Source organism: Microcoleus sp. PH2017_24_DOB_U_A (assembly GCF_020738205.1).
Classification (GTDB): Bacteria; Cyanobacteriota; Cyanobacteriia; order Cyanobacteriales; family Microcoleaceae; genus Microcoleus.
Genome location: NZ_JAEQCT010000026.1, coordinates 1 through 55,219, shown reverse-complemented (window position 1 = coordinate 55,219; position 55,219 = coordinate 1). Strand labels below are relative to the sequence as shown.

The window sequence follows — 55,219 nt, the reverse complement described above, 5'->3', positions numbered from 1 at the left end:
ATCGCCAACCATTTTTTTGTCCTCATGCGAGAGCCCGGCCAAGGTCTACATCAACATACATACTATGTCGCTTGTGTCAACCTTTAATACTGAACCGACGCCCTAGTTTTTCTTCCTCCCCCAGGTCAGCGAATTCTTTGTTGATTCAAGGTGGGTTCTGATTTATTTTTTAACTCCTTAATTTCCTTGGCTATTGTATTCCTATCTACTCCCAAAACTCGGGCTATGTAAATGATTCCACCACGACCAAGTTTTACGGCTTCTATCGCTGCATATCTTCTTTGGTCTTTTTCAGATAAAGACTGATGATGTTGGAGCATTAAAGCAGTAATTTCGTCTGAGTAATACATAAATTATGTTAGAATAAATGATTCAAATCAATAAGTCATAGGCAACACAAGAATAACCAAGCAGGTATAATATTTGACATCATACCGAAATATGAACCTATTCATATTCTACCAACTCCGTCAATCGAGATCGTGACTTATCTTTAGGAGAACTCTAATGGGAAAAAATTCAGCTTTGGTGATTAACCCAATTCGAGAAAAAGAGATGATTCGGGTTCTCCCGTATGCTCCTCAAGCGAGTAGCACCGAGTTGAAATGGAAGCATCTCAACGTTTCTTACTATCAACTTCCGTCAGTTGAATGCCCTGAGCATACATTATCAAAGCACGTTATCGGTCTGAATTTAGGTGCGCCTGCTCGACTAGAGCGCGTAATCGATCGTCAGGTCAAAAGCGATCGCTTTACTGAAGGCGAAGTGTTTTGTATTAACCCTGCTGGACTCTATCGCACGATTCGCGTTGTCGATCCAGCCCAAATCTTACACCTGTATCTTGAACCAGAATTTGTGAGCCACTTTGCTCACGATCGCATCGATCCCGATCTGGTTGAAATCATTCCCTCTTTTCATCCGCACGATCCTTTCCTGCTTCAACTTGGACTGACTCTCAAGTCTGCTGTTGTGAGTGGCACTGAGATTGATGCGCTTTATGCAGACGCGGCGGCAACAATGCTAGCGGCTCATTTATTACGGCACTACTCGACAGTTGCTGTAGAAACGCAAAAAGGAGTAAATGGATTGAGTCAATCAAAGTTAGACACTGCGATCGACTATATTCATGCTCATTTAGATGAGGATCTCTCGATTGATACCCTGGCTCAATTGGTGCAAATTAGCTCATACTACTTCGTGCGTTTGTTCAAACAGTCAATGGGATTAACCCCTCATGCTTACATTGTGCGTCAACGGTTAGAACGTGCGAAACATTTGTTAAAGATGACGGATTTATCGATCGCAGAAATTGCTTACCGCACAGGCTTTTGTCATCAAAGCAGATTCTCTACTGTCTTTCGCCAATATCTCCATACCTCTCCTAGGGCTTATCGAGACCAAAAGTAACTTTTTATGGATTAGTGCAAGATTCAGCAAAATGAGAGCAAGAAAAGGAAAGACAGCGACCAAGCAATTGTCTTAAGATTTTATTAATAAATCGGCGCTTTACTTTAGGTTCGGTTTCAACCTCTATTCAGTAAAATACGATGGGTGCTGAGTTACAGCCTGTGATTGTCGATAAGAAGCCAACCGTTCTAGAACTTGAGCCAGGAACTTATTTCTGGTGTAGCTGTGGACATTCTAGTAATCAACCGTTTTGCAATGGCGCTCACAAAGGAACTGGTTTTGTTCCAAACAAGTTTGAGCTAACTGAGAAGAAGAAAGTTGCACTCTGTCTCTGCAAACATACTGGAAATGCTCCATTCTGTGATGGCTCCCATCATCAGTACGAATAATAGTGATTCTCAGTATCATGCAGGCATTTTAGGAGTAATGTTATGTCATCTCTAACTGGAAAAGTGGCGATAGTGACAGGTGGATCGCGCGGAATTGGCAAAGCGATCGCGGAACGTTTAGGGCATGAAGGTGCAACCGTTGCTTTGACCTATGCAGGCAATCGCGACAAAGCGGAGGCTGTTGTTGAATCAATCAAAGCCTTTGGAGTTGATGCAATTGCGATTCAATCAGACATCAGCAACCTTGCAGAAACGCGATCGCTGTTTGAAAAAGTAATTCACGCCTTTGGTCATGTTGATATCGTCGTGAACAACGTAGGCGTTTCAGTCTACAAGCTCACCACAGACATCACCGAAGCTGATTTTGATAAAGTCTTCAACACGAATGCGAAAGGAACATTCTTTGCCTTACAAACGGCGGCACAACATTTAAGCGATTGTGGACGAATCATCAGTTTATCGAGTGGTGCAACGCGGCAGAGTATCCCAACGGGTGGCGTTTATGCTGCAAGTAAAGCCGCGATCGAGCAATTTAGTTTTGCGCTTTCCAAAGAACTCGGACATCGGGGAATTACGGTTAATCTCGTTGCTCCTGGAGTCACGAATACAGACGGATTGATCATGCCTGCGGATGCGCTAGATCATCTGGTGCAATCCACGCCGCTCGGTCGATTGGGGCAACCTGCTGACATCGCTGATGTCGTTGCATTTTTGGCATCGGATGCAGCGCGATGGGTTAATGGGCAAACGATTCAAGTTAATGGTGGCATTCTGTAAGAGGCATTCAGCATGAGTTCACTTCAAAACGCAACCGTCAAAAAGCCAAGGCTCAATTCTGCTTTCCAACGATTGATGTCCGTTCATTGGTGGATGGCAGGCTGCTATCTGATTCTATTTGTCGGTGGCACGTTCATGGCGCGGTTGCCTAGAACTCCGGTTCGAGGATTGCTTTATGACTTTCATAAGTCGATCGGTGTTCTGACAATGGCATTGCTCACCTGGCGAATTTTGACGCTGATTCAGGTGATGTGGAAGAAATACATGAAGCGATTGCCAAAGTTCTCGCCGCAATGGTGGAGAAATTTCGCATTGCACGCATTGATGTATGTGTTCATGTGGGCAGTCCCGATCGCAGGTTTTTTCTTTTCTAATTCTTTTCGATCGAACAACGTCAAATTTTTCGGGCTGCTGCTGCCAGATTTGTTTCCGCAAAATGATGCAATGGTCGATTTGGGTCGATCGCTCCATTTTTGGCTGGCTTATACCTTTCTCGCTTTTATTGCAGTCCATCTGATTTTTCAGTGGAAAGTAGCAAAAGCCAATTGGCGGCGATTGACAGGCTTCTTGAAAACTAGGAAAGCAACAAAGGAAACTTAAGAGACTTACCATGAACTATTGTGAAAAACTAACTCGCGATAATTGCGTTGTGGTTTTGGTTGACTTCCTAGACGGATTTTTGCCAGGACTGAAGACGATTAATCATGACTTATTACGAAAGAACGCAGAAGCTTTTACTCGCCTTTCAAATATCTTCGATATTCCAACAATTATGCTGGGAGAAGAAGGCGGATTTCGAGGTAAGTTCTTTTCGGAAGTCGTTGCCCATGCCGATCGTGCGATTCGGATCGAGCGTCATACGCCCAGCGCTTGGGATGAACCCACGTTTCGGGATAAATTAGCTGCGATCGGGCGTAAGAAAGTTCTGCTAGGTGGAATTTCTCTAGATATCTGCACGCTGCAACTGACACTCGATTTACTGGAAGCAGGTTACGAAGCTTATGTCGTGGTAGATGTTTCTGGATCTGATACTCAGTTGAATGAAACAGCAGCGCTGCTACGCATGACTCAAGCAGGAGCCGTTATGGTTTCTTGGGCATCGGTTGCTTCAGAAATCATGAAAGACTGGGAAACGCCAGAAGGCCCAGCGGTTGGGCAGCTCTACCAGGAACTCAGCTACTGGGGCAATCGGCTGTAGAAATGAAGCAATTAGGACTTTACACAGTGTTGGCTTTGGGCTTGGGACTTTGGATAGATTGCTCTTCTACCCTAGCTCAGACAGCTTCCGCTGATTCTGCGATCTCAACGAACTTACAGCCAGAAATCATTCCGTCGGTCGATCGACTTGCAGATGTGCTTCCATCTGCCGCTGATTCTGTGGACTCAACGAACTTGCAACCAGAAATAATTCCGTCGGTCGATCGACTTGCAGATGTGCTTCCATCTGCCGCTGATTCTGTGGACTCAACGAACTTGCAGCCAGAAATCATGCCATCGGTCGATCGACTTGCAGATGTGCTTCCATCTGCCGCTGATTCTGTGGACTCAACGAACTTGCAGCCAGAAATCATGCCATCGGTCGATCAACTTGCAGATGTACTTCCATCCAGTTGGGCATTTTCAGCAGTGCGATCGCTCGTCGAAAAATACGGCTGCATTGCTGGTGATTCAGAAAAACGGTTTAGAGGCGAACAAGCACTTTCTCGTCAAGAATTCGCAGTAGCGCTGAATGCTTGCTTAGAACGGATCAACACGATCGATGGGTTAACTCGCGACGATTTGATGGCTGTAGAACGTCTTCAGCAAGCATTTACGACTGAGTTAACTGCTTTACGCGATCGAGTTGAGGGTCTAGAAACTGAAGCGAACAGATTGGAATCTCAGCAATTTTCAACGACGACGAAACTATCAGGACAAGCAATTTTTGCAGTCAATGCAGGCGGATTTAGTGGAGATCGAGTGATTAGTCCTAGAGGTGCGATCGTCACGCGCGATCGACCGAATCCGACCGCTTTGTACCGCCTCAGTTTGGATCTAAATACCAGTTTCAAAGGTACTGACTTACTAAAACTTCGCCTACTGGCTGGGAGTCCTGGAACTAACGATAATGCGGCTGGATTTCTAGAACCGAATTTAGGGAGTACCTTAGATTTCGCGATTCCTGGCACAACGCAAATATCTCTTGCTCGTTTGTACTATTCTTTTGCTCCTACTAAGGATCTCAGCGTGACTGTCGGGGCAAGAATGGTTGCGGGTGATTTTGTTGATAAAAATCGATTCGCGAACGTTAGCTTTCGAGATTTTTCGACTCAATCCCTCATCAACAATTTTGTTCTGTTACCTAGGCCGGGAGGTGCGGGCGCTGCGATCGACTGGAAGCCGAATCAAGGTGCTTTAAGGCTGCGTGCAGTTTACATTGCCAGTAATTCAGAAGAAAGTTTGCCCGAAAATCAAAGCTTCTTTGGCGGTGGCAGTCCTGGAGATATTCGGCTTTTTCCGATCGCAGGAGGCGGCGCAAGAGGCGGATTGTTTGGCGATCCCTACATGGGCGTTGTGGAACTAGAATATGCACCGACAAGCTCCTTCTCGGCCCGCTTGCAGTACAGCGGCGGAGAAGTTCTTGGCAGCAATTTTCAGTCTGTTGGCGCAAACTTTGATTGGGCAATCACATCACGGCTTGGCATCTTTGGGCGCTATGGTTACGCTTCCTATCCTGATACGACGATCGGGGATATTCGCCCTAGTTATTGGTCTGCTGGCGTTTCTCTTCAGAATTTGTTCGTCAAAGGTGATTTAGCTGGACTGGGTGTCGTTCAGCCTTTCATTTTGACAGAGGTAGGAAACGCAACACAAACAAATATTGAAGCGTTCTACAACTTTCCGCTAGCCAACAATATTCGGATCACTCCGTTGATCCAGGTCATCACTCATCCTGCCAATCAAAACAGCAATGGCACGATCGTAACTGGAACACTCCGCACCGTTTTTACCTTTTAGCATTTACATTCTATGAAAGAACATTCCGCACCTGCTGTCGTGGCGATCGCGCGTCGCGTTAAACCAGGATCTGAAGCCGACTTTGAGGCAGCCGTCCGAGGTGTCACCCTAGCAGCCAGTACATTTCCGGGCTATTTAGCTAGAGCAGCAGGAGCCTCACGCCATAATCTTTGATTTGGCGCGAGAGGAATGCGCGTGAGTCGAGGAGTGGTGTCTGACCAAATTGGCGTAGCCAACAGGAAAGACATCGACGACGAGACGAACAAACTACCGCTCTGGCAATGAACGAATAAACTCTCGGATGACATCGGTTTTATTGCGCTTCACCCGCTTACAGTGGTTTTATTGCGCTTCACCCGCTTACAGTAATTATCTAGAATTTTCTTCTCTGTTTTTGGCAGTCTAATATTGATGGAATCGTCATATTTCATGGCTTGCACCGCAAGGCAATATCAATTACAATAATGACATGAAATACACCTACCAGTACAAAGCACTTCCCACAACTGAACAGAAGCTAGAGCTTAATCTCTGGTTGCGGACTTGCCAGTATTGGTACAACCGTCAACTAGGAGATAGGTTTGACTGGTGGGAATGTAATCGCTCTTATGTCAACGCTTGCCCTTTGATCTGCCACTTGCCTGAGCTACGGGATCAGCCCAACTATTACAGTCAGAAAAAATACCTGCCTGACATCAAAACAGATCTAGTTACGGTCGGTTGGTCATCTGAGTTGTTGGACTTCTCACGGGTTCCGGCTAACACGTTGCAGGAGGTTTGTAAGCGAGTTGATAAGGCGTTTGAACGATTTATTGCAGGTGACAGTACTGGCAAACGGAGTGGTAAACCTCGCTTCAAGTCTGCTGACCGATTTCGCTCCATGGTGTTTGAGGGTGCTGGAGTCGAATTGCATTCTTGTTCGTTAGGTGGCAAATATCTGTTCGTCAAGATACCTAAGCTGAGACTGCTAAAAGTGCGGATGCACAGAGATCTTCCAGATGGCGCAATCTTGAAGCAGGTGCAACCGATCGAAAAGGCAGATAGTTGGTATGTCAACCTGCGACTAGAAGATCCAACTGTGCCTATCAAATCTGATGGGGTCGATCTGAACTGGGATACTGCTTTGGGTATGGATGCAGTTTTGCATGAAGATGACTACCTGGCGACCTCTGAGGGTGAAAAATTGCCATCTCTGAAGTCGTTTCGCAAGTCTGAGAAGCGGTTGGCTAAAGTGTCTCATCGCAAGGCGGCTAAGAAAAAAGGAAGTCGTTCCCGTCGCAAGTTGGCTCATCGTGAAGCTAGAGAACATCAACGCATTGCGAGGGCTAGACGCGACCATGCCTTCAAAACCGCTCACAAGGTTGTGAGGACGGGTAAAACAGTATTCTTTCACGAGAATCTCAACCTGAAAGGGCTGAGCAAGCGCAATGGCGCAAAACAAGATGAGCAGGGAAAGTACCTGCCGAACGGGCAATCGGCTAAGTCTGGACTAAACAAGTCCTGGAACGATGCCGCGTTTGGGCAATTCTTCACAATCCTGGAATACATAGCTGCAAAAGCTGGAGCCGTCGTGATTGGAGTGAACCCCGCCTACACATCCCAACTACTTGCATATCGTGATGAGTTCATCTTCACCGATTGCAGCATTCGAGAGTATTGGGATGAGGTAGAAAATATGAGGGTTGATAGGGACATCAACGCCGCTATCAATATCAAAAGAGTCGGGCTGGGCGAGTTCCCGACTATAAATCGCCGTAGAGGGAAAGTTGTTGTGGGCCGTTCTACAACTGATAGTACCTCGAAGGAAGTTCTCTCTACTCTCCGGAGTCTGGAGAAGCCCACACTATATGCAAAGCATTAGTGTGTGGAGTCGTCACGCGGCGAAGTTCTCTACCCCAACAATCGAGGCGGTGAATGGCAACTAATTATGCGATTCGACACGCTGATTCATTTACAGGAATGGGAAAACTCTCCAATTTGCCAAGGTTGGATTGCACTGGCAGATGCCCTCACAGAAACGCCCAGAGTATCGCGAGTGAATGGATTAGAAGCTTGGTTTGCTTTACCTGAAATGCCGAATGTTGCGCCACCGCCAAAATGGAAAACTGCGATCGTCAGCGCGATCGGTATTTATCCAATGATTTCTCTGATGCCCATTCTGTTGAAACCAATCACAAACGGACTCCCTACTTGGCTAGTAACCCTTGTCAGCATTGCAATCATGATGCCGTTGATGACTTGGGTCGTCATGCCTCAGATAACACGGTTGTTCAAGCTCTGGCTTTATCCTCCGATGGCAAAGCATTCAGCCCATCAATCATCTAATTCAAACCCAAATTAAAGGAGCCTCTGGCAATTAGACCGATCGAAAATTCAGCGTGAATTATTGATAATCGATTCGTCTGCATTACCGCCCTGATCGACCTACACCGCGGCCTCGACCGTAAGGGCCTAGTGATGCAGAATCGCGCAACATAACGTAGGGGAGAGGGGAATGGGGAGAAAGAGAGGGAGTCAGAGGGATGACTCAAGAGCTTCGGAAATTCATCACTCCATCACCCCATCACCCATCACCCATCACCCATCACCCATCACCCCATCACCCCATCACCCCACACCAAGGGTCAGTTAGAAAAGCGGCAAGCCTTCCTCTTGCAGATCCCCCTTTCGGATAAGATTAGATACGCAGCAACCAATGAGGACACGATGTTATGAGTCAAGACGACATTTTTGCTAGAGTCAAGAAAATTGTGGCCGATCAACTAGAAGTCGATCCCACCGAAGTCAAGCCCGAAGCCAACTTTGCTAACGATTTAGGAGCAGATTCCCTAGATACAGTAGAGCTGGTAATGGCATTGGAAGAAGAGTTTGATATTGAAATTCCCGACGAAGCAGCCGAAGCAATTACCACGGTTCAAGCTTCTGTAGATTTCATCAGCAGCAAACTTGCAGCTCCAAAAGCATAAAATACCTGTCTTTTCCCCTAAGAGGAGAGAAGTTATAAAACTGAAAACTCCTCTTTTGTTCTGCGTTCTGGGTGTTTAATTTTTTGAAACTGAAATCATGACAAATTTAGAGCGTAAGCGCGTTGTTATCACGGGTCTCGGCGCGATTACACCGATCGGCAATACCTTGTCTGAATATTGGGACGGGTTGCTGGCCGGGAAGAATGGCATCGGCCCGATCACCTTGTTCGATGCGTCGCGGCACGACTGCCGGATTGCTGGAGAGGTGAAGGGTTACGACCCTCACGAGTATTTAGAGCGCAAGGAAGCAAAGCGGATGGATCGCTTTGCTCAATTTGGGGTATCAGCGAGCAAACAAGCTCTGGCTGATGCGAAGTTTGAGATTAACGACCTGAACGCAGAACAGGTGGGTGTCATTCTTGGCACCGGCATTGGCGGGCTGAAGGTTTTAGAAGACCAGCAAGAAATTTATCTGACTCGCGGCCCCGATCGATGCAGCCCGTTTATGATTCCGATGATGATTGCGAATATGGCCGCAGGCCTGACGGCGATTCAAACGGGCGCCAAGGGGCCGAACTCTTGCACGGTGACAGCCTGCGCGGCCGGCTCAAACGCGGTGGGCGATGCGTTTCGCCTAGTTCAGGGCGGTTATGCCCAAGCCATGATTTGCGGCGGTACCGAAGCGGCGGTAACTCCTTTGTGCGTGGCGGGTTTTGCTGCGGCGAGGGCGCTTTCGACTCGCAATGATGACCCGACTCATGCTTGCCGTCCGTTCGATCGCGATCGTGATGGTTTTGTCGTCGGCGAAGGTGCTGGCATTCTGCTTTTAGAAGAAATGGAACACGCTTTGGCACGAGGGGCCAGGATTTACGCAGAAATCGTCGGCTACGGTTTAACCTGCGATGCGTACCACATGACATCCCCAGTACCGGGGGGCGAAGGTGCATCGCGGGCGATCGCTTTAGCCCTCAAGGATGCGGGTTTGACGCCGGATATGGTGAGCTATATCAACGCTCACGGCACGAGTACGCTTCCCAACGATTCCACGGAAACAAAGGCAATTAAGAAGGTTTTGGGAGAAAGCGCTTACAAAGTAGCAATTAGTTCTACCAAGTCAATGACAGGCCATCTTTTGGGCGGTTCTGGGGGAATTGAGGCGGTGGCGACGGTAATGGCGATCGCCAACGATAAAGTCCCGCCGACAATCAATCTAGAAAATCCCGATCCTGAGTGCGATTTAGATTATGTTCCCCATACAAGTCGCGATCTAAAAGTTGATGTGGCACTGTCCAATTCCTTTGGATTTGGCGGCCACAACGTGACGCTGGCATTCAAGAAGTTTGTTCCGTAACCCGAAATCGGAAAGTCGCAAGTTAGAAGGTGAAAAACTAATTTTTCACCTTCTAATTTTTTTAGGTGAATTTTTAGGTTGGGTACACTGCGACTAAGGAATGAAAATTTAATAACTTACACTTTGATGATTGTTGTGGGATGGGCGTCCCGCCCGTCCTTTCTGCACGGGCTCTCCCGCCCATCCCACAAATTTGCTTAAGTTATTTAATTTCTATTCCTAAGAAACCGGGTTTTTTACCGAATCTGCGGGCTACAGCGAATATTTTTCGTAAAAAACCCGGTTTATGGCCATCGATGCGTAAGTCATCAATTTGTTGGTTGTGGTGGGATATGAGTGAGATTACTGCTGAGCAAATACTGCAAATCAAGGCTATTGTCGATCGCCATGAAAACTTTAAATGTGTTGAGTGCGCCACCAATCTCAAAGATTACTTGACAAGTCAAGGAATTCCTGGAAAGCGCATAAAACTGTACACTGGATTCGGCAGAGGCAGGAACAGTGGCATTTATGATGATAGCGTACCGAGAGATGCTATTTCAGAAAATGGTCGCCACGAAGGAATCGGTATTGTTATCAACAATATAGAGACTATTTTTGATAACCATCACCCGGATGGACTTACTAAAGAGCAATGGATGACAAATCTGCAATTTCACGGTAAAATATTTAATGGTTTACGGTTTATAGTGACAGAAGAAGATTTTTAAAAGGAGACTATTTTTATGGTGGTCGAAGTTAATGTTAATAAACTAGATGTTAAAAATGAATACTTTTTTGATTTACTCCAAAGAATCAAACAAAGACCGGGTATGTATTTGGGCAAGTGTTCAATTACCCGCCTGCGCGCATTTTTAGATGGATATGAGACGGCTAGAGCGGAACTTGGGTTTCCCGACACAGAACAACAACAACAACTTGATGGATTTCAAGAGTGGATACAAGAAAGATATCAAATTACGTCAAGTCACGGATGGGACAGTATAATTCTCTTCTTCTCTGCTGATGAAAAAGACGCCCTCGATAAGTTTTTCAAACTGTTGGAAGAATTTTTTAATCTCGATAAAATTGCTGAAGACAAAGACAATTAGCAGAGATGTCTCAAATCCTCACTTCACAATGCCTGGATCGAGATTTCACCTTAATTCTAGGAAGTAATTGCCGAAATCAAATATTTATCGCCCGTTGAGCTGGGATATTTAACAGAAAACGCTTGCACATTTTCCTGATTCAAATTAGCGGCGTAATATTGCTTGAGCTTGTCAAAAGTCAGATCGCCTCCTGTTAACTCAGTTGTATAACCTCTTTCAATTTCACCCATATACCCCAAAACGGCTGCAAAGCCTTCGGGATCTTGCTCTGCCTGAATTTGAACAGATAAAGGACTTCCTGAAGTGTTTTCGTAAACTAAGGTGATTACTCCTTTTCTTTCCCTTTTCCATTCAAAAATACTAATTTTTTCCTTATTAATTTCAATAAAATTATCGCCGTTTTTGACAATTAGGTAGTTTTCTACATCAAAAAGTAGGGGTGGATCGGAAACTATAGTAAGTTCTCCCCATTCCCCTCTTAAATAGTATTTGCCATCCGCGCTAAAAAATTCGTCTATATTCCCGTAATCAACGCTACCATCTGGATCTGCAATGGGGCTGATGTTGTTCAGAACCAAATCGTAGGTTTGAGGGTAGGGAAAATTTAAGCTCATCCGCCGATAACAATACTGTTCTTCAGGTAAGGGTTGAGTGTAGAGAGAGTGATTTTCTGTGAGAACAGCTTCCAAGAGGATTTGTATAGATGTTTTATCATTAATGCTAAGTACATAGCTATCCTCTAGATAAATATTTTCAAATCCCGGAAATTGCCAGTAGTTTAAGCGTTCCATTTTTAAATGTCCCAATCAATAGGAGTATGATTAGCTGGGCTTTTTCTGTTAACGAGCTTTCCTTGTAGATCGATTCTACTGCCTTTAGCATTTTTTAGCTCTACATGAGGGTGGTTGCTTCCGGGAGCTCTTGGAGTTCCCTGTTTGAGTGTTAATCTAGTTACTCCGTTTTTATCAATATATTTTAACGGGCCATTAGGTGTTTGAGTAGGATGCCAGCCCTGTTGTGACTCAGCCCACATTTGAAAGTCGCTTGCTTTTGGATTAATCCTAGTTGAGATAGCTTGTGTTATGCGTTCCCATGCCATTCGCCCTGATAGAGTTGCCATAATTCACAATAAATTAGCTCGATTCTCCCGGCACCAACTCCAAGCGATATCGGTACAAAGCCACAGGATGCCCTCCAGCCGCGAAATAATCCGGGTCTTGGGGCGATAAATAAATCGCTGTCACCTGATCGGCTACAATTTTTTTACTCCCAGAAGATCCATTTTCCCCGCTTCCAATCACTCGATAAGCTGTGGTTGTTTCCACTTCGTTTAAATAAATATCAGTCTCGCCCCGAAACACCTGCTGAGAAATTTCTGTAGATACAAACTCCCGAGGATTCGGCGTTTCAGTGCCGCGACTGGTGACAATCGAGATTAGTTGGCGATCGCCTTTGAGTATGGTAATCTGGCGGTTGGGATTGTTTGGATCGACTTTCACGGAAAGTACGCCACCGTTGCCTAAATAGGCTTTGGCGATGTTCAAACCGTTAAAATTGCGATCGGCTACAATTTTAGGAGCTTTTTTAGATGTATAAGTAGAAATTAAACCAATAAATTTTTCAGGTTGAAATCGAACTTTAAACAATACTGGCTGCTGCAAATACTGGCGGTTTTTTTCAAATCCAGGCGTGACAATATTTGGGGCTAAAGGCGCTGCTAAATCTATTAAAGTGCTGGCAACATTCCAACTTCCGGCCATCCAGTCTGGATACACTAAATCTCCCTTAGCTACGGCGATGGGAGGCTTGCTATCCCAATTGGGAAAACTGGAAATGCGATCGCCCAAAACCCCCGCCCTCGCACCGCCACCCCACAGCAACACAACCAAAACCAGACAAAAAACCCAAATTACCTTCATACCAAATTACATTCAAACAGCTAACTTTATATTTTGCTCTAATTCGTTCGTAGTGAGGACTTCAGTCCTTCTTTTTGCGGACTGAAGTCCTCACTACCAAAAGTTGGTAATGAGGAATGCAAGTCCTTCTTTTTGCGGACTGAAGTCCTCACTACCAACCTTTTTTATTGTTTGTTAGTTTTAAATTGCCTCAACAGGTGCAGGTTCCCAAACCTCCCCGTATTGTTCTTTTAATTCGTGCCATTTTTCCACCTGTCCAGGTTCGTATTCACCAGGTTTTCCCCACTGCAAAAACGCGCTCAACGCAGCATCATTTTGCTCGTCCAGAAAACGAATTGCATAGGTAGTAAAGTTGCCTCTTTTTGCCTCGCCGGTCTCAAATTTCACTTGTTTAATTTTGTCCATATTTAGGTGAAACTCAAATATTTCGGCGTGCATATTTGCATATTTCCCCTTGGGCAACTCTGCATAAAACAGCTTGTGAATTGAACCGCGCACTTCCAGTACAGCGGCGCTGCTAGTCACGATCAAACGCAGCGTCCCCAATTTTTCGCAAGCTTCTAAGAATTCTTTGAGATTAGGCATAATTTGGAAATAGGTAATTGGGAATTGGGCATTGGGCATTAGTTATTAGTTGTTAGAACCAACAAATAACAAATAACCGATAACAACTGTCAATTTTTATGGAATTGGGCATTAGTTATTAGTTATTATAACAACAAATAACAAATAACAAATAACAAATAACCGATAACAACTGTCAACTGTCAACTGTCAACTGTCAACTGTCAACTGACTATTTTTCGTGCAATTCGTAAGCTGCAACAATCCGCTGTACTAGCGGGTGTCTCACCACATCTGACTGATTGAATTCGCAAAAAGCAATGCCTTCAACGTTACCCAGAATTTTTTGAGCAACTGACAGTCCCGACTGTTGGTTTGGTGGCAAATCTGTTTGAGTGATATCGCCCGTCACTACCATTTTCGATCGAAAGCCCAGACGAGTCAACACCATTTTCATCTGAGCAGGTGTTGTATTTTGAGCTTCGTCCAAAATGACGAAAGCATTGCTGAGAGTACGCCCTCGCATATAAGCTAAAGGAGCTACTTCGATCAAGCCTCTTTCCATTAAATCGGCCATTTTTTCGGGGTCGATTATTTCTTGGAGGGCGTCGTAAAGCGGGCGCAAATAGGGATCGACTTTTTGCTGCAAATCTCCAGGCAAAAATCCTAATTTTTCGCCTGCTTCTACGGCGGGCCTGGTTAAAATTAGCTTTTCGTACTGCTTGCTTAACAGTGCTTGCACTGCCAAAATAGCTGCTAGAAATGTTTTTCCAGTACCAGCGGGGCCGATGCAAAATGTTAGGTCGTGGGTGCGTACTGCTTGGACGTACTGCCGCTGCTTGAAGGTTTTGGCTCTTATTTCTTCGCCGCGGCGGGTTTTGGCGAGTACGTCTCGTTGCAAGTCTTGCAAATCTTCTTGGCGGTTGGTATCCAATGCGTAGCGCGCTGTTTGGATTTCTACTCCGGTGATGGTTTTGCCGGATTTCCAATAGTCGGAGAGCGATCGCACTAATTTATGACACAATTCTACTTGAGTTTTTGTGCCGGAAATCAGCAGTTCTTGGCCTCGCATTACCAGGTTGGCGCCGGTTTGCTTAGAGATAATTTTCAAGTTTTCTTCTTGATTTCCGGCCAGCGACATGGCGCTTTGATTGCTCGGTAACTCTATTGTTAGTTTTTCAGTCATGCCAGCATGAGCTCCTCCAAGTAAGTAATTAAAAGTTAACAATCAGCTTTGTTTTACGAACAAAAAGACGCCCGGTACTAGATTTTACCTAGTATCTCAGGCGTCTTTTCTGTTTAAATCGCAAATAAATTTGGTGCTTGAGGCACAAATCAAATCTCCCTTCTTTGACACTCTCAGGTCTAAAGACACGCTCGATTCTGCGATCGCGAGTAAACTCTCGCTGCGACCGTCAAACGCCGCCTAAACACTCAAAACAACTACCGACATTGCCAATGTTGTAATCGCGTTTACTTTTATTGTTTCAATGCTTTCAGAATCCATCACACTTGCCAAGACGCGGTACGCTCCACAACCTGCCATTATTTGCTCTTTCCTGTCATACTGACATCAGGACTTAAACCTAACCGTTGTTTCATAGGAGCCGGGATTTCTCCGATACTAGGATGCTTCAACACGTAGATGTTTTTTGTTCTTACTCCCAACTCAAATTATATCACATTTTCAAGAACACTCTTGACTGAAGTCCCTCGGGTCGCTTCCCTCTGAGCACGCTTTGTGTCTGAGTTTCCCGCATCCCGTGTTGCTTTGATGAAGTCAGACAACTTTAGATTTTAGATTTTAGATTTACCCGATCCCGCTGAGATTTTAGATTTAAAATTTTACATTTTTGTTTGATCGCAAAACTGGCAATCTCAAATCCAACGGGGTTTGTAACACAAAGTCTACAACAGGCAATCTAAAATCTAAAATTGTCTCTCATTCAGCAGAACAGTTAATAACCGGGAGTATTTCTGCTCGTTCTAAACGTAGGTGTGTTAGTACGGCGAGGTTGTTCTCTCGGGGTTCTGCTAGGTAAGGGAGTCGGCGACGGAGGCCCACTCCGGGGTCGGAAGTCTCCCCCATCGCGCCTAGCGCGATCCGGACGATCGCGATCCGAACGATCGCGATCGCCCCTAGGTGGCCCGGAGTTGCGATCGCCCGCTTCACCATCGTATATATCTAAGTACAGCGACTGGCCCGCCGTTTGCGCCACCGCTTCGAGGGTAGTTCTTATTGCCTGAATATTGCGTCCGCCCCTACCGTAAACCCGCCCTTTATCGGGATCTTCAAAAGCGAGCCGAACCCAGACCCGGGATTGGCGCGGGTGCAGTTCGCAATCAACTCGCAAAGACGCGGGCGACTCTAAAAAAGGCCCAATTAAAAACTTAACCAGTCCAGAATAGTTGGGACTAGCTGACTGCTGCTGTGCTGGATTCAACGTTGGCTCCGGCTCCGACTTGTTCAAATACATTCGCTTTTCTCAGGATGTCACGCACGGTGTCAGTTGGCTGAGCGCCTTCTTGCAGGCGCTTGACAATCGCTGGAACATCCAGCCTGGTTTCATTATTTCTGGGGTTGTAGAAGCCGAGTTCTTCTAGGGGACGGCCGTCGCGGCGGGTAGAGCTGTTCATAGCTACAATCCGGTAGCTGGTCTCGCGTTTTTTCCCGTATCTCTTCAATCGCAGTTTGATCATCTTCTTGCAGAATAGTCCTCGATCAATTGTGACATACTCCACGCGCGAAATCTCACATTATGCTGTGGGGAATTGGGCATCGGGCATCGGGCATCGGGCATCGGGCATCGAGCCTAAAAGCATTAATCTGCCAACTGACAACTGTCAACTGTCAACTGTCAACTGTCAACTGACGTTAACCTCCCAGCAAAATATCGCTGCGATTTGCTGCCCCCAAAGCTGGTCTAGCGCCGTCAATGTGCGGTGTAATTGCTAGTGGCAGGGCCGGTGCAGTTCCCCACTGCTGCACCAATTTTTGCAGAAATATATCTTGCTGCGCTCTCAAAGAGTCCCAATCGGTGCCGCGATTAATAATTGCAAACCAAACTAAACCCCGATCGCGCGTGGGTATGGCTCCAGCCAAAGCAATCACCGTATCTAAGGTACCGGTTTTCACCACAGCCGACGGCGGAATGTGTCGGTGTTCCAAAGTTCCTTTATCGCGCCCGGACACCGGAAACAAGTCAGCAATAGTCAGCCCCGTAGTCTGAAGGTTGCGCGCGATCGCCTGCATCATCCCACAAGCCGCCCTCGGAGACATCCGATTTTCCACTCCCAATCCCGAACCGTTAATTAATTGAAGTTCCGCCGCCGGCACCCCCGCCGCCCAAGTCGCTTGCTGCTGGACTATTTTGTGTCCGCCCAAATTGTCTGCCAGTATTTGGGCAATGTCATTGTCGCTGTGGACGTTCATCTGCTTGAGAATTTCGGGTAAAGGGAGCGATCGGCGCTTCAGCAGCAAATGTCCCGAGCTCACAAATTTTTCAGCAATCACCGTGCCGGCGATCGTTACTTGCGGCTTTCTCGTTCCCCGAGCCATCTTAGAATATATTGCCAGCACGTCAGAAGGCCAACTGCGCCCATTGAGAGCCTGCCGCAGACCCTCCCCCGCAGCCAAAGGATCGGACTGGTAATTCATGCGGAAATTGCCTGTCACCACTAAGTTGCCGGCCACGCGATCGATACCCATTTGATTGAGAGCATTACCCACGGCGATCGCCTCTTCCCACACAAACAACGGATCGCCACCACCACTGACAACCAAATCTCCTTGCAACACCCCATTCCTAATCGGCCCGGTTCCCCGGAACCGTGTTTCAAACTGATGCTCGGTGCCCCAAGTTTCCAGCGAAGCCAGAGAAGTGGCAATCTTAGTCAGCGAAGCCCCTGGCATCAGTACCTTTCCCTGCTGACTTACCAGTGGCACCATTCCGGCTTGTACCCAAACTCCCTGATTGCCGTCTATCAGATGTTTTGCCTTCAAATCTTTTAAATATTCCTCCACCGCGACGGATGTCGGCAAGTCTCGATTTGCTGCATCTACTCCTCCAAAAGCCAGCTCTTCGGCCACCACTAACCCGGGTATCCCTCCCCGCCAAGCCAGTAGCGACACAGCGTTGGGCGCGACACTGTGTACCCCAGCCATGTCGAGCCACAGAGACATGATTCCCGAGCTAAATAATAAATCCAGCATTTTTTACACCTATAGTTCAGTCAGTCGATTTTAGATTTTAGATTTTAGATTTACTCCACAGAATCAATCTGGGGGCTTGAACTCCGGTCTAAAATTTTGGGCCCGAGTCACGACGAGTGTCGGAAACTTTTATCCGTTTTTGGGCGGGGTCAGGTAAATTATTCTATTGAGTTTTTCAATTTGCAGTCAAAAATAGTAAAGTAGGCACAAACTCTATCAGAGTAGTCGCAAATGACAATTGTCCGATCGAGTGCGAGCAGATTTTAGTTATTTATTCGCACTTCTGGATTCAGACTCCAGATCCGCAAGAAACGGGTACAACGCCCCGACGCCATTCGTGGATGCTCCCAAAATTTTCGACCCTAGTTTCTGCTGCCAGATTTCAGGCTGTAACTCAATCGAAAATCGAAAATCGAAAATCGAAAATCGGCTGACTTCCTGGTAGAATTTTTAGTGTTTCTCAAACATTGGTCAATGGGATCGACACGCGCAAGAATTGCAATAGACGCTATGGGTGGGGATCACGCCCCCGCCGAAGTTGTAGCTGGAGCGCTTAAGGCACAAGAAGAGTTAGGCGTAGAGATTTTGCTGGTGGGCGACCCGCAGCAAATAGAAGACTCGCTACGTCTTCAAGACGCGATCGGCCGCGTCTCTACAGGTCAGCTAGAAATCGTTCCTTCAGAAGGAACGGTGGAAATGCACGAAGAACCTCTAAGTGCCCTCAAACGCAAGCCCAAAGCTTCGATTAACGTAGCCATGAACTTGGTGAAGCAGCAGCAGGCTGATGCTGTGGTGTCCGCCGGTCACTCCGGTGCGGCAATGGCGGCTGCCCTACTGAGGTTGGGGCGGCTACCTGGAATCGATCGCCCCGCGATCGGTGCGGTTTTGCCGACAATGGTACCGGGTACCTCTGTACTCATTCTCGATGTCGGCGCTAATGTGGACTGCCGCCCAAAATTTTTGGAGCAGTTTGCTCTGATGGGAACTATTTACAGCCAGTGCGTGCTGGGCGTCGCCGAACCAAAAATCGGCCTGCTAAACATTGGCGAAGAACCTTCTAAAGGCAACGACGCTGCGGTACGCACCCATCAGTTATTGGCGGACAATCCGAACATTCCTTTTGTGGGCAATGCCGAAGGCCGCGACGTGCTGTCGGGGAACTTTGACGTGATTGTCTGCGACGGGTTTGTCGGCAACGTGTTGTTGAAGTTTGCCGAAGCGGTGGGCGAAGTCGTAGTCCAGGTGCTCAAGGAAGAGCTGGTCAAAGGGCTCCAACATCAAATTAACGATCCTATGCTGCAAAAAAGCTTGCAAGGATTCAAGCAGCGAGTAGACCACGTTGAACATGGTGGCGGTTTGCTGTTGGGCGTTGCTGGAGTTTGCATTATCAGCCACGGTTCGTCTCAAGCTGCCTCGATTTTTAATGCCATTCGTTTGGCAAAAGGGGCTATTGACAACCAAGTGCTGGAGCGAATTAGATCGTCCAATCGCGAAAGCGCTGTGGAACAAGAAGCTTTGAACAGTTGACAGTTGACAGTTGACAGTTGGCAGTTGACAGTTGGCAGTTGGCAGTTGACAGTTGGCAGTTGACAGTTGACAGTTGACAGTTGAGTGCAACCTCGACCTGGAAGGAAGAGGATTGGAGTAATGAATAGTCTTCTTTTAATTTCTCCCGGGCTTGGGGCTTTAAACCAATTCTTTCTAGTAAGTAGAAATTAAAAATTAAAAAAGTCAAATTAAAAATGTCAGATTAAACCAACTGTTTTGCTTGAAAAAAGTAATTTCAGCAGTTTAAAAAATAGTTTAAATTTGAAGTTTTTAATTTTTAATTTCTCGACCGAACAGCGAGTAAATGGAGAGGAATGTTGCAGCAATCAGGGTTCGGCATTGCCGTCACGGGTAGCGGGTCTTGTACACCGCAGGTTTCGCTAGATAATAATGGTTTGAGTCAGATTGTAGAAACGTCTGACGAGTGGATTGCGGCGCGAACGGGCATTCGATCGCGCAGGCTGGCGGACGATCGCACTTCTTTGTGCGATTTGGCATCGGAGGCATCCCGCAGGGCGATCGCCATGGCAGAAATTTCGCCGACAGATATCGATTTGATTATTTTGGCCACATCAAGCCCTGACGATTTGTTCGGCACTGCGGGCAAAATTCAATATCAGTTGGGCGCTACAAAAGCTGTGGCTTTCGATTTGACAGCAGCTTGTTCGGGATTTGTGTTTGGTTTAGTTACAGCCTCGCAGTTCATTCGGACAGGCGTTTATCAAAATGTTTTGCTGATCGGAGCAGATATTTTATCTCGCTGGGTGAATTGGTCGGATCGGGGTACTTGCATTTTATTTGGAGACGGTGCAGGTGCGGTGGTATTGCAGGCTTCAGAGGTCGATCGATTTTTGGGATTTGAAATTCGCAGCGACGGCACGCAAAATTCGTCTCTCAATTTAGCCTACAAAGCCGAGTCAAAATCATTAATTGAGGGCGTGAATATCGGACAAGGTGGATTTGAGCCGATCGCCATGAACGGTCAAGAAATCTATCGGTTTGCCGTCAAAAAAGTGCCGGAAGTCATAGAAAAAGCGATGTTTCGGGCAAATATCAGCGCCGAAAAAATTGACTGGCTGCTGTTGCACCAAGCCAATCAACGGATTCTCGATGCAGTTGCCCAAAGGCTCAAGATTCCCCCGGAAAAAGTAATCAGCAATTTAGCAAATTACGGCAATACCTCAGCAGCTTCAATTCCCCTTGCTTTAGACGAATCGGTGCGTCTGGGTAAAGTTAAATCTGGTGAGACTATTGCTGCGGCTGGTTTTGGTGCAGGTTTGAGTTGGGGGGCGGCGATTTTTCAATGGGGAAGGTAATACGATTTTAGATTTTAGATTTTAGATTTTAGATTGGGGAATCACTGATGAACTATGGGTTGGAAGCGCAGGCTAGCAGTTTCATGATTTTAGGGAACTGGTACAATATTTTGCTCTAAACTTGCCCTGCTGACATCGGGCGTGCGACCATTAAAAAAGAAAAATCTTTTAACACGCCATACACAGGTCATAGCATAGGGTAAAGCCTGCACCAAGCCGTGCATCCTTCGACAGGAATTCTGGACAAGAGTGTGCTGCCATTGAAAATCCTCTATTTTTGGATCGACTTTCCCCAGCTAGAAGGTTGAAAATTGTGCTACGGCGATCGACCTGAATTAAAGTAGCAAAAAAAATATAAACCTCGAAAAAAGCGCAGTTATTATGTTATAGTTGTGAGTCGCGAGTAGATAGTTCGTGAACCGAAAGATAGCGGAGACCAGTCAGCGAACTCAGAAGCGGGAAACAAAGAATTTTTGCAATCACTTTCTTAGCAACCACCAATTAGCAGATTACCGGAAAAATGACTAAAACAGCATGGGTATTTCCCGGACAAGGTTCCCAGGCGATCGGGATGGGTGCAGACTTATTAAACTTGCCAGCAGCCAAAGCTAAATTTGAGCTGGCTAAAGAAATTTTAGGCTGGTCTGTCCCTGAAGTTTGCCAAAAAGAAGAAGCAAAACTATCTCGGACTCTCTACACTCAGCCTTGCTTGTTCGTAGTAGAAAGCATTTTGGCAGACTTAATGCGAGAAAAGAGCGATCGACCCGCAGTAGTTGCCGGTCACAGTTTAGGAGAATATGTTGCCCTGTACGCAGCAGGCGTCTTTGACTTTGAAACGGGATTGCGCTTAGTCAAACGCCGCGCCGAACTGATGGAGACTGCCTCCGGCGGGCAAATGGTGGCGTTGATCGGCTTCGACAGGCAGGAATTAGAACTGCAAATTCAATACAGCCGAGATGTGGTGCTCGCCAACGATAACAGCGAAGCACAAGTAGTGATTTCTGGCACGCCGACAGCAGTAGAAGATTTGCTAGCCAAAATAAAAGTCAAACGCGCGGTTAAATTGAATGTTTCCGGCGCGTTTCACTCTCCCCTGATGGCCGGGGTGGCGGCAGAGTTTCAACTAGCGTTAAAGTCGGCAAGATTTTCCGATGCTAAAATGCTGGTACTCTCGAACTCAGAACCGACAGCGACTACTAGCGCAGCTACTCTAAAACAGCGGTTGAATTATCAAATGACTAAAGGCGTGCGCTGGCGAGAAATTTCTCTGCAATTGCCACAACAAGGAATCGATCGCGTAGTGGAAATTGGCCCAGGTAAAGTTCTCACAGGTTTGATCAAACGGACTTGTCCCAATTTAGCGCTGGTAAATGTCAGCAGTTTTGCAGATTTGCCCGCTTAATCTATTGTTAACCGATTATTCAGCCGCAGGCTTTCAACAGTTGACAGTTGACAGTTGACAGTTGACAGTTGACAGTTTAAGAGCGACCTCTACCTAGAAGGAAGAGGATTGGAGTAATGAATAGTCTGATTTTAATTTCTCCCGATCGGGGTTCCGGCTTTCAACCAATTCTTTCTGGTAAAATTGAGTTAATCGATCAGAAAATTGCCGAAAAATAAATAGCACAACAGGAAAATTTTACTACGACCTGTTGTGCAAATTTGCGATCGACAATCCAAACAGCTAAAAATCGCGATTAAAAATAATCTATATATCGATCGCCCTTGAGGTCGATCGGCAAATTCTGATTTAAACTAGGAATAAAAATCAAGCTAATCCGGTACTTATATGAAAAAAGCTATTTACTGGCTGATGGGCGAAAAAGCCGGCAGAACCATAGTAGGCGGGTGGAACTGGCTGTGGGGACTTCCCGTAGAATCCGGTGGTAAAATTTCAGTCGCCGTAGCCGAAGAGTCGCTGCGATCGATGCAAGAGTCCGTCCAAAAGCTCGCAGAAGCAGTTTCTAAACAAGTTGCAGCCTACCAGCGCACCAAAACAAAATATGAAGAAAAAGTTAGAGAGATGCAAACTTTAGAGCGCCAAGCCAAGACAGCCAACCGCAACGGCAACGAAGAAGCAGCCCGCTTAGCCATATCTAAGGTAATTCAGATAGAAAAAATCCTGCCGCAGTACGAAGATGCAGTAAAACAAGCCGAACAGTTTGTGAACGCTTCCAAAGACAAGCTGAATCGAGAGCGCACGAAGCTGGAAGCCTACAAAACCGATATGCAAAACATGAAAGATATGGTCGAGATTAACGAAGCTCTCGGCGCCATATCCAAAGTCAACAACGATCTTAATATTGATTCAGCTCGATCGCAATTTGAACAAGCCAAAAATGCCGTCGAAAAGCATAACCTCGAACAGCAAGCTTTAGCAGAAATATCTGAGAACCCCCAAGAAAGACTTCAGGCAGAATTAGAAAACATGACCGAAGATGATGAAGTCAGTCGCAGGCTGCAAATGTTAGACGACCCGGACAACAAAAAACTTCCGAACTAAGGAGAATTTTATGGCTAAGAGCGGGCCTCCCCCCATAGTTTTTATTTTTTTATTCCTGTTCCTCGCAGCCGGTGGCTGGTTTTTTCTGAACAAACCAGCGGCACAGGATGCTAACAATTCCTCCAATCCCCCAACACCCGCAGGCGGTGGCAGTTCCAACCCGCTTCCCGTTGCGCCCGCAGCCGGCTTAGCATCGCCTGTTGCTGCTAGTTCCTTTGCACTACCAGTTGCCGTACCTGCGGGCACGGCGGTGAGAATTGACGGTTCTACCAGCATGGTGACAATCAATCTCAACCTTAAGAATGGCTTTCAAGCCAAGTTTCCCAGCACTACAGTCGATGCCAAAGCAAATGGTTCTGCAAAAGGAATTCAGGATTTGGTGGCGGGAACAGCCGATATTGCCGCGATATCGACCGCTTTGAATGCCCAAGACCAAGCTAGGGGTTTGGCAGCAGTGCCCGTTGCTTTAGATAGAATTGCGATCGTAGTCGGCACTAACAACCCGTTTCAAGGAGGTTTAACTGCCGCTCAAGTTCAAGACATTTTCAAGGGAAATGCTCAAGACTGGTCAAAAGTCGGCGGTTCAGCAGGCTTGATTAAGGTAATTAACAGACCCGAAATTAGCGGCACTCACCAAACTTTCAAAGAACAAGTGCTCGGAGGCGGTAGTTTTGGCACCGGGCAAAATGTTACTACGCTCGATCGAGATGCGACAACTCCGCTGCTGCAAGCTTTAGGTAACAACGGCATCGGCTATGCCACTTTCGCTCAAGTTGTCAATCAGAAAACGGTGAGGGTTGTACCCGTAGACGGTGCGACGCCGGAAGCCCCCAATTATCGCTATCAGCGCCAGTTGTACTACGCTTACAAAAATCCCCCCAGCCAAGCGGTTAAGGATTTCTTGGGTTACGCGACTTCCGAGGAAGGAAAAAAAGCGATGCTAGCCGGAAATTAACAGGCCTGAGTTAGCCATCAACTCGCGCGGGTGCGTCGCTGCGGGAATTCTCGCCTCTATTTCAAGTTATGCGATCGCGATGCACCCGCGCATCATTACGTCCTGCGTTTTTTTGCAAGTCCTAGTTAATTTTACAGAGCGGAACTGATAGGCTAAAATTCAGTGTAATTTAAAATCTAAGGTTTTCCGTGAGCAAAAGTCGCGAACCAGTCGAAAGTTTACTTCTTTACTATTTATTCAAGTGGTCAATTGTCAGCCCGATGCTGCACCTTTACTTTCGGGGGCGCATCTACGGTGCAGAAAATGTGCCAGCAGAAGGCCCATTTGTGGTAGTCAGCAATCACGCCAGCGATTTCGATCCGCCGATTTTATCTAGTTCCATGAGGCGGCCAGTGGCATTTATGGCAAAGGAAGAGTTATTTAAAGTTCCTATTTTGAAGCAGGCAATTACGCTTTATGGTGCCTATCCAGTCAAGCGGGAAAGTGCCGATCGCAGTGCAATTCGATCGGCTATCCAGTCTTTAGAAAATGGATGGGCTACGGGTGTATTTTTGCAGGGAACTCGGACGCCAGACGGTAGAATTACTGATCCGAAATTGGGGGCTGCGCTGATAGCTGCTAAGGCAAAAGCACCGCTATTACCCGTTAGTTTGTGGGGAACTCATGCGATCGCATCCAAAGGTTCAATAGTGCCGCGTCCGGTGCCGCTGACGGTGCGAATTGGCAAGCTAATTGAGGCGCCCGCTTCGTCGGATCGCGCGGAATTGGAAGCGCTGACTCAAAGATGTGCAACTGAGATTAATGCGATGCACGATTTGGGTCGCTGAACCGGGCGAATAGAATTCGCACGCCAGACAAACAAAACCCACTCCAAGCGGGTTGAAGAACGGGCGGTTAAAGTTACGTTATTTTCTTCATTCGGCGTCCGGCGGAATTCGTTTTTGTAGTTTGACCTCTTACTCTGATGACGGGCGCTTCGCCACATAAGCGCTTCGCGCTGGCTTCGCCTACGAGTAAGAGGTCAAAAGCGGTTTCAACCGCCGTCCTTTCTTTGTCTATTCAATTCTGGCTTGGCTGAAGTTAGCGCCTGTATAACCCGTAGTCAGCCACATAATGGCTCTAGCGCCGTCGCGGAGAGCTTTTTGCACGGGTTCGGGGGTTCGCCCAGACGGAACTGCTACAGGCTTAAAACTAATCCCTCGACTGCCGAGCACGATTTCGCCAATAATCTGAGCTCGCCGCATATGATCGTCAGAAGTGATCAGATACACGCTCTCAATCCCTTGAGCTTTCAATTCATCTACCAGGGTGGTAAAATTTGTTACCGTATCCACTGCTCTGTAGTCTAAGTGCAGGCGATCGGACTTAATTCCCGCTTCTGAAAACACCCATTCGGCGAACTCAGGATTGCTCCCAGAAGACACCCAAATCGGCAATTGAGGGTGCGATCGAGCAAATTTGGCGGCAAACACCTCTCGCTCCGTAGCCCCACCTAGAACCAACAAAGCTTGGGGTCTCTGAAATTCGCTCTTAAGCTGCTGATAGCCAAACCAAAACGCCATCAAAAGCCCTAGTAGGAACCAAAAATTGGGTGAATTCCTCAAACGCGGGTAACGCCGCCTGTTTAAATTTATTCTCAACCACATCTAAACCTATAAAAACTTTATTTAGCTGACACAGGAACCATAACAAAAAATACCGCACGTACAACCCACTAACAGGAATTAAAAATTAAAATTTAAACAATGGTCAGAGGATTTTAGATTTTAGATTTTAGATTTTGGATTGAATATACAGGTTAACGCATATGCAAAGCAGAAGGATAAAACTTAGGGTTTACCCTTCTGCTTTTAATTGTTCTTGATTTTTAACGGGACTGGCCGGGTTCGAACCGGCGACCTAGCGCTTCAGATTTGTGTGAGTTTCCCCACTCTCCGGACTATTCCTTCACCGTAGGCTTGCGGCCTTTAGGTGGTGGCCGTATGTTTAGGAGGTTTTATGGTGTTTACTTCCTAAAGCCAGTCTCTGCACCTTCCTTACCTAAACAAAATTTAGATAAAGCTTGGCTCAAGATTACCGTATCTGCTGTCAGACTTAGGCTTCCTTGAGTTTGACCACATTCACTCCCAGAGTTTCCTCGCAGGGTGCCCGATTCTTCAGGAGGCGCTTGCTCTATCCATCTGAGCCACAGCCCCAGTTGCTGAACCGTTTTGATTATAGCAGGTAATGGCGATTTTGAATTTTTTATTTTGGATGATTAGCGATCGCCCGTAGCAACTCTCCCGACAATGCGGGCAAAGTTTTCTGCTGCGGTGAGTTTACCAGCACCGTAACAAGCGCGATGTCTCCAGGCGGTAACGGGGAGGTGTCCGGGGGGAGCATTTTCGCTGAATGAGAGCTCGCTGTAATATTTCCAATTTTCTTTGACTCGCCAGCCGAGTCGATCGCACAATTGGGTATAATTTCCGGCGGTACTTTCCCAAATCTGTTGTTGTACGGTGAATCCAAACCGCCCGCTGCTGTGTTGTTGCCAAAGTTTGTCGATCGTGCGAAGGTCTGTAAGAGGAAACCCGTCAATATCGGCTGCACTCAGCCAGCCTTCGTCTTCCCTGACAGAGATTTGCAGCAAAATTTCCCAAGTATGTTCGTCTGCTTTGCGCCATTTTCCAGTTTCTAACAGCTTTGTCAGTTGTCGGTAATCCATCCCCACTTCAGAGATAGCCGGAGTTTGGTCAGGTAAGGCGCCGATTTTCTCTTCCAGTCGCAGTAAAGTGCTGGTAATGGATTCGGGATTGAGTTGTTCGAGGCGGTACAGAACCCATTCTAACTGAGATTGCAGGTACGCGCGGGCGATCGCACCTTGCTGTAATTCCTCTTGCAACTCGTCAAATCTGGCTGACCAATTTTGTTGATTGCGGGCCGATTCCCACATTTGTTTTGCCCACTGCAATCGAACTTGTTCTTGTTTTAAATAAGTTTTGGAAGGCTTAGCACGCTGCGGGTAGGGAGTCAAATCCCAGCCACAAATCGAGCAAAACTCTGCTTTTTTTTCTAGGTACTCAGCACCGCACACTGGACAGTCAGACATAGTAAATTACCCAGCACTGACATGAGTACAGGTACAGTGTGGACTTTCAATAGCCCTGAAATGATCTTGCAAATTGCAAAATAATCTCGAACCTTCAGGCTTATTTACGGAAGCCCCAATAACAGCAATATTCTTACTGCCGTTTAAGTCGGCATCACCTTTCCATCCACAATGACCACAAGCAAACTTTTTGCCATTCCTATAAGACTCACCCTTTACAGGATGAATATGGTTGCACTTGTGGCACATTTGGCTAGTGTATCTAGGCTCGACAAACAAAATCTTGACGCTATGCTTTATGGCTTTGTATATTAGGAATTGGCGCAACTGAAAAAATGCCCAGCTATTGCTAAGTCTCCGCTCTTTTTTCGAGCGTGGCTGCTGATTTGTGCGCTCCCTAATTCCAGTCAAATCTTCCAAAGCGATCGCTTGATTTTTGTTTTGAGCCTTAGTTACGATACGGTGACTGATAGTGTGATTTACCAATGTCTGAAAGCGCTTTCAAGAGCCCGACAACCGTTTCAACAATTCTCGACATCTACGCCGAGTGCTGCGCGTGCCCTTCGTGGCTTTTTGTTGGAGATTCGCTCTCAACTTGGCATAATGATTTCTAACTTGGGTAATTTGTTTACCGCTAAATGTATCTCCATCAGAAGTAACTGCAATGTCAGTCCTACCCAAATCACAGCCCAAAACTCGATCGCTTGGTGGAGGTTCGACGGGCATAGATTCAAGCTGAATATTAAGATAGTAACTACCATCATTGCGTTTGCACAAAGTAGCAGTCTTTGGGTTTTGACCTTTCAACAATCCAAGTTGGTAGTTTCCGATAGCCAGTACAAACCGTTCCCTACCACCAGTAGTAGTCAAACTTACCGTCCAATCTTTTTCCCTGAAAGAAAAGATACGAGCATCGTAAGTGACGCTAGTAGGAGTAAATTTATTGACCGACTTCCCATCTTTTTTGGCTGTTTTTCTGTTACCAGAAACCCGTCTGATAGCATGGATTGCCAACTGCGCCGAAAGTCCAAACATATCTCTGACATCGTGATATATCAAGGATTGCATCGCCAATTCGTTTGTCAGAGTTGGCGATACAGTTTGATTCACATATTCGCAAGCATTCGCGAACGCCTGAAGTGTTGCATCAATTTTGATGGACTGCTCAGGCATTACTTGGAGTTTGCAAGATACTGTCAGGACTTGTTTCATGACAAGATTCTATCATGTATTGAAGAAAGTCTGTCTGCGTTTATCAATAATTTGTTCAGCTATGCAAGCCTCACGCGCATTCCTCCCGTCACTCAAGTTCGTACCGTGTTTGGTGCGGGACTCCTGTTGTTTTAGTTGAAGTAAATTCAGTTGCCAAGTAATTATATGACATCTGCCTAATAATTTTCTGATTGTATTGCTGGCCCAGACATCGCACGAGTGATATCATTCAGTCTCGAACTGGTTTGTAGTGCGGAATGCGAGTCCGAGCCAAAGAAGGACTAAAGTCCTGACTACGAAGCTATTTTTCTGATTCGTGATTGACTGGTTTGTAGTGCGGAATGCGAGTCCGAGCCAAAGTCAGCGATAGGGTTCGTCAGTTTAGTCATTTTTAACGATCGCCAAAAATCTCATTCTGACGCACCATCTATTCAGGGTGTGCATCAGTTTTGAGATTATCAATTGTCCCAGGAAATATCTTGAGCGGATGCACCCTACTTTTACTTCCTGCATTTCTTCGCAAATTATCTTTAATTTATCTGCGTTTATCTGTGTTTATCTGCCTTAAATCTGCGGTTGCTCTAGCCATCAAACATTTATGAAATAAGTCATCTACAGTTAATTAAATCGCTCTAACAAGGCAAGCGAATAGTAAACAAGCTGCCTTTACCCAACTCGGATTTGACCACGATCGTGCCGCGGTGAGCTTCGACTATTTGGCGGCAGAGGTGCAGTCCCAAACCTGTGCTGGATTTCTTGTGAGTTCCCGAGCCAAACCTTTCAAATAACTTCGCTTGTTCGGCGGGAGAAATTCCGGCGCCGGTGTCTTGGATTTCCATAATTACCCATGCCAGCGGTTGGTTTTTGAAGCTCGTATAAACAGGTGAATTGGCAGCTTTTAAGCGGATATCTATAGAGCCGCTGTCGGTGAATTTTATCGCATTTCCGATTAAATTAGTCAGCAAGCGGTGCAACTCCAGACGATCGCCCGGATACTTGGCAATCGGAGCACTTTCTGCACTTTCACTCAAGTCTAAATTCACCGACAAATTTTTAGCATCGGCTAGGGGAGCGAGTTCTTCGGCTACTTCGGTAATAAGCTGGCGCAAGTCAACCGGAGCGAAACTGAGGGATTTGCGCCCTGCTTCGTAGCGGTAGACTTCTAGCAGCATATTTACCATCGCGATCAGGTTTTTGTTACTGCGAACCATTGTCCCGAAAGCGTCGCACATGGGGAGCGAGATTTCTCCCAAAGCTCCCTGCTGCATTAAAGTTAGCATTCGATCGGCTGCTACGAGGGGCGTCCGCAAGTCGTGAGCGAGTCGGGAGACAAAATCTTCGCGCTGGAGGGCGATCGAATTTCGTTCGTCTACGCTGTGTTTGAGCCGCAAGAGCGATCGCACCCTCGCCAGCAGTTCGTCCATTTCCACGGGTTTGCGGATAAAATCGTCTGCGCCCATGTCGAGTCCCTGGACTACACTGGCGCTGTCGTGAGCTGTGATCAGCAAAATCGGGATAAAGGGCAATTCCTTATTTTGTCGCATTCGCTGGGTGACTTCGTAACCGTCCATTCCCGGCATCATTACGTCTAGCAATACCAAATCGGGGGTTGACTTGTCAATTTGGCTTAAGGCCGAAAAGCCGTTCTCGGCCGTGCTAATTTCGTAACCTTCTTCTTCCAGGATTGTCTGCACCAACAAAACATTATCTGGTGCGTCATCTACAACCAGAATGCGATCGGCTTTTGTGGCATTCGGAACAGATAAATAGTTCATTTAATTGTCGGTATGAAAATAAATACTAACTTTAATGTGGCATCCGATTCATGTTTTCACATTTTTCCACTTCTTAACTCTGTCATAAGGAAGATCTCAAAACTTTATCCAATTTTTTTACATTTAGGCTCTCGGATATGATAAAATATGCTACTTTTTTGTCATAGTATGCACGCCGTCCCATTCGTCGGGCGGGGGTATTTCCAAATAGCTGAGGGATCGCTCGATCTGAACTTCCACAGGTCGATCGCTCGGTCGCATAGCTAAAGCCGCCTCAAAATAATTAATAGCTTGCTGAAAATTTCTAGCAATATAAGCATGGCGGCCGTTGTTGTAAAGTTCCAAAAACCTTTCGGTTTCCCCATCGAGGGGATCGGAATTAATTTGCAGCAACTCGTAAATGCCGACCGGCTGATTTTTGCCCTTAACCCGCACCTTGTCCAACTCTCGCACCCAAATCCGTTCGCGGCACAAATTGTAGGTAAATTCGCTCAAAATTATATCGCAGCCGTACTCCTTTGTAAGCTGTTCCAAGCGGGAACTCAAATTCACCGCATCCCCGATTACGGTGTAATCCATCCGCTTTTCCGAACCAATATTTCCCGAAACCACCTCTCCAGAACTAATCCCAATTCCGAAGCGAAACGGATCGGCGCCTGGGCGAGAATCATTAAACTCTTTCAAGCGCCGGCGCATATCTAAAGCCGACTGCACCGCCATCCAACCGTGACTTTCCGGGGGATTGAGCGGCAGGGGCGCACCGAACACCGCCATTAAAGCATCGCCGATAAACTTGTCTAAAGTGCCTTCGTAGTGGAAAACGGCCTCCACCATCGTCTCAAAATACTGGTTCAATAGGGCCACAACTTCCGAGGCTCCCAAATTTTCGGTCAGAGTGGTGTAGCCGCGAATGTCGGAAAATAAAATAGTAACTTCTTTGCGTTCGCCCACCATCAGGGAGCCTTCGCCCAAGGCCATGATTTTATCTACGACTCCGGGAGTCATGTAGCGAGACATTGTGGTTTTCATCCGCTTTTCGCGGCTGATGTCTTCGAGTACCACTAAACCGCCGCGCGCGCCACCTTCTGGATTGATCAGCGGGTTGACAGTTAAATTCAAACTGCGTTCAATTACTTTAATTCGAGAGCCGGAGATGGGTAGGGGACAATAAGGGTGATAGAGGTCAGCATTCCGCAGCGAAAATAGAGATTGGGAATTAGCTAATTCTGCCTGCGCTACTTCCTCAGTCCAGGCGCTGTTTTCGCCCCAAGCGTAATATAAGGTGGGGTCATTGCGATCGGGCACGGCCAAAATGTAACTTTCTGCTTCTGTATCTGCTGCTGCGCTACCCAGTGTTGTTTCCACCAACAGTCCCACAGTTAAACTTTGTTCGGGAACGTAATGTCTGGCAGCATTCAGGAGACTGTCTTCGAGTCGAAATTGCAAATTATCGATCGGCACAACTTCCCAAACATAGCGATCGATCAGTTTATCTTCCCAAATCACGAGATTGTGTTTGCTTTTATCTTGATTTACCGGACAGCCCAACAATTCCAGCGCGGCTTCGTTAATTGTGACAATTCGCCCCTGCAAATCGGTGGAAATGACTGCATCTGAAAGACTTTGCAGCATATCTTTTTGATACTGCTTTTCCACCATCACGTTCTGAAACAGTTGAGAATTTTGCAGCGCCATTCCGGCTTGGGAATTAAATGCTCGCAAAAACTCTTCGTCGGAAGTTGTGAAAGTGCCTTGAGTCTTATTAATTAGTTGAGTCACCCCAATCAGCTCACCTTTGGCGTTATGAACCGGCATACACAAGACAGTGCGAGTGCGATATCCCGTTTGCTGGTCTGTAGATGGGTCAAAGCGGGGATCGTCGTAAGCATCTGTAATATTTAGAGTTTGACCGGTCGAAGCCACGTAGCCTGCAATTCCTTTGTTAGCAGGAATGCGGACTTCCATCATCGTTTTGCCGTCGGCCTTGGCGAGTTTTGTCCAAAGTTCGTTGGTTTCGGGATTTAATAAAAATAGCGTGCTGCGATCGGCTTGCATCAAGTCCCGAGCTTGATCCATGACAGAGCGCAAAGTTGTTTCCAAGTCAAGGCTTTGACCCAACGTCGTGGTAGCTCTCAAAAGTGCGGCCACCCCTCGCTGGTTGCGGGCCACGACGTAGAAAGATTGACAGCTTTCGAGAATAATCCCGATCGAATCTGCAAAAGCCTGAAACTGCTGTTCGTCTTCCTCGGTAAAGGGGGCATTGCCAGCTTTGTTTAACAGTCTCACCACCGCTACGGGTTCGTGCTGGCTCTTACTGCTAAAAATCGGCATACAGAGGATAGTCTCAACCCGGTAGTTCGGCGGTTCGTCTACTTCGGCATTAAAATGCTCGTGTTCTCTACCATGCAAGACATTGAGCGATTTTCCAGTAGTTGCTACGTAGCCTAAAATGCCTGCATCCATCGGCAAGCGAATTTCTATATCTTCGCCCGTGAGCCCATCCACTGTTTTGTGCCACAGTTGATTTTTGTTGGCATCTACCAAAAAAATTGTTGTCCGGTCTGCTTGCAAAATTTGACCAATTTTGACAGTGAAGGCATCTAACAGTTGCTCTAAGAGAGTTTCGAGTGCTTCATTGTTAATCAGGTCCATTGCCCGGATAAATTGCTGAAATTCAGCCGTTACAAAGTCCAGCAGGCACACTAATTCAGTAACTGGCAAGCTCTTAACACGAGAGGTCAATGCCCCCATAAAATTGACTTGAGTCAGTGTAGCCAGAACGCTACCAGCATTGGAGAATGTCATGATTAACTGCTTGCTCAGAGGGGTAGATTGACCGGCTGGTCGATCGCGGTGCTAGATTCTGCGGTGCAAACTGTTTAAGTTGTTTGCTTTTCAACTCAGCATTCGATTGTCGGTTTGATGAATAATGGGTTCATTCTTTGGCGGATGAAACTTCAGTTTGCTTGTTAGAGATGCTCGATCTTTTTTTTGTTACAACATCGATACTGATGAGAGTTCGCCAGGCATGAGCTGAACTTGACTTCGGAACGCTGGCAGCCTGAAAACGAGCTTCTAGGCTTTTGTTCGATCGATCGCGGGCGATGTATATTTTACCCTCTGTGCTCGGCTGCTGGGCGGTGTGACTGTTTTAGCGCACTCGGCGACCGTATCCGGTCGGCTGCCGCCGCGCCCCAGTTTTGCCGCCCGCGAAGCATTCCAAAGCTATTCATAGTTTAATGGTAAACGCAACAGCAGGATAGCTACCGCAATCAAAGCCTCAAAAAAGTTCGATCGATCTTTGAGGACATTCCTCCTCGCTAGAAACTGCCTCGGGATGGAAGCTAAGCTGTCGGTGATGTTTAACATCGCGACATCTTGTCAAATTTAAGCAGCAGAGGCCATGGACTGGGAAAATACCACCGATCGATAGTAGCCTCGTAGTTGGTTAGTCGCCGCAGCCCAACCCCAGCGTTCGGCTTCAGAGCGAGCGTTTTGGCGGAGGGTTTCTCGTTCTTCGGGATTCGCAAACAGGCGCTGGGTAGCAGTCAGAGCTCCGGCTTCATCGGCGGGGTCAAATAAATAGCCGTTAACACCGTCTGTGACAATATCGGGAATTCCGCCACTGCGAGCCGCCACTACGGGAGTCCCCGCAGCCATAGCTTCGAGGAGCACTAAGCCCAGGGTTTCGGTACGGGAGGGAAAAATGAAGGCATCAGCAGATGCGTAAGCAGAAGCCAATTCTTGCCCCTTGAGGTAGCCAACAAAATTTGTGGGGGTGCCGGCAAAATATTGTTCGAGGGTTTGGCGGTGCGGGCCGTCTCCCACTAGGGCGAGGCGGGCGCCGGGAATGGCGGCGAGGACTGGTTTGATGGATTCGATTTCTTTTTCGGCACCGAGGCGGCCGACGTAGAGGAGTAAGGGGCTATCTGGGTTATTTTCAGAAAGGCGCGATCGCATTTCTCGACTTGCCAATTCGGGGACAAACATTTCCGTATCTACACCGCGCTGCCACAAGTCTACTCGCTCAATGCCATGAGTTCTCAACTCATCCACCATTGCTGTAGAAGTGCACAGATTTAATTCAGCTTGATTGTGCGCCCCTTTGAGCAATTCCCACAGCAATGGTTCGAGCATTCCAAAACCGTAATGGTGCAAGTATTTGGGTAAATGCGTGTGGTAAGAAGCCAAAATCGGAATATTGAACTTTTTGCCGTAATAGATCCCGCCCAATCCCAAAATAGCGGGATTGACAACATGAATAAGATCCGGTTGAAACTTCTGTAATTGTTGACCGATCGCCGGACTGGGCAGTGCCATTTTCAGTTCCGGGTACATCGGTAAAGGCAAACCCTCAACACCGTAAACTCGGGCACCTTTGTATTCTGTAATTCCGTAATCTGGAGAAAATATCAGAACTTGTTCGCCCGATCGCTGCAAGTGATCTACAGTGTGAATCAGGCGCGTCACAATGCCGTCTATTTTTGGCCAAAATGTTTCAGTGAACAGAGCAATTTTCATAAAACGAAGGAAGAAGGAAGAAGGAAGAGGGAAGAAGGAAGAAGGAAGAGGGAAGAAGGAAGAAGGAAGAGGGAAGAAGGAAGAAGGAAGAGGGAAGAAGGAAGAAGGAAGAGGGAAGAAGGAAGAAAGCTGTAGTTATACAGGTTTTCATAAAGATGAGGTATGCCAAATTCTGCTACTCTCAGTAGAGAGAACACACACTGCGGGCGAGCGTCTTTACTCCCAGAAACCTCAGAAAGCTTAGAGAAACTATCGATTACCAATTGCCAATTACCAATTACCAATTACCAATTCCCCATTACCAGACATACCTCATCTTTTTGAGAAAGGCTATATTCTTTGATATATTGTTTAGGAAATCGATACTCCCAGTCTTTGGCAAATGTCGGGGTTAGTAACAGGATACACTGCCTCGCGAGGAGTAAGTAATTGGGCAAGATCGCCCGTATTATATTGATGCTGTTGCTGCACAAATTCTGAAATATCCTCAATGTTAACAATCCATTCTTGGGCATAACTGGCAAGATAACTGCCACGCAAGCCGAGTTGAATTGCCCGCCGTTCCAGTTTCGCGCCACTGGGATGGTGGTCTGGGTCCCATTGCAGCCGCACGGATGAATTTTTAACAGCTTGTTTCCATTCTTTTTCGCTTCCGTACACTACTGAAACGAAATTGGAATGGACGACAGATGCTAAAATTTCGTCAAAAGCCGATCGCTTTAACGAAACCGCCAAAATTACTTCTTGTCCGGGTTTTGTACCCCATTCCGAACGATACATCATCCAGAGAAAGTTTGGCTTAATCCAACTCATGCGGTTAAGACTGAACTCGCCGCCGAAATAACCGCGTTCCGCTGCAAAGTGACCGATCGCCGGACGGTAAGCTTGATAGACAACAACAGTATCATCGTCAAATTGTGCTAAAATGTGGCGACCTGTATTCGGCCACCGCATTTTTTGGTTTAAGTAAGATTCTGTCAGCAGCTTCATCTGAAGTTATTTGCGATCGAGAGGTTGTTCCGGCAAGATACAAATTCCCTGAATGCCAATTGATAAAATTATCCCACCTAAAAGCAATCCCACACCTTCAGCAAAGCAGTTAATTCGGTGAATTTCCTGTGCAGTTTTGGCAATTAAGATTTCCTTTTCCGTAGCCGAAGGCGATTCGCTTTTGAGGCGGTAATTTTGATAACTCGCCGTTAGTGCAGCCCATTCCGGTATTAAATAATAAGCACAAACTGCACTGGCAGAAAATCCCGGCAGAACAACTAAAAGCAACAAGATGAGAATTCGACTTTTCACGGTATATAAGGAAGAAGGAAGAAGGAATCGAGCCTGATGTTTCAGCAATTAAGAACGTCATAACCATCGGGCGCGGTTGCCATATTTATTCCCAACCAAGCTAGCAGTTCTTCTCTTCCCTTCTCATCTCTTACTTCGCGCCCTTCGCGCCTTCGCGGTTCGTTAAAAAAATAGCGTTGCATATTTGCGGGATGATTTGGAATTTTATCAAAGCTGAAAATCATTATTTTTGGGGCGGGCTAGAAGCCCACCCCACAAGATTCATGCCAGAATTATGTAATGCCAAAACTCTCTCCCGCAGCTTGTGCCCGAATTTACCGTCGCCAAGAAACCTTCGGCAAAATTTGGTTTTTATCGACGCGGTGCTGATATTTTGTAGCAAAATTCAGCAGAGAATCGAGCAGGGAATCTGAGAGGTAGTGCGGCTGCAAGCCGAGGCCTAACAAACTGGTGTTTTTGGCATTGAAATAATGTTCTTCTTTCTCGACTCTGGGATTTTCGAGGTTGTTGATTTCTACTTTTAATCCCATTGCCATGCCTGCTTTTTGCACCAATGAGGCTAAGTCGCCGACGCTAAATTGTTCGGTGAATTGGTTGAAGACGCGGAATTCTCCGGCGGCGGCGGGGTTGGCGATCGCCAATTCGACGCATCGCACGGTATCCCGAATGTCTAAGAAGGTGCGGGTTTGTCCGCCAGTTCCATAAACTGTCAAAGGATGCCCGATCGCAGCTTGGATGCAAAATCTGTTCAAGGCTGTTCCGAATACTCCGTCGTAGTCCAAACGGTTAATTAACAGTTCGTCCATGCCAGTTTCTTCGGTGAGTACGCCGTAGACGACTCCCTGATTTAAGTCGGTGGCTCTTAAACCCCAGATTTTGCAGGCAAAATGGATATTGTGGGAATCGTGGACTTTACTTAAGTGATAAAAACTGCCAGGCTGTTTGGGATAGGGTAGTGTATCTTTGCGGCCGTTGTGTTCGATCGTAATGTAGCCTTCTTCAATGTCAATATTCGGCGTGCCGTATTCGCCCATTGTCCCCAATTTCACTAGGTGACAGTCGGGGAAATCTTCGCGGATGGCGTACAGCAGGTTCAGTGTCCCGACGACGTTATTGACTTGGGTGAGGACTGCGTGTTCGCGATCGATCATCGAGAAGGGCGCCGATCGCTGTTCGCCGAAATGGACGATCGCCTCTGGTGCAAATTTTCTCATACTTTTGCTGAGAAAATCGTAGTTGGTGATGTCACCGACGAACAAGTCGATCGACTTACCCGTTAAATCTTGCCATCGCTGGAGTCGTTGCTGAATCGGTGCAATGGGAGTGAGGGTGTCGCTGCACAGTTCCAGATCCCAATGCCGCCGCACGAAGCTGTCGAGGATGCCAACTTCGTGACCTTTGTTAGAAAGGTAGAGTGCGGTTGCCCAACCGCAATAGCCATCGCCACCAATAACCAGGACTTTCATAAATCAACGGTGAATCTTGCTTGCCAATACTGGGTTAATGTACCAGGTATTGGTGCATTGTGAACCTTTAATCAAGCGTGTTGGCCAAGTCTGGACTTGGTTTTTCGGCATCAAACCGGAATTTCGTCGGCGAAGCTAGCCCAGCGGGTAAATTCAAAGGGGCCGGCCTGGGCTCCCCAGACGTGGGCGTCGGTTTCTGGGTCGCGTCCGCGATCGTGACTGGTGAATTTGTCTCCATCGATCTCGAATTCGCTATCTAGATAGGTATTTTTGCCCTTTCTGACCACCATGCAGCCTTTTCCGGGTTCGACACACCCTTTGAAGCTGCTGCCCGTCCAGTGTGTAATAAAGGTGCACCCCGGCATTAGTTTAAATTCGGCTTTGTTGAGTTCTTGGAGCTTTTGGAGATCGCGGGAGGCGCCGTAAAATTGCTCTTCGTTGACGATCGCGTAATTTTCGATGTCGATGCGATCGCCCATCGGGACTAATTTTAACACTCGGACTCGGTACGGAGTTTTGAGTTCAATATCATAGGCTTGTTCTAGGTACAAGCTCATCCCGCCCAGAAGTTCTGTGGGTAGGGGTCTCATGCAGACGCGGATGTGCGCGAAGAATGGCGGATTTTCAAAGGCTTGCGCTTGGTTGCTGAAGTCGGCCGCCATCCAGCGGGCGAGGGTAATGATATCGGTGGAATGGGACATATCGATGGTTTTGAGAAGCGGAGTAGAAGTTATTTTACTGGAATTTTCACAACAAACTCCGTACTCTGCCCCAGAATCGAAGAACATTCAATCTTACCACCATGTTTTTCAGTAATAATCTGATGACTGATTGACAGCCCCAAACCAGTGCCTTTCCCAAGAGGTTTGGTAGTGAAAAACGGATCGAATAATAGACAAAGAATGGGTTCCGGGATCCCGACTCCATTATCGGCAATACTAATTGCGATCGCATCATCACTACTAATGAAAGTACGAATCGTAATCCTAGGTTCTTGGTTATTGCTGACACCCGATGATTCCAAAGCATCGATCGCATTACTCAGGATATTCATAAACACCTGGTTTAGTTGACTAGGATAACATTGGACTTGTGGTAACTGCCCATAATTTTTGATGACTTGAATTTCAGGACAATTTTGTCCACCTTTTAGACGGTGTTGCAAAATCAACAGAGTGCTGTCAATACCTACATGAATATCAACCGCTTTGCAGTAGCCTTCATCCAAGCGGGAGAAATTGCGGAGAGAAAGCACCAATTCGCGAATGCGATCCGTACCTATTTTCATCGAATTGAGTATTTTAACCAAATCTGATTGCAAAAATTTTAAATCAATTTCTTCTGCCCGTGTCTGGATTTCTGGAACCGGATTTGGATAATGTTTCTGGTAAAGTTGCACAAAGTCTAACAAATATTCAGTGTATTCTTTGACGGGGTTTAGGTTAGCATGAATGAAATTCACCGGGTTGTTAATTTCGTGGGCTACTCCCGCCACCAAGTGGCCGAGGGCAGACATTTTTTCGCCTTGCACTAAATGAGTTTTGGCTTGTTTTAGATTTTCTAATGCTTCGTTGAGTTCCTTGGTACGTTGTTCCATGATGCGTGTGGCATTTCGTAGTTGTAAATGCACCTGAATCCGGGCCAATACTTCTTCGCACTGAATCGGCTTTGTGATGTAGTCCACTGCACCCAAACTTAGCCCCTTAATTTTATCTACTGAGTCGGAAAGGGCTGTCATAAAAACAACCGGAATATCGCGAGTATCAGGATTGGCTTTGAGCTGTTTGCAGGTCTCAAAGCCATCGATTCCAGGCATCATGACATCTAGCAAAATCAAATCGGGCTGAGATAATTGAATTCGTTGTAGAGCGGTTTCACCATTTTTGGCGATCGCCACCCGGTAGTCATGTTCGCTCAATACATCAAATAATACTTGCAGATTACTGGGAGTATCGTCTACAACTAAAATAGTCTTGTCTGCGGACATGGAATTGACTGACATTAGAAACTCCAATATATAAACAGCAGGAAGCACGAAGTTCGGCAACGGATTGTCTAACGGATGTAACGGATATAAGGGATGGATGTAAGAGGTTAAAAGGAAGGAAAACAGAATAAATAGTTTTTTTTCAATTATATAGTAATTTGATTCAAATTTTTTATTGATAATAAACAGGTTTATACATTCAAAAATAAAGTAGCTAAAGTAGTGGTTCGATTAGGCGAATAATGGCTTCCTCATCAAACTGTTGACTTAGTGCTAAAACTCGGTTAGCAAAGACTATATATTCGGGTGCTAATTTTTTCAGGCGATCGGCTTCCTGGTGAATATCACTCATAAAACCACCCTGGGCGGCGGTATAGAGGGCTGTCAGTTCTTTAACTGGTGGCATTACCATATTAACCTCATGGACTTTATTCTCAGTAATTTTCATGGCATCTAGTTTCATTTCTTCATAAATCCACTGCAATTCCAGGTGTTTCTGTAATTGGTTCAACAATCCAGTAAACTCGATGGGCTTCGGGAAAAAACTATTGCAACCAGCATCCAGACTTTCCTGTATGTCTACCTGAGACAGAGTGGCTGGAGAAGCAATAATCGGCGTAGTCGCAAAGTTTGGCAGTTGTCGCAGGCGGCGAGTCATTTCTAACCCATCCATTATTGGCATATGGATATCGGTAACGATCGAGTCTGGTAGCATTTGAATGGCCATGTCTAAGCCCGTTTGTCCGTTGTCAGCTTCTGCCACTTGGAAGCCTAGGGGTTCCAGCATATTTATGATAATGAGGCGATTTTCAGGGCGATCGTCAATCACCAGAATTTTGCGTCTTTCGCCCTGATAGCCGATGACTTTGCGATCGGCGATCGCATCTTCTGTCATCCAATCCGATGCTGGCAACAAATCTACCTCAAACCAGAAGCTACTACCCTCACCAAGTACACTCTCGACATGAATTTCGCTGCCCATTTTCAGGATAATTTGTTGGCCGATGGCAAGCCCCAAGCCAGTTCCTTCGCTGTTGCGATCGCCTTTTCCAGCTTGCTCGAAAGGTAAAAAAATCTTCGATAATTTTTCCGAAACAATGCCAATACCAGTATCTTTAATCTTGAATCGAATTCTTTGGGCTGCACCAAAATCGCTTGATTTTACCACAGGTTCAACTCGGAAACTGACACTGCCAACATCAGTAAATTTAATAGCATTGCTGAGCAAATTCAACAACACTTGTCGCAGTCGTTTGTCATCAGCATGGACTGCAATGGGCAGGTTGCTAGCCGGCTGATAGCGAAAATCCACGCCTTTTTGTTCTGCCTTGATCCGGCACATATCCACAGTGGAGGATAGGAATTTTTCTAGATGGAAATCTTGGGGATCAAGTTCCATCTTGTGTACTTCCAACTTTGACAAATCCAAAATATCATTAATCAGAGTGAGTAAATGGGAACCACACTGGTGAATTACTCCTAATCCTTTCATCTGTTTGGGAGTAGTCGTCGGATCGTGTTGGAGGATTTGGGCATAACCCAAAATGCCATTGAGTGGCGTTCGGAGTTCGTGGTTCATATTAGCCAGAAATTCACTTTTGGTGCGGTTGGCAATTTCGGCGATTTCTTTAGCCTTTTGCAATTCGCTGATTGCTTTTTCTAAATCTTGGGCTTGCAGTCGGAGTTCTTGTTGATATGTTTCTACTCGTATAGCTGCGGATTGAATTGTCTGGGCTAGAAATTGGATTTCATTATTTGGTAATCCACTGGGTATGACAAAGTTATCAATTCCATTCCTGTCGATAACTGCTTTGTTCAAACGTTCGAGTGGGTGTAATACAATATGCTGAATTAATATCGTCATCAGTCCTAAAATTGCAGTCATCCCAATCAGCAGGGTGACGGTGGAAGTATAGAAAGTTTGCCATACTTGCTGGCGCATTTCTTCGGCATTCAGAATCGCGATCGCCAACCCGCGCCGATTTCCCTGACGAAACAAGGTACTGCTAAAGGGCAAAATTGCGACTAAAGCTGACTCACCATCTATGTTGGTTCTGAAACTTGTTTCTAAACCTGTTTCGGCCGATCGCTCTAATATTTGCTCTAATTCTGGATGAATAGTAGCATAGGCCGGATTTTTGAGTGCCGATCCACTCCGGGCGAGGGTTTGGCCATCGGGACTGACGATCGCCACTTCCACCACTGTCGGCAAGGTAGCATAGTTTTGCACCACGCGCTTGACAATGCTCCTATTCCCCAATTCGATTAATCCTTCCGTGGAAAACCCCACTCCCTGGGTAATCGATCGGGCGCGTTGTTCTAGTTCTTTCTGTAATTGTGATTGCATCAAAAAGTAGTTGAATCCCAAGGTGATTAAGCCAACAGTTGCCAGAGAAACACTAAAGCCCAATAATAGTTGGCGAGATAAGTTCTTTCTAGCTTGTTGGCTCATGGTTTCCATTCCGCTATTGCTTCATTGACAAGGGTGGAATCAATCTCCACATCTTGCCGAATTACTCGATTATGACGCGGATCGGATTTGAGTAATTCGACAATTTCTGCCTTGGCAGATTTGAGCCTACCTTCTGGGGCAAACATTCGCCGATTTAAGGTCATATCACCTTTTTTTAATCCAGCATAATCATTGGCAAAAGACTCACCACTTTGTCCCAATTGCTTTCCAACCGCCTTAAACACTTTTTTCGGCTGAGTTTTAACTGCGTGCATTACATCAAACCATGCCAGCATAAATTGCTTTAGTTCGGCTTTTTTTGCTTTCACTATCTTATCACTGGACATTAAGGTATCAATTACCAGACTGTCTACTTGCTTTGTGGTGTGAATTATATTGCCTTTGATGCTATTCGCTGTCTCCCCCAGCACCGGTTCCCATAACACCGCAGCATCAATCTCACCCTCTTTGATTTTCTGGGCTGCTACTTCATTGGAGTAATCCAAAATCGGCACATCAGAGGGCTTAATTTGATGATGAAGTTTTAAAGCTTCTAACAAAGTTAAATGGCTGATGGTTCCTAACTTTGCTGCTACTTTCTTTCCTCGCAAATCTGCTACGGATTTAATTTCTGGCTTGGCAAAAATTCCATCTGCCCCGGCAGAAATGTCGATAGTCATTAAAACCACAGGTTTGCCATCACCCGGATCTACCTGCATCACTTCCCAAAAGGTAGTAAATGCGGCATCTAACCTACCACGGATTACTGCCCGACTGGTATCCTGCGAGTTATCAAATAGCACAAACTCAACCTTTAGTCCCCGTTGCTTGAATATTTCTGAGGTTTGGGCATAGCGGGCAATATCATATCCCGGAAAGCTGATAGTTCCAATTCGCAGCGGTTGGAGCGATCGGTTAAATCCAAAGCCACAGGCATTGGTGAGAAAGGTGAGGCAAAGGGCGATCGCAAATAAACTGAAACCTGGCTTGATATTTAACTTCGATTTTTGCTTCCAGGAAATCCTCAACATATTGATGATTGAGATAACTTTCATGACTGCGAAGTGTAGTTTGATTTAAATTTATTATATTTAAATTTTAAATTTATTATTTAAATAAGGTCGATCGCACTTACGACATAAATCTATAGATCTGACTAGAGATTTTTTGCAAAAATGCGATCGGCCCGATGTTACTTTTACCAGAGATAAAATTCTCTGGTTCAGACATCTAAATTAACAAACTAGATGAGTTTGACAGCCCGGAGACCAAACATCAGCACTGTCGCCAAGCCAACCATGCCACCGAAAATTCCAAAATAAGCTATTGCTCCGGTAAGACTCATTGCAATTTCTCCAAAATAATCAATAAAAAGACCTATTAAGAACTATAATCTAAAATCTATAATCTAAATTAGATAAATATGCAATCGATAATTAAAGTTGACTTGGGCCCACAATCTTACAATATTTGCGTGCGATCCCCTACGGGGGCTACGCCAACGGGCGGCTTAGACGAGCTCGGTACCCTGATGGGCGATCTAAGTTTGGGCAAAAAAGTTCTTTTGGTCTCAAATCAGTCGATTTTTCGGCACTACGGCGAAAGAGCAACCGCAGCCCTCGAATCGGCCGGTCTAGAAGTCAGTACCTGCATTTTACCACCGGGCGAACAGTACAAAACTTTAAATTCCATCCAGAAGATTTACAATGCGGCTTTGGCTAACCGGTTGGAACGTTCCTCGACAATGGTGGCTTTGGGCGGCGGAGTGGTTGGGGATATGACGGGTTTTGCGGCGGCGACTTGGCTGCGCGGAATTAATGTGGTGCAGGTTCCGACTTCGCTGCTGGCGATGGTTGATGCTTCTATTGGCGGCAAAACGGGGGTCAATCATCCTTCGGGGAAGAATTTAATTGGGGCTTTTCATCAGCCGCGTTTGGTTTTGATTGACCCGGATGTTCTCAAAACTCTGCCGGCGCGCGAGTTTCGTTCGGCGATGGCGGAAGTTATTAAGTACGGGGTGATTTGGGATGCTGAATTGTTCCGGAAGTTGGAAAACTGCAAGCGCTTGGATCAAATGCGCTATGTGAAGGCGGATTTGTTGGCTGAAATTTTGAGCAGGTCTTGCCAAGCTAAGGCTGAGGTGGTAAGCAAGGATGAGAAGGAGTCTGGTTTGCGGGCGATTTTGAATTACGGTCACACGATCGGTCATGCTGTAGAAAGTTTGACTAATTACAAGGTAATTAATCACGGCGAAGGTGTGGCAATTGGTATGGCTGCGTCCAGCCGCTTGGCTGTGGAGTTGGGAATGTGGGATGCTGAGTGCGATCGCCGCCAATCTGCTTTAATTGCCAAAGCTGCTTTACCTGCTAAGTTGCCCGCAGGTGTCGATATTGAGGAGATTTTGAAGACTTTGCAACTGGATAAGAAGGTGCAGGATGGCAAGGTGCGCTTTGTGCTACCGGTGCGCTTGGGTGAGGCCGCTGTGAGCGATCGCGTGGATGGAGATGTAATTTTACAAGTTTTGAAGGAAATGCTTTAGGTTGAGGCTTATCGGCGTGTTTAACCGCCGTTGAAGGCTAATTGATTTCGATCGCCGCCTCTGTTTTTTATCTCTATGTTCGAGCGATCGACTATCGATCTCATATCTGCTTGGATGACCATAATTAAGATTGGTTTGATCGTTCGGACTTTAGTCCTTAGAAGATGCGGACTAAAGTCCGAACGATCAAACCTTTTTTATTTCAGCTATATCGAACATAATGATTTTAAGAGCCGCTCGACTGCGAATTGATTTCCTCCAAAAGTTTATCTACTCTCGTAGCTGCTTGAGTTCTGCCCTGCTTGATAAATAACTCCTTAGCTTTTTTGAGACTGGCTAGGGCCTCTGCTTGGTCTTCCTTCGCCCCTTGCTGGTATAAACCGACTCCTAAATTGTTTAAAGCATCGGGATACTGGCTGTTAATTTTAACGGCTTGTCTCCACAGCACGATCGCCTCGGGCAACTTTCCTTGACTTGCCATCGCCACGCCCAAATCGTTGTGAGCTTTGGCGTGCTGCGGGTTGACTTCAATTGCTTTCTGGTATTGGACGATCGCATCGCTCATTTTACCTTGCCCCGACAGCAGACTTCCCAACTTATAATAAGCATCGGCTTGTTTGGGATAGCGAGCGATTAGTTGTCGGTACAAAACTTCGGCATTGACAATATTTCCTTGACCGTAGAGGTCGTTGGCCGTTCTCAAACCCACCGTGTAACCTTTGCCTACAACTTGGCACTTTTTCTCAGAGTTGCCTTCCTGTTTACAAATCTTAAGTTCGTCTCCCTTCATCTCGTAGGATAGAACTTCGCGAACTGCGGGCCCCCGGCGCGGTGGCTGCAAGTTCTGCGACTGCAAGTTTGGGGCAATTTGCACCGTGGTTGATTCAGCTTGTACGGGTGGGACAACTCCCAATGCCCACATTCCAGCCACCAAAATGCTTGGGCCAATCCAGGTAAAAGGTTTGAAAGGGCGAAACTCTCGATCGTTTTTCATGTCTTTTGTGGAAATGTGTTGTTGATATCCTGGGTTTCACAAAAAAGCTCGGTAAGTGGGAAGCTCAGAGACTTTAGTCCTTCCTAGGAAAACGACCAGGCGATTTCAATCGCATTGAATCCCCTTGCGGGGTAGAGGGGTATGGTTGCCCCTCTGGCGAGGATGGTTGTCCTCAATCTCCCTTTCGGGGTAAAGTTAGCTTCGCCAATGTTATAAAGGCTTGTCAGGCTAGCAGCACTGTCGAGCGTGACTTTAAGGCTGTTTAACTACTAGCGACAGAGCAAGGGACTAGCTTCGCATCCGGTGGGTGTCATGACCTAAATAACGTAGCCAGTTAAGGCTTAGGCTGGTCAGTGCAGCTTGCTTGATTTCTCTTACAAGCTCAGTGGCGTTGATTCCCTGAGTTACTGACTGCTTCGTCAGAGTCCGAACACATGGCGGCCCACCATTGATCTCATTATTAACAGTCGAGATATTTTAGCACTGTGCGGCAGACTTTGAGTTAAATTAGAGTATATTCCCGATCGATTCTCAGTCAACCTTAGCAGGAAAGTAGAAATGGGGCAGTCTATTCTCACCATGCTGTTTGCGCTCATCCTCGGCTACGCTGTTAACTCAAGCGTGAAAATAGTCAGTGGTGGCGACGAAGCTTTAGTCGAACGTTTGGGCCAATACAAGCGCACCCTCAAGCCCGGATTCCACTTTATCAGTCCCCTGATCGAAAAAGTCGTCTGCGTGGACACCAGCCGCGAACGAGTTTTAGATATTAAACCTCAATCAGCAATTACGGGCGATAATGTGGCCCTAGAAGTCGATGCCGTTGTGTATTGGCGGGTTGTGAATTTGCAGAAAGCTTATTATGGAATCGATCAAATTGAAAATGCGATCGCCAACTTAGTTTTAACGACGTTTCGCGCTGAAATTGGTCGATTGCCCATGCAAGACATCTTGGGTTCCCGAGATGACATGAATAAAAAGTTACTCAAGAAGTTGGACGAAGCTACCGAAACTTGGGGCGTCAAAGTAATTCGCGTAGAAATTCAAAGCATTACACCTCCGAAAAGGGTGCAAGAAGCTATGGAATTGGAGCGCGCCACCAAGAGCGAATGGCAAGCAATGGTCAATAAGGCGATCGGCACTAAGGAGTACATGAGGCTCTTAGTTGAAGCTTTAGACTCCCATCCGAACAGCAAGCAAGTTTTGAATTACTTAGTAACTGAAAAATACTTAGACGCTCAACAAAAACTAGGCGAAAGCGACAACGCCAAAATTCTGTTTATGGATCCAAGAAACATGACAGAAGCCCTCAACGAGTTGATGGGTTCCATGCCGGATATCCAGCCGCACGCTCACGGTGGAGAGCGAGAACTCAAACTAATCGACCAATCAACCGCTCAAGATTGATTTCTGAAGATAGCGTCGGCAACCAAACAAACATCGTGCATTTCTCTGACATCGTGAATTCGCAAAATATCTGCCGAATTTGCGATCGCACTTGTACAAGCCGCCGCTGTCCCCCAAATTCTTTGTTTGGCTTGTGGCTGATTCAAAATGTGACCGATAAAGCTTTTGCGCGATACTCCGACTAAAATCGGACAGTCCAAACCCCGAATTTTTGGCAACTGCCGCAGAATTTCCAAGTTTTGATTGTAAGTCTTAGCAAAGCCAATACCCGGGTCGATAATTATCTGAGATTTATCAATCCCCGCAGCCATAGCGGCCACTATTCGACTCTCCAAAAAATCCAGAATTTCCCCAATCAAATCCTGATAATCTGTGAGTTTTTGCATCGTCTGGGGAGTTCCTCGAATGTGCATCAAAATTATCGGCACTTGCAACTGAGCAACCGTTGACAGCATTTCCGAGTCAAAAGTTGCTCCCGAAATATCGTTGACAATATCAGCCCCCGCCTCAACCGCAGCTTTAGCAACCTGCGCTCTGGTAGTATCGACAGAAATCGGAACTGAGCTAAAAATATCGGCTTTTTGCCTCAGCATTTCTATCACAGGTATAACGCGATCGATCTCTTCTTCTAAGGATATTTCCGCTGCACCGGGCCGGGTAGATTGACCGCCAATATCAATAATATCTACCCCCGATTTTACCATATTTTCAGCTTGCGCTAAAGCTGATTCTATGGTATTGAAATCGCCCCCGTCGCTAAAACTGTCAGGAGTTACGTTCAAAACACCCATCAAATAAGTGCGTTTTCCCCACTCGAAAGTTTTATTTCTAATGATAATTTTGGCTGGGTTATCTGTCATGGCGAGTGAGATTTTAGATTCAAGATTTTAGGTTTGATATCCTGTCCGGTCAATTACCATGAAAAAAACGGTTCGTAGTGTGGAATGCAAGTCCGCAGCAGCCTGAGAGCCGACTTGCATTCCACACTACGAAAAAAACGGTTTGTAGTGTGGAATGCAAGTCCGCAGCCTGAGAGCCGACTTGCATTCCACACTAAAAACCAATCTTAAAAAGCCCCGGTTTCTTAGAGTCTGATGCGTCCAAGATTCTTCAACCAAAACTCAACCAGCTAAAAACACGATCGACCGTCAATTCTAATTCAATTCCATTAATAATTGGCAACCGATCTGTACCTCGGTAAAATTCTACTTTTTGTCCGGGAAATACTGCTAAAATACTTTCTTCCTCAGGATCTAGCAACCAACCCAACTCAGTACCGTGTCGCGAACAGTGCAGCAATTTACCAAGGACTTTTGTTTGGCTTTGGTTTGGGGATAAAATTTCGATCGACCAGTCTGGATTAATTTCAAAGATGTTGGCAATTCTACCCGAAGGCAAAAAAGGAATTCTTTCCCAGCGGAATACTGCTATATCTGGTACGATCGACTTACCACCAAAAGTGCAGCGCAATTCAGGAAAAGCCTTGGCAATTTTTTGAGTTTGTGCTACTTCATTGATGGTCTTGCAGAGCTCACCTTGAAGTACGCTGTGTTCACCTTGAGGCATGGGCTTCTGAAGGATATCTCCGTCAATAAATTCTGAGGCCGGTTCAGTTTCAGGAAGTTTGAGGAAATCTTCTAAAGCGGGTTTGGGTTTAACCATCGCAATCATAAGTCAATTCTCCCGATCGGACAAACACTTAAAGTATCTCAAGGGCATATCACAATTGTAGGCGATCGCTTTCTCCTTCCCGCTGCCCTTGTTCCACTTACCAGTTATTGATAATTGACAATTCTAGCGAAACTGGCAGCTTCCAAACTAGCACCGCCAACCAAAACCCCGTCAATTTCAGGCATCGCCATAACTTCATCAATATTCTCTCCTTTCACAGAGCCGCCGTACTGAATCGGCACGTCAGGATTAGTCAATTTAGAGCGAATCAAACCAATAACTCGGTTAGCTTCCTTCGTTTCGCAAGTGTCGCCAGTGCCGATCGCCCAAATCGGTTCGTAAGCTATTACTAAGTTATCTTGGTCAACACCAACCAAATCCTGCGCTAACTGAGAAAAAATATGAGCTTCCGTTTCCCCGGCATCCCGTTGTTGCTTCGTCTCTCCCACGCACAGAATCGGAATTAAACCGGATTTCTGAGCAGTTGTCAGCCGCAAATTCACCGTTTCGTCGGTTTCCCCAAAATATTGCCGGCGCTCGCTGTGCCCGATGATGACGTAGCGCACCCCAAGTTCTGTCAGCATCTGCCCGGAAATTTCACCAGTATAAGCTCCAGACTCTTGCCAGTGGACATTCTGGGCACCGAGTCTAATCCGGCTTCCGTGCAGGTTTTTCGAGAGGACACTCAAATCTGTGAAGGGAACGCAAAGCACGACTTCTCGTTCTTCTGGGGTTTCCGTCAGGCAGGACATGAATCCTTGAAGAAACTCTAGGGATTCTGCCCTAGTTTTGTACATTTTCCAGTTGCCAGCTATAACTATTTTCCGCACTACTTTTTTAAATCCTTGTCCTTACAACGCATTTTATAGTCTAAAGCTTTAGGGTACATTTCGATCCCTCATTGTCCAAACTCGATGCGAGCTTGCTCAACTAGGTCAATGGTGACGACTTCTGTTTCGGCTTCGCGGGCCAATTGCTCGATCCGCACGCGGGCTTGTCCCCGGACAAAATAGGGAATATTTTTTAGCTTGGCCTTAGCTTGGGCCGTCCATTTTAAATCATCTGAGAATTCGGAATCTGGCATGGCGTATCGGGCGATCGACTACAAGCGCTCAGTTCTGTACTTTGACAAAAGTCTGTCTGGCTATTCAATTTACCATGTTTTGGGGCAAACCTATTCTGCGAGCAACGCTTGCGGGCGATCGAACTCTCTTCAACTCGGCGGTTGAAACGCAGACTCTACATCAACAAAGCTAACCTTAGGGTGCGTCACGGGGCCGGAATCCTTGAGCAGGTGACGAAAACATTTAGCCCGCTGACGCACCCTACAATAACTAAGGAATGAGAATTAAATAACTTACAATCTTTATTGTTATTGTGGGATGGACATCCCGCCCGTCCTTTCTGAACGGGCGGGACGCCCATTCCACAAGCTTGTGTAAATTATTTAATTTCCGATCCTAATGACTACTGACTGCTGACTGCTGGCTGATGTCGGATCGGAATCTCGATCGCAAATTCAGTACCCTTACCAGATTCTGAACAGCACTTTAAAACACCGCCGTGTTTCTCTACCACAATTTGGTAACTAATTGACAGTCCCAATCCAGTACCTTTGCCCACCGGCTTAGTCGTGAAAAAAGGGTCAAATATGCGTTCTCTCATCGATTCCGAAATTCCAGAACCGTTGTCAGCAATCCGAATCACCGCGCTCGGAACATTGCCATTAAGTTGACCGACAGCAGTAGAGATTTTAATTTGAGGACTCACTGAATTGCGATCGCTCAACTGGTTCGATTGCAAAGCATCGATCGCATTTCCGATCACATTCATAAACACCTGATTCAACTGTCCAGCATAACACTCAACCAGAGGCAAATTGCCGTACTCCTTAATTAGCAGAATGTTGGCACTGTCCCCATTAGATTTCAGCCTGTGCTGCAAAATTAACAGCGTGCTGTCAATGCCCTCGTGAATATCGACATCCTTCATTTGACTTTCATCCAGACGAGAGAAATTCCTCAAAGACAAAACTATTTGACGAATGCGATCGGCTCCCACCTGCATAGACAATAGCAACTTCGGCAAATCTGACCGCAGAAATTCCAAGTCAATATCTTCTGCCAACTCGCCAATCTCAGGACTAGAATCGGGATATTGCTGCTGGTAAAGTTCCAGCAAACTCAGCAAATTTTTAGTATAATCAGTAGCGTGATTGAGATTGCCGTAAATAAAATTAACTGGATTGTTAATTTCGTGAGCAATACCCGCCACCAGTTGCCCCAAACCAGACATTTTTTCAGTCTGAATCAATTGAGCTTGAGTTTGCTGCAAGTCTTTGAAATTTTGAGCTATTTGTGCTGATTGACCTCTCGTTTCCTCCAGCAAATCGGCTTGTTGGATAGCTACGCCTAACTGATTGGCAATCTGAGCTAAAAACTTAACTTCTGAACTTTCCCAACAGCGCGGCCCAGAATGTTCATAGGCTACCAACAAACCCCAAAGTTCTTGTCCTACAAAAATCGGCGCTATCGCATATGCCTGCACCTGAAAATGCTCTAAAATAGTGAAGTTACACTCCGAGTGACAAGCTTGATAGATATCGTCAACGACTAGAATCTCATTATTGAGATACCGGCCGCCTCGGTGTTCCTGCAAATAACTATTTTCCCAAACCGTATTGATATCTTCCCCTACCAATCTGATCCAACCGTCTTTCACAAACTCGGCAACATATTTTCCGCTCCAATCAGAATTAAAGCGATATACAGCAATTCTATCAACTTGTATAAACTGACAAACTTCTTGAGTTGCCGTCTTAAAAATTGCATTAATATCGAGAGATTCTCGAATCTTTGCTACCACTTCAAATAGTATCCGCTGCTGTTCAGTAGCTTGCTGCAAATCAACAGCTTGCTGCTGAGTTTGAGCGAGCAAATCCGCTTGTTCTAGTGCGATACTTAACTGGGCAGAAACTTGAGTGAGAAACTGAATTTCGGAAGATTCCCAGTTGCGGGGATCCGAACACTGATGCACGCATAGCAGCCCCCAAAGCTCGCTGCCTTTCATCACCGGTGCAACTAAAGTCGCTTTGATCTGAAATTGCTCCAATACTTTCCGAAAGCAATCTTGTAATCCGGCTTGTCTGATGTCTGCCAATGCGTGTACTCGCCCCTGAGAGTAAAGATTGGCGTAGTTTTCTCCAAAACAGCGATCGTTTACTCGGACTGCCATTGCCGATCTAAAATCTGGAAAAACATCTTCGGCAACGAATTCCCCGTCGTTAAATTCCGATGCGGGATCGAAACGGTAAACCCCAACGCGATCGGCATTTAAAGCCCGTCGCACTTCCTGGGACATCGTGGTAAAAATATCGTTCAAGTCGAGAGATTTCCGCATTTTAGCCACCACTTCAAACAGCACTAGCTGCTGTTGGGTCAACTGTTGCATTTGATCGGTACGTTTTTGAACTTTATTTTCTAAATTAGCGTTAAGTGCCTCTATTTCTTGGTATAGTTGGTATTGGTTAATTACCTGAGAAAAATGGCTGCCGAAAGCTTGTAATAATTCAATTTCTTCAGCATTCCATTCGCGAATCTGGGCTGTTTTTGACTCTTTCCACGCTTCAAAAGATATCCGAGATTGAGCGAGTCGCCCGTCGGCATCTAATTGTCCTGCCCAGAGAGTTTCGGTGTCAAATTCTTCTCTAAAAATGCTCAAGTAACCGAATATTTGCTGCCTGGTTCTGAGTGGTGCGATTAAAATGCTGCGGATTTTTGTCGATCGAAATGCAGGTTGCAGGCTTCTCAAACTGCTAATTTTGTACAAGTCGGGAATTGCCCAAACCTGTTGCTCGCTGGAGTTAAAATATTCGTGCCAGACGCTGTATAGCTCTATCTGCTGGTATTTGGCAGAAATAGGCATTCTCGGGCCTGAGCCACAAGTGTAGACTTTGAGTGCCTCTGTGGAATTGTCCGAGTAGGGTAGTAAACTCGTGAGATTGTTGCTGTGGAAAATGCAAAGCCTGCCACCTACGGCCTCTAGTGCAGCTACACATTCTGCCAAAGCTGCTTGCAGTTCGATCGCGGGCTGGGAGTGCAGGGCTGCGGCGACGCGGTTGACGGCAGCTTCACGCTCAGCTTTGGCCTTGGTTCGGGAGAGGAGGGTTGATTGGGCGATCGCGACGGCGAGGTGATCTGCCACCATCTGAACGTCTTGCAGTTCCTCCTCTGCGACACTCCGGGACTGGGAGTGGTGAGATACCAACAACCCCCACAATTCTTGGTCGTGAAAAATTGGTACTACCAAGGAAGCTTTAACGCCGAGTGCACTCAAGTATTCAGCGTGGCAGGGGTCGATCGCCCGAAAGCGCACTTCATCGGGCAGCATTTGATCGGAAACCTCGTCGCGGCGGGGACTTTGGCCTAGCAACCCGGAATCGATATCGACGATCGATCGCACCTGTACTTGGGCGAACAGTTCGCGGGCGTGAGGGGGAATATCGTCTGCTGGAAAATGCAGCCCCAATAATGATGGCAAGCGTTTGCCGTTAATTGATTCAGCAATCACTTCACCGCTGCCATCGCTATGAAATTTATAGATTTTTACCCTGTCTGTTCCCAAGAACGATTGAACTTCCGCTGCTGTGGCGCTGAGAATTTCTGGCAATTCTAGAGAGCGGCGAATGCGGTTGGCGATGCGATCGAGTAAATTTGCTCGATCGTAAATCACCTGGACATTTTCGAGCTTTAATGAGTCCATTCTTAATTTTTTGCTTTCCCAGCAATAATAGTAATTGGCTAAAAAGTTTTGTGCGTGTTATCAATTTTTGAAAGCACAGGCATTTAATAAAAGTAGATTAGTTTTGCACAGCTAAGGATCTACCTTCAAACTGCAACTTCCTATTGCTATTGTCAATTTTGTGTGATTAAAACTTTTGTACCTTAATTAAATATAAACTTTGTAGAGCCGGCCTGCAAGTTCTTTACCCGAACTCATCAAAATAGTCAAGTCTCAAGAATTGTGGAGTAATTCAGAGAAAGGCTTAACATCGATCGCAACGCCACTTTTTCGAGATATTGGCTTAAAAAAAAGCTCCTGCCGTTAAGCAGGAGCTTTTTTTGATTAGACAATCACATCAGCACAAGGCCGATGATTAGTCCAAATCAGGCATAGAAAGAACCGCTTCATTTTCGCGATTGATACCTTTTTCAAAGCCAGCGACAGCCGCGCGAGCGCGACCAGCGTGCCACAAGTGGCCGATCAAGAAGAAGAAACCCATCACAAAGTGGAAACAGGCCAACCAAGAACGGGGAGAAGTATAGTTAAAGGCGTTAACTTCAGTTGCCAAGCCGCCCACAGAGTTCAAAGAACCCAAAGGAGCGTGAGTCATGTACTCAGCAGCGCGGCGAGCTTGCCAAGGCTGAATATCATTCTTGATTTTGTTCAAGTCCAAACCGTTAGTACCACGCAAAGGTTCCAACCAAGGGCCTTGGAAATCCCAGAAACGCATCGTTTCACCACCGAAAATGATTTCGCCAGTAGGAGAGCGCATCAGGTATTTACCCAGACCGGTAGGGCCTTGTGCAGAACCGACGTTAGCACCCAAGCGTTGGTCGCGGATCAGGAAGGTCAAAGCTTGTGCTTGAGAAGCTTCCGGGCCCGTCGGGCCGTAGAATTCGCTAGGGTAAGCAGTATTGTTGAACCAGACAAAGCAGCAAGCGATGAAGCCCATGAGGGACAAAGCACCCAAGCTGTAGGACAGGTAAGCTTCGCCAGACCAGATTAAGGCGCGACGAGCCCAGCCGAAAGGCTTGGTCAAAATGTGCCAAACACCACCAGAGATACAAATCAGGCCAAGCCAGATGTGACCGCCGATGATGTCTTCCATGTTGTTAACGCTGAGCAGCCAGCCTTCGCCACCAAAAGGAGCGCGAACCAAGTACCCAAAAATCACAGCGGGGTTGAGGGTTGGGTTCGTGATAATACGCACGTCGCCGCCGCCCGGAGCCCAAGTGTCATAGACACCGCCGAAGAACATGGCCTTAGCAACCAGCAGCAAGCAACCGCCACCCAATAAAATCAGGTGATAGCCGATGATGTTGGTCATCTGGTTCTTGTCTTTCCAGTCGTAGCCGAAGAAGTTCGAGTATTCTTCGAGAACTTCTGGGCCGCGAACAGCGTGATAAATGCCGCCCAAACCGAGAACCGCAGAGGAAATCAAGTGCAGAACGCCGACTACGAAGAACGGGAAGATATCTGTAACTTCACCGCCGGGGCCGACGCCCCAACCCAAAGTAGCGACGTGGGGCATCAAGATTAAGCCCTGTTCGTACATTGGTTTTTCTGGGATAAAGTGAGCGACTTCAAACAAAGTCATTGCTCCAGCCCAGAACACGATCAAACCAGCGTGAGCGACGTGGGCGCCCAGCAGTTTGCCTGAGAGATTGATCAAACGAGCGTTGCCTGACCACCAAGCGAATCCGGAGGATTCTTGGTCGCGACCGCTTGCATAGGAATTAGAGAGCGTTACCACGCGGTAGAACCTCCAACGATGTTAGTTTTTGGATTTCGGTTTTTTTGTTCTCCGGGTGACCGCAGGAGCACTGCGTCCACCCGGTGAATAGGAATTTGGATTTCTAGTTTGAATTTAAAAAACATAAATTAAGCTGAAATCCAAATCCTGATTTTTTTAAAGTGCGTTACCGCGAGGCAGAACTTCTTCAGGGAAGATGAAGTTTTCGTGGGGTTGGTCGGTCGGAGCCATCCAAGCACGAATGCCTTCGTTAAGCAGAATGTTCTTAGTGTAGAAC

Annotated in this window: 54 protein-coding genes and 1 pseudogene; 22 read left to right on the top strand and 33 right to left on the bottom strand. The window is 46.4% G+C overall.

The annotated features are described in order from the left end of the window. Positions 1-125: 125 nt before the first annotated feature. Entirely contained in the window at positions 126-350 is a 225-nt protein-coding gene (locus JGK07_RS05850) for a hypothetical protein (RefSeq protein WP_293192115.1), read from the bottom strand. A 157-nt stretch (positions 351-507) separates the two neighbouring features. On the opposite strand from JGK07_RS05850, the gene JGK07_RS05845 reads away from it, so the two are divergent. From JGK07_RS05845 to JGK07_RS05785, 13 genes are all read left to right on the top strand, one after another. Further along, the gene (locus tag JGK07_RS05845; RefSeq protein ID WP_293192117.1) at positions 508-1,407 is read left to right on the top strand and encodes an AraC family transcriptional regulator; all 900 of its coding nucleotides are present in this window, start codon (positions 508-510) and stop codon (positions 1,405-1,407) included. Positions 1,408-1,547: 140 nt separating this feature from the next. Further along, positions 1,548-1,796, top strand: a complete 249-nt coding sequence (locus JGK07_RS05840; protein ID WP_293192119.1) for a CDGSH iron-sulfur domain-containing protein — start codon at positions 1,548-1,550, stop codon at positions 1,794-1,796. A 42-nt stretch (positions 1,797-1,838) separates the two neighbouring features. Then, complete coding sequence (locus JGK07_RS05835; protein WP_293192121.1) at positions 1,839-2,573, top strand: SDR family oxidoreductase; 735 nt, start codon at positions 1,839-1,841, stop codon at positions 2,571-2,573. 12 nt (positions 2,574-2,585) lie between these two features. Further along, positions 2,586-3,173 (top strand): cytochrome b/b6 domain-containing protein, encoded by a 588-nt coding sequence (locus JGK07_RS05830; RefSeq protein ID WP_293192123.1) that lies wholly within the window; start codon positions 2,586-2,588, stop codon positions 3,171-3,173. 10 nt (positions 3,174-3,183) lie between these two features. Continuing rightward, entirely contained in the window at positions 3,184-3,771 is a 588-nt protein-coding gene (locus JGK07_RS05825; RefSeq protein ID WP_293185408.1) for an isochorismatase family protein, read from the top strand. 2 nt (positions 3,772-3,773) lie between these two features. Further along, positions 3,774-5,570, top strand: a complete 1,797-nt coding sequence (locus JGK07_RS05820) for an iron uptake porin (protein WP_293192126.1) — start codon at positions 3,774-3,776, stop codon at positions 5,568-5,570. A gap of 12 nt (positions 5,571-5,582) precedes the next feature. After that, positions 5,583-5,744, top strand: coding sequence for a hypothetical protein (locus JGK07_RS05815; RefSeq protein WP_293192129.1), 162 nt, complete (start codon positions 5,583-5,585; stop codon positions 5,742-5,744). Between the two features lie 295 nt (positions 5,745-6,039). Continuing rightward, the gene (locus JGK07_RS05810; protein ID WP_293185405.1) at positions 6,040-7,431 is read left to right on the top strand and encodes a transposase; all 1,392 of its coding nucleotides are present in this window, start codon (positions 6,040-6,042) and stop codon (positions 7,429-7,431) included. 3 nt (positions 7,432-7,434) lie between these two features. After that, positions 7,435-7,911, top strand: coding sequence for a hypothetical protein (locus tag JGK07_RS05805; RefSeq protein WP_293185404.1), 477 nt, complete (start codon positions 7,435-7,437; stop codon positions 7,909-7,911). Positions 7,912-8,281: 370 nt separating this feature from the next. Further along, positions 8,282-8,536 carry an acyl carrier protein gene (gene acpP, locus JGK07_RS05800; protein WP_293185403.1) on the top strand — a complete coding sequence of 85 codons (255 nt, stop codon included), beginning with the start codon at positions 8,282-8,284 and terminating at the stop codon, positions 8,534-8,536. A 97-nt stretch (positions 8,537-8,633) separates the two neighbouring features. Further along, positions 8,634-9,887 (top strand): beta-ketoacyl-ACP synthase II, encoded by a 1,254-nt coding sequence (gene fabF, locus JGK07_RS05795; protein WP_293224109.1) that lies wholly within the window; start codon positions 8,634-8,636, stop codon positions 9,885-9,887. A gap of 332 nt (positions 9,888-10,219) precedes the next feature. Next, positions 10,220-10,597, top strand: coding sequence for a papain fold toxin domain-containing protein (locus tag JGK07_RS05790; protein WP_293224107.1), 378 nt, complete (start codon positions 10,220-10,222; stop codon positions 10,595-10,597). 15 nt (positions 10,598-10,612) lie between these two features. Next, positions 10,613-10,978, top strand: coding sequence for a hypothetical protein (locus JGK07_RS05785; RefSeq protein ID WP_293192133.1), 366 nt, complete (start codon positions 10,613-10,615; stop codon positions 10,976-10,978). A gap of 56 nt (positions 10,979-11,034) precedes the next feature. On the opposite strand, the gene JGK07_RS05780 is transcribed toward JGK07_RS05785, so the two are convergent. The 8 genes from JGK07_RS05780 to JGK07_RS05745 all read right to left on the bottom strand — a co-directional run bounded on the left by JGK07_RS05780 (position 11,035) and on the right by JGK07_RS05745 (position 17,674). After that, positions 11,035-11,769: a hypothetical protein gene (locus JGK07_RS05780; RefSeq protein WP_293183059.1), complete on the bottom strand. Its 735-nt coding sequence runs from the start codon at positions 11,767-11,769 to the stop codon at positions 11,035-11,037. A 2-nt stretch (positions 11,770-11,771) separates the two neighbouring features. Beyond that, positions 11,772-12,077, bottom strand: coding sequence for a hypothetical protein (locus JGK07_RS05775; RefSeq protein WP_293206154.1), 306 nt, complete (start codon positions 12,075-12,077; stop codon positions 11,772-11,774). Positions 12,078-12,111: 34 nt separating this feature from the next. Next, complete coding sequence (locus JGK07_RS05770; RefSeq protein WP_293206152.1) at positions 12,112-12,897, bottom strand: DUF6816 family protein; 786 nt, start codon at positions 12,895-12,897, stop codon at positions 12,112-12,114. Between the two features lie 180 nt (positions 12,898-13,077). Beyond that, positions 13,078-13,482, bottom strand: coding sequence for a ChuX/HutX family heme-like substrate-binding protein (locus tag JGK07_RS05765; protein ID WP_293183125.1), 405 nt, complete (start codon positions 13,480-13,482; stop codon positions 13,078-13,080). A gap of 211 nt (positions 13,483-13,693) precedes the next feature. Further along, the gene (locus JGK07_RS05760; RefSeq protein ID WP_293183065.1) at positions 13,694-14,647 is read right to left on the bottom strand and encodes a PhoH family protein; all 954 of its coding nucleotides are present in this window, start codon (positions 14,645-14,647) and stop codon (positions 13,694-13,696) included. Between the two features lie 772 nt (positions 14,648-15,419). Next, a complete protein-coding gene (locus JGK07_RS05755) occupies positions 15,420-15,905 on the bottom strand; it encodes a KH domain-containing protein (RefSeq protein ID WP_293183067.1) in 486 nt (161 codons plus the stop codon). Further along, a complete protein-coding gene (gene rpsP, locus JGK07_RS05750) occupies positions 15,877-16,161 on the bottom strand; it encodes a 30S ribosomal protein S16 (protein ID WP_293157400.1) in 285 nt (94 codons plus the stop codon). Before rpsP ends, JGK07_RS05755 begins: the two co-directional genes overlap by 29 nt. A 175-nt stretch (positions 16,162-16,336) precedes the next feature. Next, on the bottom strand, positions 16,337-17,674 hold the full coding sequence (locus JGK07_RS05745; protein ID WP_293183069.1) for a D-alanyl-D-alanine carboxypeptidase: 1,338 nt from the start codon (positions 17,672-17,674) through the stop codon (positions 16,337-16,339). Between the two features lie 474 nt (positions 17,675-18,148). Here JGK07_RS05745 and plsX point away from each other — a divergent pair, with 474 nt between their 5' ends. The 6 genes from plsX to JGK07_RS05715 all read left to right on the top strand — a co-directional run bounded on the left by plsX (position 18,149) and on the right by JGK07_RS05715 (position 24,823). Beyond that, a complete protein-coding gene (plsX, locus tag JGK07_RS05740) occupies positions 18,149-19,201 on the top strand; it encodes a phosphate acyltransferase PlsX (RefSeq protein WP_293241544.1) in 1,053 nt (350 codons plus the stop codon). Positions 19,202-19,536: 335 nt separating this feature from the next. Further along, the gene (locus JGK07_RS05735) at positions 19,537-20,538 is read left to right on the top strand and encodes a beta-ketoacyl-ACP synthase III (RefSeq protein ID WP_293157417.1); all 1,002 of its coding nucleotides are present in this window, start codon (positions 19,537-19,539) and stop codon (positions 20,536-20,538) included. A 520-nt stretch (positions 20,539-21,058) separates the two neighbouring features. Continuing rightward, the gene (gene fabD, locus JGK07_RS05730; protein WP_293192140.1) at positions 21,059-21,940 is read left to right on the top strand and encodes an ACP S-malonyltransferase; all 882 of its coding nucleotides are present in this window, start codon (positions 21,059-21,061) and stop codon (positions 21,938-21,940) included. A 387-nt stretch (positions 21,941-22,327) separates the two neighbouring features. Further along, entirely contained in the window at positions 22,328-23,041 is a 714-nt protein-coding gene (locus JGK07_RS05725; RefSeq protein ID WP_293241541.1) for a PspA/IM30 family protein, read from the top strand. Positions 23,042-23,051: 10 nt separating this feature from the next. Then, positions 23,052-23,996, top strand: a complete 945-nt coding sequence (locus JGK07_RS05720) for a substrate-binding domain-containing protein (protein ID WP_293241538.1) — start codon at positions 23,052-23,054, stop codon at positions 23,994-23,996. 188 nt (positions 23,997-24,184) lie between these two features. Then, positions 24,185-24,823, top strand: a complete 639-nt coding sequence (locus tag JGK07_RS05715) for a 1-acyl-sn-glycerol-3-phosphate acyltransferase (protein ID WP_293183079.1) — start codon at positions 24,185-24,187, stop codon at positions 24,821-24,823. Between the two features lie 228 nt (positions 24,824-25,051). Here JGK07_RS05715 and JGK07_RS05710 read toward each other — a convergent pair whose 3' ends face one another. The 8 genes from JGK07_RS05710 to JGK07_RS05675 form a co-directional block, all read right to left on the bottom strand. After that, complete coding sequence (locus JGK07_RS05710; protein WP_293183081.1) at positions 25,052-25,642, bottom strand: YdcF family protein; 591 nt, start codon at positions 25,640-25,642, stop codon at positions 25,052-25,054. A gap of 611 nt (positions 25,643-26,253) precedes the next feature. Next, positions 26,254-27,084, bottom strand: coding sequence for a GUN4 domain-containing protein (locus tag JGK07_RS05705; protein WP_293192144.1), 831 nt, complete (start codon positions 27,082-27,084; stop codon positions 26,254-26,256). A gap of 6 nt (positions 27,085-27,090) precedes the next feature. After that, a complete protein-coding gene (locus JGK07_RS05700; protein ID WP_293183085.1) occupies positions 27,091-27,570 on the bottom strand; it encodes a transposase in 480 nt (159 codons plus the stop codon). Between the two features lie 15 nt (positions 27,571-27,585). After that, positions 27,586-28,296, bottom strand: a complete 711-nt coding sequence (locus tag JGK07_RS05695; protein ID WP_293241535.1) for a transposase — start codon at positions 28,294-28,296, stop codon at positions 27,586-27,588. A 632-nt stretch (positions 28,297-28,928) separates the two neighbouring features. Further along, the gene (locus JGK07_RS05690) at positions 28,929-30,071 is read right to left on the bottom strand and encodes a hybrid sensor histidine kinase/response regulator (protein WP_293183089.1); all 1,143 of its coding nucleotides are present in this window, start codon (positions 30,069-30,071) and stop codon (positions 28,929-28,931) included. Between the two features lie 150 nt (positions 30,072-30,221). Continuing rightward, on the bottom strand, positions 30,222-32,876 hold the full coding sequence (locus JGK07_RS05685) for a GAF domain-containing protein (protein ID WP_293183091.1): 2,655 nt from the start codon (positions 32,874-32,876) through the stop codon (positions 30,222-30,224). A 420-nt stretch (positions 32,877-33,296) separates the two neighbouring features. Beyond that, positions 33,297-33,440: a hypothetical protein gene (locus JGK07_RS05680; protein WP_293183093.1), complete on the bottom strand. Its 144-nt coding sequence runs from the start codon at positions 33,438-33,440 to the stop codon at positions 33,297-33,299. 18 nt (positions 33,441-33,458) lie between these two features. Beyond that, positions 33,459-34,592 carry a glycosyltransferase gene (locus JGK07_RS05675; protein ID WP_293197009.1) on the bottom strand — a complete coding sequence of 378 codons (1,134 nt, stop codon included), beginning with the start codon at positions 34,590-34,592 and terminating at the stop codon, positions 33,459-33,461. On the opposite strand from JGK07_RS05675, the gene JGK07_RS05670 reads away from it, so the two are divergent. Further along, positions 34,573-34,836 (top strand): hypothetical protein, encoded by a 264-nt coding sequence (locus JGK07_RS05670; RefSeq protein ID WP_293197010.1) that lies wholly within the window; start codon positions 34,573-34,575, stop codon positions 34,834-34,836. The genes JGK07_RS05675 and JGK07_RS05670 overlap by 20 nt on opposite strands. Before the next feature lie 107 nt (positions 34,837-34,943). On the opposite strand, the gene JGK07_RS05665 is transcribed toward JGK07_RS05670, so the two are convergent. The 8 genes from JGK07_RS05665 to JGK07_RS05630 all read right to left on the bottom strand — a co-directional run bounded on the left by JGK07_RS05665 (position 34,944) and on the right by JGK07_RS05630 (position 43,144). Next, a complete protein-coding gene (locus JGK07_RS05665; protein ID WP_293197011.1) occupies positions 34,944-35,582 on the bottom strand; it encodes a DUF4291 domain-containing protein in 639 nt (212 codons plus the stop codon). A 6-nt stretch (positions 35,583-35,588) separates the two neighbouring features. Next, complete coding sequence (locus JGK07_RS05660) at positions 35,589-35,873, bottom strand: hypothetical protein (RefSeq protein ID WP_293183101.1); 285 nt, start codon at positions 35,871-35,873, stop codon at positions 35,589-35,591. 335 nt (positions 35,874-36,208) lie between these two features. Then, positions 36,209-37,360: an NAD-dependent epimerase/dehydratase family protein gene (locus JGK07_RS05655; protein ID WP_293183103.1), complete on the bottom strand. Its 1,152-nt coding sequence runs from the start codon at positions 37,358-37,360 to the stop codon at positions 36,209-36,211. Positions 37,361-37,470: 110 nt separating this feature from the next. Continuing rightward, positions 37,471-38,061 (bottom strand): chromophore lyase CpcT/CpeT, encoded by a 591-nt coding sequence (locus JGK07_RS05650; protein WP_293183105.1) that lies wholly within the window; start codon positions 38,059-38,061, stop codon positions 37,471-37,473. A gap of 29 nt (positions 38,062-38,090) precedes the next feature. Then, positions 38,091-39,362 (bottom strand): response regulator, encoded by a 1,272-nt coding sequence (locus tag JGK07_RS05645; RefSeq protein WP_293183107.1) that lies wholly within the window; start codon positions 39,360-39,362, stop codon positions 38,091-38,093. 199 nt (positions 39,363-39,561) lie between these two features. Beyond that, positions 39,562-41,799: an ATP-binding protein gene (locus JGK07_RS05640; protein ID WP_293192154.1), complete on the bottom strand. Its 2,238-nt coding sequence runs from the start codon at positions 41,797-41,799 to the stop codon at positions 39,562-39,564. Continuing rightward, entirely contained in the window at positions 41,796-42,854 is a 1,059-nt protein-coding gene (locus JGK07_RS05635; RefSeq protein WP_293192156.1) for an ABC transporter substrate-binding protein, read from the bottom strand. Before JGK07_RS05635 ends, JGK07_RS05640 begins: the two co-directional genes overlap by 4 nt. A gap of 188 nt (positions 42,855-43,042) precedes the next feature. Next, a complete protein-coding gene (locus JGK07_RS05630; RefSeq protein ID WP_194010188.1) occupies positions 43,043-43,144 on the bottom strand; it encodes a cytochrome b6-f complex subunit PetL in 102 nt (33 codons plus the stop codon). Between the two features lie 78 nt (positions 43,145-43,222). Between JGK07_RS05630 and aroB the strand changes: the two genes are divergently transcribed. Continuing rightward, on the top strand, positions 43,223-44,338 hold the full coding sequence (gene aroB / locus JGK07_RS05625) for a 3-dehydroquinate synthase (RefSeq protein WP_293183113.1): 1,116 nt from the start codon (positions 43,223-43,225) through the stop codon (positions 44,336-44,338). 226 nt (positions 44,339-44,564) lie between these two features. Here aroB and JGK07_RS05620 read toward each other — a convergent pair whose 3' ends face one another. After that, a complete protein-coding gene (locus tag JGK07_RS05620) occupies positions 44,565-45,332 on the bottom strand; it encodes a tetratricopeptide repeat protein (protein ID WP_293183115.1) in 768 nt (255 codons plus the stop codon). A 558-nt stretch (positions 45,333-45,890) separates the two neighbouring features. Between JGK07_RS05620 and JGK07_RS05615 the strand changes: the two genes are divergently transcribed. Then, on the top strand, positions 45,891-46,736 hold the full coding sequence (locus tag JGK07_RS05615) for a stomatin-like protein (RefSeq protein WP_293157580.1): 846 nt from the start codon (positions 45,891-45,893) through the stop codon (positions 46,734-46,736). Here JGK07_RS05615 and folP read toward each other — a convergent pair. The 7 genes and pseudogenes from folP to JGK07_RS05580 form a co-directional block, all read right to left on the bottom strand. Continuing rightward, on the bottom strand, positions 46,727-47,596 hold the full coding sequence (gene folP / locus JGK07_RS05610) for a dihydropteroate synthase (protein WP_293192158.1): 870 nt from the start codon (positions 47,594-47,596) through the stop codon (positions 46,727-46,729). The two genes, JGK07_RS05615 and folP, sit on opposite strands and share 10 nt — an antisense overlap. A gap of 250 nt (positions 47,597-47,846) precedes the next feature. Then, a complete protein-coding gene (locus JGK07_RS05605; protein WP_293212388.1) occupies positions 47,847-48,407 on the bottom strand; it encodes a Uma2 family endonuclease in 561 nt (186 codons plus the stop codon). 104 nt (positions 48,408-48,511) lie between these two features. Then, positions 48,512-49,237 (bottom strand): triose-phosphate isomerase, encoded by a 726-nt coding sequence (tpiA, locus tag JGK07_RS05600; RefSeq protein WP_293192163.1) that lies wholly within the window; start codon positions 49,235-49,237, stop codon positions 48,512-48,514. Positions 49,238-49,305: 68 nt separating this feature from the next. Then, complete coding sequence (locus tag JGK07_RS05595) at positions 49,306-49,491, bottom strand: PCP reductase family protein (RefSeq protein WP_293183127.1); 186 nt, start codon at positions 49,489-49,491, stop codon at positions 49,306-49,308. 383 nt (positions 49,492-49,874) lie between these two features. Further along, positions 49,875-53,168, bottom strand: a complete 3,294-nt coding sequence (locus JGK07_RS05590; protein WP_293224094.1) for a GAF domain-containing protein — start codon at positions 53,166-53,168, stop codon at positions 49,875-49,877. A 394-nt stretch (positions 53,169-53,562) separates the two neighbouring features. Then, the gene (gene psbC / locus JGK07_RS05585; RefSeq protein ID WP_293151178.1) at positions 53,563-54,942 is read right to left on the bottom strand and encodes a photosystem II reaction center protein CP43; all 1,380 of its coding nucleotides are present in this window, start codon (positions 54,940-54,942) and stop codon (positions 53,563-53,565) included. A 156-nt stretch (positions 54,943-55,098) separates the two neighbouring features. Then, positions 55,099-55,219: pseudogene (locus JGK07_RS05580) on the bottom strand (photosystem II protein D2); the annotation flags it as partial.

Excerpts from the sequence above, each read along its gene's own strand:
- JGK07_RS05850 (WP_293192115.1), bottom strand. The coding sequence starts at position 350 with ATGTATTACTCAGACGAAATTACTGCTTTAATGCTCCAACATCATCAG.
- JGK07_RS05845 (WP_293192117.1), top strand. The coding sequence starts at position 508 with ATGGGAAAAAATTCAGCTTTGGTGATTAACCCAATTCGAGAAAAAGAG.
- JGK07_RS05840 (WP_293192119.1), top strand. The coding sequence starts at position 1,548 with ATGGGTGCTGAGTTACAGCCTGTGATTGTCGATAAGAAGCCAACCGTT.
- JGK07_RS05835 (WP_293192121.1), top strand. The coding sequence starts at position 1,839 with ATGTCATCTCTAACTGGAAAAGTGGCGATAGTGACAGGTGGATCGCGC.
- JGK07_RS05830 (WP_293192123.1), top strand. The coding sequence starts at position 2,586 with ATGAGTTCACTTCAAAACGCAACCGTCAAAAAGCCAAGGCTCAATTCT.
- JGK07_RS05825 (WP_293185408.1), top strand. The coding sequence starts at position 3,184 with ATGAACTATTGTGAAAAACTAACTCGCGATAATTGCGTTGTGGTTTTG.
- JGK07_RS05820 (WP_293192126.1), top strand. The coding sequence starts at position 3,774 with ATGAAGCAATTAGGACTTTACACAGTGTTGGCTTTGGGCTTGGGACTT.
- JGK07_RS05815 (WP_293192129.1), top strand. The coding sequence starts at position 5,583 with ATGAAAGAACATTCCGCACCTGCTGTCGTGGCGATCGCGCGTCGCGTT.
- JGK07_RS05810 (WP_293185405.1), top strand. The coding sequence starts at position 6,040 with ATGAAATACACCTACCAGTACAAAGCACTTCCCACAACTGAACAGAAG.
- acpP (WP_293185403.1), top strand. The coding sequence starts at position 8,282 with ATGAGTCAAGACGACATTTTTGCTAGAGTCAAGAAAATTGTGGCCGAT.
- fabF (WP_293224109.1), top strand. The coding sequence starts at position 8,634 with ATGACAAATTTAGAGCGTAAGCGCGTTGTTATCACGGGTCTCGGCGCG.
- JGK07_RS05790 (WP_293224107.1), top strand. The coding sequence starts at position 10,220 with ATGAGTGAGATTACTGCTGAGCAAATACTGCAAATCAAGGCTATTGTC.
- JGK07_RS05785 (WP_293192133.1), top strand. The coding sequence starts at position 10,613 with ATGGTGGTCGAAGTTAATGTTAATAAACTAGATGTTAAAAATGAATAC.
- JGK07_RS05780 (WP_293183059.1), bottom strand. The coding sequence starts at position 11,769 with ATGGAACGCTTAAACTACTGGCAATTTCCGGGATTTGAAAATATTTAT.
- JGK07_RS05775 (WP_293206154.1), bottom strand. The coding sequence starts at position 12,077 with ATGGCATGGGAACGCATAACACAAGCTATCTCAACTAGGATTAATCCA.
- JGK07_RS05770 (WP_293206152.1), bottom strand. The coding sequence starts at position 12,897 with ATGAAGGTAATTTGGGTTTTTTGTCTGGTTTTGGTTGTGTTGCTGTGG.
- JGK07_RS05765 (WP_293183125.1), bottom strand. The coding sequence starts at position 13,482 with ATGCCTAATCTCAAAGAATTCTTAGAAGCTTGCGAAAAATTGGGGACG.
- JGK07_RS05760 (WP_293183065.1), bottom strand. The coding sequence starts at position 14,647 with ATGACTGAAAAACTAACAATAGAGTTACCGAGCAATCAAAGCGCCATG.
- rpsP (WP_293157400.1), bottom strand. The coding sequence starts at position 16,161 with ATGATCAAACTGCGATTGAAGAGATACGGGAAAAAACGCGAGACCAGC.
- JGK07_RS05745 (WP_293183069.1), bottom strand. The coding sequence starts at position 17,674 with ATGCTGGATTTATTATTTAGCTCGGGAATCATGTCTCTGTGGCTCGAC.
- plsX (WP_293241544.1), top strand. The coding sequence starts at position 18,149 with ATGGGATCGACACGCGCAAGAATTGCAATAGACGCTATGGGTGGGGAT.
- JGK07_RS05735 (WP_293157417.1), top strand. The coding sequence starts at position 19,537 with ATGTTGCAGCAATCAGGGTTCGGCATTGCCGTCACGGGTAGCGGGTCT.
- fabD (WP_293192140.1), top strand. The coding sequence starts at position 21,059 with ATGACTAAAACAGCATGGGTATTTCCCGGACAAGGTTCCCAGGCGATC.
- JGK07_RS05725 (WP_293241541.1), top strand. The coding sequence starts at position 22,328 with ATGAAAAAAGCTATTTACTGGCTGATGGGCGAAAAAGCCGGCAGAACC.
- JGK07_RS05720 (WP_293241538.1), top strand. The coding sequence starts at position 23,052 with ATGGCTAAGAGCGGGCCTCCCCCCATAGTTTTTATTTTTTTATTCCTG.
- JGK07_RS05710 (WP_293183081.1), bottom strand. The coding sequence starts at position 25,642 with ATGTGGTTGAGAATAAATTTAAACAGGCGGCGTTACCCGCGTTTGAGG.
- JGK07_RS05705 (WP_293192144.1), bottom strand. The coding sequence starts at position 27,084 with ATGTCTGACTGTCCAGTGTGCGGTGCTGAGTACCTAGAAAAAAAAGCA.
- JGK07_RS05695 (WP_293241535.1), bottom strand. The coding sequence starts at position 28,296 with ATGAAACAAGTCCTGACAGTATCTTGCAAACTCCAAGTAATGCCTGAG.
- JGK07_RS05690 (WP_293183089.1), bottom strand. The coding sequence starts at position 30,071 with ATGAACTATTTATCTGTTCCGAATGCCACAAAAGCCGATCGCATTCTG.
- JGK07_RS05685 (WP_293183091.1), bottom strand. The coding sequence starts at position 32,876 with ATGACATTCTCCAATGCTGGTAGCGTTCTGGCTACACTGACTCAAGTC.
- JGK07_RS05680 (WP_293183093.1), bottom strand. The coding sequence starts at position 33,440 with ATGTTAAACATCACCGACAGCTTAGCTTCCATCCCGAGGCAGTTTCTA.
- JGK07_RS05675 (WP_293197009.1), bottom strand. The coding sequence starts at position 34,592 with ATGAAAATTGCTCTGTTCACTGAAACATTTTGGCCAAAAATAGACGGC.
- JGK07_RS05665 (WP_293197011.1), bottom strand. The coding sequence starts at position 35,582 with ATGAAGCTGCTGACAGAATCTTACTTAAACCAAAAAATGCGGTGGCCG.
- JGK07_RS05655 (WP_293183103.1), bottom strand. The coding sequence starts at position 37,360 with ATGAAAGTCCTGGTTATTGGTGGCGATGGCTATTGCGGTTGGGCAACC.
- JGK07_RS05650 (WP_293183105.1), bottom strand. The coding sequence starts at position 38,061 with ATGTCCCATTCCACCGATATCATTACCCTCGCCCGCTGGATGGCGGCC.
- JGK07_RS05645 (WP_293183107.1), bottom strand. The coding sequence starts at position 39,362 with ATGTCAGTCAATTCCATGTCCGCAGACAAGACTATTTTAGTTGTAGAC.
- JGK07_RS05640 (WP_293192154.1), bottom strand. The coding sequence starts at position 41,799 with ATGAGCCAACAAGCTAGAAAGAACTTATCTCGCCAACTATTATTGGGC.
- JGK07_RS05635 (WP_293192156.1), bottom strand. The coding sequence starts at position 42,854 with ATGAAAGTTATCTCAATCATCAATATGTTGAGGATTTCCTGGAAGCAA.
- JGK07_RS05630 (WP_194010188.1), bottom strand. The coding sequence starts at position 43,144 with ATGAGTCTTACCGGAGCAATAGCTTATTTTGGAATTTTCGGTGGCATG.
- aroB (WP_293183113.1), top strand. The coding sequence starts at position 43,223 with ATGCAATCGATAATTAAAGTTGACTTGGGCCCACAATCTTACAATATT.
- JGK07_RS05620 (WP_293183115.1), bottom strand. The coding sequence starts at position 45,332 with ATGAAAAACGATCGAGAGTTTCGCCCTTTCAAACCTTTTACCTGGATT.
- JGK07_RS05615 (WP_293157580.1), top strand. The coding sequence starts at position 45,891 with ATGGGGCAGTCTATTCTCACCATGCTGTTTGCGCTCATCCTCGGCTAC.
- folP (WP_293192158.1), bottom strand. The coding sequence starts at position 47,596 with ATGACAGATAACCCAGCCAAAATTATCATTAGAAATAAAACTTTCGAG.
- JGK07_RS05605 (WP_293212388.1), bottom strand. The coding sequence starts at position 48,407 with ATGATTGCGATGGTTAAACCCAAACCCGCTTTAGAAGATTTCCTCAAA.
- JGK07_RS05595 (WP_293183127.1), bottom strand. The coding sequence starts at position 49,491 with ATGCCAGATTCCGAATTCTCAGATGATTTAAAATGGACGGCCCAAGCT.
- JGK07_RS05590 (WP_293224094.1), bottom strand. The coding sequence starts at position 53,168 with ATGGACTCATTAAAGCTCGAAAATGTCCAGGTGATTTACGATCGAGCA.